Source organism: Klebsiella sp. CN_Kp097 (genome assembly GCF_040064495.1).
In the GTDB taxonomy this organism is placed as follows: domain Bacteria; phylum Pseudomonadota; class Gammaproteobacteria; order Enterobacterales; family Enterobacteriaceae; genus Klebsiella; species Klebsiella aerogenes.
Genome location: NZ_JBEAIL010000034.1, coordinates 57,672 through 113,667, shown reverse-complemented (window position 1 = coordinate 113,667; position 55,996 = coordinate 57,672). Strand labels below are relative to the sequence as shown.

The following is a 55,996-nucleotide window of genomic DNA, read 5'->3' as shown; positions in this document are numbered from 1 at the left end:
GACCACGAGGATAATCGCCTCAAACAGGGTCTGAATGACGTCCTCGACCGAGATTTTGATGAACTCGGTGCTGTCTTTCGGGTAGGCGATATCGTAGCCCTGCGGCATCTGACGCTGGAATTCAGCGATTTTGCTTTTCACCAGCGTCGCGGTATCCAGCGCGTTGGCGCCGGGCGCCATCATCACCGCAATCCCGGCGGCGGGGTGGCCGTTCAGATTAGCGGTAGCGGTGTAATCCTCGCTGCCCATCTCCACCCGCGCAACATCGCTCAGGCGCACCACCGACCCGTCTGACTGGCTCTTCACGATGATCGCTTTGAACTGGTCAGGCGTTTGCAGCCGCGACTGCGCGCGCACGGTAGCAGTCAATTGCTGGGCATTGGACGACGGTAGCGCGCCGATTTTACCCGCGGAGACCTGCACGTTCTGCGCCTCAATCGCCGACTGTACGTCGGAAGGCATCAACGAGTAAGAGGCGAGTTTGGTCGGATCCATCCAGATGCGCATCGCGTATTCGGCGCCGAATACCTGCAGGCTGCCGACACCCTCCACGCGCGCCAGCGGGTCCTGCATATTGCTGACCAGCCAGTCGGAGATATCAGAACTGGTGGCGCGGTTGGTTTTGTCATACACCGCGAGGATTAACAGGAAGCTGCTTTGCGATTTTTCTACCGTTACGCCAGATTGCTGTACTTCACTCGGCAGACGCGATTCCGCCTGCTGCACTTTGTTTTGCACCTGTACCTGAGCGGTATCCGGATCGGTTCCCTGCTCAAAGGTGACGGTAATACTTACCGTACCATCCGAACTGCTGGTGGAGGTGAAATAAAGTAAGTTATCCAGCCCGGTGAGTTGCTGCTCGATAACCTGGGTGACGCTGTTTTCCAGGGTTTCTGCGGAAGCTCCAGTATAGGTCGCGGATATTTTTACTGCTGGCGGGGCGACGTCCGGATATTGTCCCACCGGCAGCGTGCGGATCGCCAGCGCCCCGGCAAGCATGATAAGGATAGCGATCACCCAGGCAAAGACCGGGCGACGCACGAAGAAACGGGAGAACATCAGGCATTGCCTCCGTTATTTTTGACGGCAACGGCCTTCACCGCTTGTCCGGGGGACACTTTACCGGTGCCTTCGACAATCAGCTTGTCGCCCGCTTTCAGACCGCTCAGCACCAGCCATTTATCGCCGTAGGTATCGCCGGTTTGCACGGTACGCTGCTCAACGTTGTTGTCGGCATCGACAACCAGCGCCGTGGCGTCGCCTTTGGCATCGCGGGTGATACCCTGCTGCGGCGCGAGGATCGCGTCGTTCATGATACCTTCATCGATACGCGCGCGGACAAACATTCCCGGCAGCAGGACGTGCTGCGGGTTGGGGAAGATGGCGCGCAGAGTCACCGAGCCTGTGGATTCATCGACGGCGACTTCGGTGAGCGCCAGACGCCCTTTTTCGGGATAGGTACTGCCATCCTCAAGGGTTAACGTCACGCTGAGGGTATCGCTGTTGCTGGCCAGGCTCTGCCTGCGTAAACGCAGGAGATCGACACTGGATCGCGTCAGATCGACATACATGGTGTCGAGGCCGCGGATCGTCGCCAGCGCGGTATCCTGGTCGGCAGAGACCAGCGCTCCCGGCGTAACCGAGGAGATGCCGATGCGCCCGGCAATCGGCGCGGTGACGGTGGTCCAGTTCAGGTTGATGCGCGCGCTCTCGAGCGCCGCTTTTTTCGACTCCACACTGGCCTTGTCCTGGGCGCAGGCGGAGGCAGCGTCGTCGGCATCCTGGCGAGAGACGCCGTTATCTCTGACCAACGACGCGTAGCGCTGGGCTTTCTGGCAATCAGAGACCACCAGCGCCTGCGCCTGCTTCAACGCGGCCGCCGCTTCGTTCCAGGTGGCGCGATAACTGGAGGGATCGATCTGGTAAAGGGCCTGCCCGGCCTTCACCATATCGCCTTCGGTAAACAGGCGCTTCTGAATGATACCGCCGACCTGCGGGCGCACTTCGGCGCTGAGCGAGGCGGTAGTGCGGCCAGTCAGTTGGCTGACCACCGGCACCGGCTGGGCTTGCAGCGTAACAATTCCCACCTCCGGCGTGGGTTGTTGCGGCGCAGTTGTCTGCGCATTATCGCATCCGCTCAGGAGAAATAATGCTGTCGCGATGGGGGCTATGATGTGTTTCATTTTATTTTCTCAAGATGTAAGACGTCCCCCCGTGAATTAAATCGCGAGGAAAAGAGGGGCGCGGTGACATTTCGTCTCAATGGAAATATCGCAATAGAGCTTAGATGCTCCTTAACACTATTATTATTGTGGGGATTCTCAGCCCGCCCTTTCGAAAGTCATGGAAAGGTTATTTCGCTTACTTTGAAGGTCAAAATTAAGACAAAAAATAATGGAGAAAATAAGAATATTTTGTGAAAGTCAGGAGAGGAAAATATAACGATAGCCTGTGCAACTGGAGAAACTTAATGGCTCTAATAATTACAAAAAGCATTAATCCCGACGATCAACAAGAATTGTTTGCCGGCCTACGGCAGTATAATCAGCAGTATCTCGACGCAGATCAGTTTGGCGATCTGGGCATTTACTCCCGCGATGAGCAAGCGGTGATGCGCGGCGGGCTTATCGCCAAACGCAAAGGCAACTGGCTGTGTATCGAATACCTGTGGGTGAGCGAAGCGACGCGCGGCAACGGTCTGGGCCGCGAGCTTATGCAGGAAGCGGAACGGCAGGCGCAGGCGTTGGGCTGCAGTCATCTCCTGGTCGATACCTTCAGCTTCCAGGCGCTGCCGTTTTATCAGAAATTAGGCTATCAATTGCAGATGTCGCTGCCCGATTTTCCGCACGCGGGTATGCAACGCCACTACTTGTCGAAAGCGCTATAACGATAACCGTGGATAAGGCGTGACTTTTGCGCCGGATGGCGGCTACGCCTTATCCGGCCTACAGTTCTTTGGTAGCCCGGACAAGGCGCAACGCGCCGCCTCCGGGAAAATCCCTGCGCCAGGAGAGCCATAAGACAGAAGCAGTATCAGCATCTGAATTAACACAACATCACGCCTTAACCGCCGACCCCGTGGCCCATTAACGCCAGCGCGTGGCTAACAATGGTCTGCCGGGTTACCGCCTGTAAGCGCGGGTCGCTATGGATGCGCGAGAACGGCACCAGCACCAGGCTAATCACCGTGGTAAACAGCAGTTCCGGCGCCAGCGCCGGGTTAATTTTCCCCTCCTGCTGCCAGCGGCGAACCGTCTCCAGCATCACCTGAAAACGCTCCTCGCCGAAGCGCGCATCCATGTGCTGGCGCAGCATCGACATCTCGCCGATGATCTCCTGCATCCACAGCGGCGCGAACCAGGCATTTTGCTCCGCCATGTCCGCCAGCGTCTCAACCATCATCGTCAACGCCGTTACCGGATCCTGCGGATGGTCGACGAAAATGCGGCTGATATCGTTGCGCAGCGGCATAAAGCGCTCTTCCAGCAAATTCTCAATCAGCGCTTCCCGCGACGTAAAATAGTAATTCAGCATCGCCGGCGTCACCCCGGCCTCTTTGGCAATGGCATTGAGCGACACGCGGGCCGCGCCGTGACGAGCAAACAGCGCCAGGGCGATATCTATCAACTGCTCGCGGTTAGCGGTTCCCGGTTTTTTACCGCGTGGCCGACCGGGGCGGCGCGGCGCTTCATTAGCTTTTTGTGCTGGCATATGTTGGCGATCTCTTGACCCGATTCATCATTTCCCTAAATATTAATTATGCATTTAATTAATTTCAAGCGAGTGATGCAATGACATCTGAAGTCGCAAACCAACCGGCGCCCTCAATCCGCCTGCTGTTCAGCGCCCTGCTGCTGGTGATGCTGCTGTCGGCGCTGGACCAGACCATTGTCTCCACCGCCTTGCCTACTATCGTTGGCGAGCTCGGCGGACTGGATAAACTCTCGTGGGTGGTTACCGCCTATATCCTCAGCTCGACCATCGTGGTGCCGCTGTACGGTAAATTCGGCGATCTGTTCGGGCGTAAAATCGTGCTGCAGGTGGCGATCGTGCTGTTTCTTGCCGGTTCCGCGCTCTGCGGGCTGGCGCAAAACATGACGCAATTGGTACTGATGCGCGCGCTACAGGGGCTCGGCGGCGGCGGCCTGATGGTGATCAGCATGGCGGCGGTCGCCGACGTTATCCCACCTGCCAACCGCGGACGCTATCAGGGACTGTTCGGCGGCGTCTTCGGCCTGGCGACGGTTATCGGCCCACTGATCGGCGGTTTCCTGGTACAGCACGCCTCATGGCGCTGGATTTTCTATATCAACCTACCGCTGGGCCTGTTCGCGTTGCTGGTCATCGGCGCGGTATTCCACAGTAGCAACAAACGTAGCCAGCATCAGATTGACTGGCTGGGGGCGATTTACCTCAGCATGGCGCTGTTATGCATCATCCTGTTTACCTCGGAAGGCGGCAGCGTCCATGCGTGGAATGACCCGCAGCTGTGGTGCATTCTGGCCTTCGGCATCGTGGGGATCATCGGCTTTATCTATGAAGAACGGATCGCCGCCGAGCCGATTATTCCGCTGTCGCTATTCCGCAACCGCAGCTTCCTGCTGTGTAGTCTGATTGGCTTTGTTATCGGCATGTCGCTGTTCGGTTCGGTCACTTTCCTGCCGCTCTATCTGCAGGTGGTGAAAGAGGCGACGCCAACCGAGGCCGGGTTACAGTTAATCCCGCTGATGGGCGGCCTGTTGCTGACCTCGATCATCAGCGGCCGGGTGATTAGCCACACCGGGAAATACCGGATTTTCCCGATTATCGGTACCCTGCTCGGCGTGACCGGCATGGTGCTGCTGACCCGCATCACCATACATTCGCCAATGTGGCAGTTATACCTGTTTACCGGCGTGCTCGGCGCGGGCCTGGGGCTGGTGATGCAGGTACTGGTGCTGGCGGTACAGAACGCGATGCCGGCGCAGATGTACGGCGTCGCCACTTCCGGTGTGACCCTGTTCCGCTCGATTGGCGGCTCCATCGGCGTGGCATTGTTCGGCGCGGTCTTTACCCATGTGCTGCAAAATAACCTGCAGAAACTGCTGCCGGAGGGCGCGGTGCTGCCGCCAGCCATGAACCCGGTGGCGGTACAGCATCTGCCAGCGGCGATCCGTCTCGATTATCTCGACGCCTTCGGCGCGGCGATCCATGCGGCATTCCTGATGGCGGCCTGCATTATGGCCGTCGCGTTTGTCCTTTCCTGGCTATTGAAGGAGGCGCCGCTGAAAACCGCGGCGCATTAAACGGCCCCGGCAATGCGTAGCAAGGACTGGCGCAGCGCCGGCGCGGCAAAATCGATAAATTTCCGCAGCTTAAGCGGAGCCAGCTCCCGCGCGGTATATAACAAATGAACCGGCGCGGGCTCCGGCTCGACGCTTTCCAGCAGCAGACGCAGTTCCCCGCAGCGCAGGCCATCCAGCGCCTGGTAGTGTAGCAAGCGGGCCACGCCAACGCCCAGCCGCGCGGCATCGGCGGCGCTCTCCGGCGTGGTGACGGCTAACACCGGCGGCAGATGAATGAGCTGGTCCTCGCGCTCAACGGCGCGAAAGCGCCAGCCGCGATAGGGCATCGGCGATTCAATACGGATGATCGGCAGCGCCGCCAGATCGCGCGGCCGCTGCGGTTCGCCGTATTTCGCCAACAGCGCGGGATGGGCGCAGGCGACAATGCGCATCGCGCCGAGCCGGGTCGCCACCATGCTGCTATCAGCCAGTTCGCCAATCCGTACCGCCAGATCGATATGGTCGTCGACCAGATCGGCATTACTGTCGCTAAGTAACAAACGTACGCGAATTTGCGGATAACGGGCAATAAATTCACTAATGACTGGCAGAACGTGCTGGCGACCAAACATCGTCGGCGCGGAGATCACCAGCTCGCCCTTCGGCTCCTGGTATTCACCCGTTGCCCGGCGTTCGGCGTTTTCCACCTCTTCGAGGATTCGCCGCGCGGCGGCGACATAATCGACGCCGGCATCGGTGAGGGTGAGTTTACGGGTGGTGCGCGTCAATAAACGGACTCCCAGCGCGCTCTCCAGCTCGCCGATATTACGGCTCACGGTAGTCAACGGCGTATTCAGCGCCCGCGCCGCCGCCGACATACTGCCCAGTTCAGTGACTTTCACCAGCAGCGCCATAGCGCTTAATCGGTCCATTATTCTCCCGCTTTTCGGAAAGATGATTACCAGATAAGCAGTATTATCATTTTTCACAGCACAGTCCATGATAGCCCCCTACCTTCAGGAGGCGTTATGGCAGCAACCTTTCTCGATATCGCTATCACCCCGGATGTCATGAATGTGCAACATGAAATGGGCAGCGACCAGCTGTGGCAAACGCCGCACAGCCGCCGTCAGGCGGATCGCTTCGGCGCGAGCGAAGAGGGGATGATCGCTACCCGCGACAGTTTTTATCTGGCGACGGTGTCGCAAAGCGGCTGGCCCTACATTCAGCATCGCGGCGGCCCGCCGGGTTTTCTGCGCCTGCTGGATGACACCACGCTGGCCATGGCCGATTTCGGCGGTAATCGCCAGTACATCACCACCGGCAACCTGCGCGGCAGCGACCGGGCCTGCCTCTTTTTGATGGATTACCCGCGCCGTGCCAGGCTGAAAATCTACGTCACCGTCGAGGTGCTGGCGGCGGAAGAGCAGCCTGAGCTGCTGGCATTAGTGACGCCGACAAACTATCGCGCCCGCATCGAACGCCTGTTTCGTTTTCATCTGCAGGCTTTTGACTGGAACTGCCCGCAGCACATTACGCCGCGCTACAGCGCACAGCAGGTCGCGGAATACAGCCAGAGCCTGCAAGAGCGTATTCATGAACTGGAGCAGGAGAATCAGCGCCTGCAGCAACAATTATCCCCAAAAGGAGAGTTTTGATGAGCGAACAACGTCCCCCGTTACCGCCGTTTACCCGCGACAGCGCCGTGCAGAAGGTGCGCGCCGCCGAAGATGGCTGGAACAGCCGCGATGCGCAAAAAGTCGCGCTGGCTTATACCGTGGATAGCGAATGGCGCAACCGCAGCGAATTTGTCCACGGACGGGGGCAAATCGTGGCGTTTCTGCAGCGAAAATGGCGTAAAGAGCTACAATACCGGCTGATTAAGGAGCTTTGGGCGTGGCAGGATAATCGCATCGCCGTACGCTTTGCCTACGAGTGGTGCGACGACAGCGGCAACTGGTTTCGTTCATACGGCAATGAAAACTGGCAGTTTGATGAGCACGGGCTAATGTCCACGCGCTACGCCTGCATCAACGATTTGCCGATCGCGGAAAGCGAGCGCCTGTTCCACTGGCCCCAGGGTCGCCGCCCTGACGATCATCCGGGGCTAAGCGAATTGGGACTGTAAACAGGCGCGCGACGACGGGTTAATCGGCTTTCGGGAAGTCCACTACCGTGTCGTTAACCCGGTTCACCATGTTGGTGAACAGGATGGCGCTGACGGCACTGATGATCTCAATCACCTGCTGGTCGCTAAAACCGGCGTGACGCAGCGCGGCGACATCCGCTTCCGGCAGCGTACCGGTGGTGGTCACCAGGGTTTGGGCGAATTTCACCAGCGCGTCCAGGTGCGCATCTTCCGTATACTCGCCGCGGCGCAGGGCGTGGATTTGCTCGCCGCTGAAGCCCGTTTTTTTGGCCATCAGGGTATGGGCGGCCAGGCAGTAATCACAGCCGGTCGCTTCGCTGACCGATAAATTAATCGCTTCCAGCTCCTGCGCGCTAAGGCTGCTTTTATGCAGCATCGCGTTGTGCGCCAGCGCCTGCTGCAGCGCCGCCGGCGAGTGGCCGCCGATGGTCAGATAGGCATTCGGCACTTTACCCATCGCTTTTTTAATTCCGGCGAAAATATCGGCGGCTTTACCGGTGGCATCTTGTTCACGGATATCGGCTAAACGGCTCATGGTGTACTCCTGTTATTTGAGGGTATGTTGTGGCAATGGAGACATCTTAGTGGTCGGCGACGTGCTAGACTGGCGCTCTTCGTCTCATTTTTTTGTCTTATCGTCTCAGGAGTCGCATGGATAGTTTGAGCCATCTGTTGACGCTGCTGGCCCCGCGTTGCGAAGTGAATCTGCATTGCCGTTTCGGCGGCCGCTGGCAGGCCGGACACGATCAAATGCGAGCGGGCGTGGTGCCGTGGCACTTTGTGTTGCGCGGCGAAGGGCGCCTAACCGTCGGTCATCAAACCCGCCACATGCGCGCCGGCGACGTGATCCTGCTGCCGCACGGTTCGCCGCATCTGATGGAGAGCCTGGTGGAGTGGGGTCAGGTACTGCCCGTCGCCCACCGCTTTAACGGCACGCTGACGGAAGTCCGCACCGCCGAAGAGAGCGATGCGCTGGAGATGCTGTGCGGCGAGTTTTACTTCGGCCCGCACGTCAACTGGCTGTTCGCCGAAGAGTCGGCGCTGATCCATTTACATACCGATGAGCGCGAAGATTGCCCGGAACTGGATATTTTGCTTAACGTGCTGGTACGCGAAAGCCTGGCGGAACATCCCGGCGGCAGCGCTATCGTACGCAGTCTTGGCGATACGCTGCTGGTACTGCTGTTACGTACCCTGCTCGGCGCGCAGGAGCCGCCGGGCGGCCTGTTGCGCCTGATGAGCGATGCGCGGCTGATGCCGGCCGTTCTCGCGGTGCTGGCCGCGCCGGAACAGCCTTGGACTATCGAGAGCATGGCGGCGCGGGCGTTTTTATCGCGCGCCACCTTCGCCCGCCATTTTGCCCGCGTCTATCATCTGACGCCGCAGGCGTGGCTGTCGCAACTGCGGATGGCGATGGCCGCTCGCCTGCTGCATCTCGATCGCCAGGCGCGGCTGGAAGTGATTGCCGAACGCTGCGGTTTTCAATCACAGGCTTCGTTTGCGAAAACCTTTAAAAAACACTACGGCATGACGCCGGGCGAGTGGCGTCGGCAGTAAAGCGCGCGCCGCGTCGCGCCGTGCTATGATTCCTGCTTTGCGCTATTTCACGCGAGGGAAAAATGGGTTCCAGCAAAAGAGGGATGTTGAACGTATTGATCGCCGCCGTCCTGTGGGGCAGTTCCGGGGTCTGCGCGCAGTACATTATGCAGCAAAGTCAGATGTCATCGCCCTATCTGACCATGATCCGCCTGCTGTTCGCCGGGCTGATTTTGCTGATGCTCGCCTTCGTTCACGGCGACAAAATTTTCCGCGTTATGCAAAACCGCAAAGATGCCCTCAGCCTGCTGTTTTTCTCGCTGGTCGGCGCGTTAACCGTGCAGTACACCTTCCTGATGACTATCGAGAAGTCGAACGCCGCCACCGCCACGGTGCTACAGTTTTTGTCGCCGACGATTATCGTCGCCTGGTTCGCGCTGGCGCGTAAGGCGCGGCCCAGTCCCTTTGTGCTACTGGCGATTGGCACCTCGCTTGCCGGCACCTTCCTGCTGGTCACCCACGGCAACCCAACCTCGCTCTCCATCTCGCCGGCGGCGCTGTTCTGGGGGATCGCCTCAGCCTTCGCGGCGGCGTTTTATACCACCTATCCCTCAACGCTTATCGCCCGCTACGGCACGCTGCCGATCGTCGGCTGGAGCATGCTGATTGGCGGGGCGATGCTGTTGCCGTTTTATGGCAGCCAGAGCGCGAACTTTGTAGTGAACGGCCGTCTTCTGCTCGCGTTTTTCTATCTCGTGGTGATCGGCACCTCGCTGACCTTCAGCCTGTATCTCAACGGCGCTCAGAAAATTGGCGGCGCGAAAGCCGGGATCCTCAGCTGCGCCGAGCCGCTGAGCAGCGCCCTGCTCTCTCTATTGCTGTTGGGCATTACCTTTACTCTGCCGGACTGGCTGGGGACGCTGTTGATTCTCTCTTCGGTCATTCTTATCGCGGTGGATTCCCGGCGGCGGGTACGCGCGGCGTAATAGCAATCGTCTGATTTTAAACAACAAAAAGTGTCTAACATTTGCGCAATTCACCTGCTGCGCATATAGTTGACTGAAGCGAAAAGTGAAGGAGAAGCGCCATGAAAGCGTGTTGGATGTTGTGTCTGGTTACTGCCCTTAGCGCCAGCGCGGCGTGGGCCGAATCGCCGCTGCAAAGCCTGCAGTTTGAGCAGCAAAAACAGCAGGTGTTGAAAGCGGTGAAGGAAAAATGCGCCCCGGCGAGCACCCTCAGCGATACCGATTTCGCCAATAAAATCCTCGCCTCGAAAGACAACCAGAGTTACGTTCGCGAAGCGACGCTGGCGAAAGAGCGCAATAATCAAAAAGGCTATCTGGCCGCCATTGATAAAATTCGCTGCCCGGAGAAATAACGGGCTGAATTATCAGGAAAACCGTTGCCTGCCGCGACGGTTTTTTTATTTCCCCCAACGCTCGGGAATAATTAAGTCGCCGCGCAGCAGGCTGCCGCCGGGCTGCGGGCTTTTGCCGATCAGCCAGTTGACGATCCGCGAAGCCATCGCATCCATCGAATACTCAATCGCCGGGATGGTCGGAATACCCGGCATCTGCAGCGAACCCGCGAGACTGAAGACCATTACTTTTTCCGGCACCGCGCGGTTAAACGCCTGCAGCTGCGGCACTACCCGCTGCGCCTGCAGTTCATCGCTCACCAACAGCGCATTAAAGTTCAGGGTAGTGGCGTTATTCATCAACTCCTGTACCGCCACCGACGACGAGGCGCAGTCCAGGAAGACCAGGTTGCGATTAAACGGCAGGAAGTTCTTCTCCAGCGCATGCTTATAGCCCAGCAGCACCTGATCGGCAAAGCCGCTCCCCTGCGGATGGATCAGCGCAATCTGCCGCCGCCCCTGATTAATCAGATAATGACAGGCGGTTTCCGCGGCGAAGGCGTGATCAAACTGAATACTGTTCTCGCCATCGCTTTCCAGACAATCAATCAGCACCACATCGGGGCGCTCGATCTGCAGCGGAAAGCGCGCGCCGATGATCAGCACGTCATCGCACAGGCCACAGGTGAGTTCATCCAGCGCGCTTAATACGTCGCCGCGGTTATTGGCGAAGCGCAGCAGTAGATGCTTCTGATGCTGGCTGAGCTGTTTTTCCAGGGCGTAGAGATAGCTGGTGGTCTGATTGATGTTGTCCTGCGCGCAAATCACGCCGATACAGCCCGTCGACTGGCTCAGTAAGGATTGGGCAATCATATTGGGCCGGTAGTTCAGCGTTTCCGCCGCCTGAAGCACCGCCTGGCGGCTGGCCTCTTTTACCCCGCGCGAACCGCTCAGCACGCGCGAAACCGTGGCTTTCGATACCCCGGCTAACCGTGATACGTCATTGATTGTCGACATCTTTTTTCCCCTGGCAGGTGCGGCTTAGCCCCTGTAACGCTGTGTCCTGAATCGCTTCAATTATAACCAGCGGCAGTATAGCCGTTTCCTTTTTTATTTGGAAACCGATTTTCCATTTCGGCAAAAAACCACGCCAAATCGACATTATTTTGTGAGCGAAATCTAATTAGTAAGCCCGCTAACGGTGAGTTATTGACCGCGCTCACAGTTCTGTTTTTTATAAATGGAAACCGGTTTCCGTCTGATATCAAATCATCCTCGCAATAACTTTTTACATATGAGGAAAGCCGTCGATGTACAAGATTATGCTGTGTTGCTCCGCCGGGATGTCCACCAGCCTGCTGGTGAGGAAAATGGTGGATGCCGCAAAGGAACGCGACCTGCCGGTGCAGATTGACGCCTATGGCGTTGCCGAATTTGATATGCAGTTTCCACAATACCAGGTGGTGCTGCTTGGCCCCCAGGTCAAATACATGCTGAAAATGCTTAGCGAGAAAGCCGCTCCCCTGAATATTCCCGTCCAGCCTATCGATACGATGGATTACGGAATGCAGCGGGGAGATAACGTTCTGAATTATGCCCTGTCGCTGATCGCCGCGGCGCACTAAGAGGTGTTCAAATGAGTTCTCTGTATCAGTCGATGATTGCCGTGATCGAGCAATCTATTACTCCGCTGGCAGGACGCCTTGGGCAACAGAAATATGTTATCGCCATCCGCGATGGCTTTACCGCCGCATTGCCGTTCATGATCATCGGCTCTTTCATGCTGGTATTTATTTTTCCGCCTTTCTCGCCGGAGACCACTAACGGTTTTGCCCGCGGCTGGCTGGACTTTTCCCAGCAGTACCGTGAACAGCTGATGCTGCCGTTTAACCTCAGCATGGGCGTTATGACCTTCTTTATCTCGGTCGGCATCGGCGCCAGCCTCGGACGCCAGTTCCAGCTCGATCCGGTCATGTCCGGCCTGCTGGCGTTTATGGCCTTCCTGCTGGTCGCCGCGCCCTATGCCGATGGCAAAATTTCTACTCAGTATTTATCCGGCCAGGGCATTTTCACCGCGCTGATCACCGCCATCTACTCCACCCGCGTTTACGCCTGGCTTAAGCAAAACAACGTGACCATTCGCCTGCCGAAAGAGGTGCCGACCGGCGTCGCCCGTTCGTTTGAGATCCTCATTCCGGTACTGGTGGTCATCGGTACTCTGCATCCGCTCAACCTGTTCATTGAAGCGCAAACCGGCATGATCCTGCCGCAGGCGATTATGCATCTGCTGGAACCGCTGGTCTCCGCCTCCGATTCGCTGCCGGCGATTCTGCTGTCGGTGCTGATGTGCCAGATTTTCTGGTTCGCCGGTATTCACGGCTCGCTTATCGTTACCGGCATTATGAACCCGTTCTGGATGGCCAACCTGTCGGCAAACCAGGCGGCACTGGCGGCCGGCGCGGCGCTGCCGCACGTTTACCTGCAGGGCTTCTGGGATCACTATTTGCTGATTGGCGGCGTCGGCTCGACCCTGCCGCTGGCCTTCCTGCTGCTGCGTAGCCGGGTCACGCATCTGCGGACTATCGGCAAAATGGGCATCGTGCCAAGCTTCTTCAACATCAACGAACCGATTCTGTTCGGCGCGCCGATCATCATGAACCCAATGATGTTTATTCCCTTCGTCTGCGTGCCGATGGTCAACGCGGTGCTGGCTTACGGCGCAACCCGCCTTGGCTGGTTGAGCCAGGTGGTGTCGCTGACGCCGTGGACGACGCCCGCGCCGATTGGCGCCTCGTGGGCGGCTAACTGGACCTTAAGCCCGGTGGTGATGTGCGTTATCTGCATGGTGATGTCGGCAGTGATTTATCTGCCATTCCTGCGCGCCTATGAGCGTTCATTAATAAAAAATGAAGTCGAAAAGGCGAAAAGCGTTGCATCGGTCGCCGGGGCCGTTAGCCAGTAATTCCTGTATTACCTGAAAATATGAATTTATGCGGAAAAGGGATTTTCGCCAAATAATCTGATTATAAACTCAATAACCTCAGGAAATATATTTTGAGAAAAAATTAATTCATCTGCATTTGTACTAGCCGTTAAATTTCGCCACTGAGAATAAGATATTTTTTCTCCGGCGTAGCTGTACCCTGAAAAAAAAACAAATCAGCTTATTTTGGTTATTTTTATTTTAACCAGAATGGGGCGGTTATTGTCTGCATATATTAATTATTAAAGTGAGATAACCATGAATACAGTTAAAAAGCTGCCATTGGCCATGGCGGTTATCGCCGCGCTGTGCCCAATTTCCGTACTGGCGCAGGAGTTTACCCAGGAGCAGATCGACGCCATCGTCGCCAAAGCGGTTGATAAAGCGCTGGCCGACCGCCAGGCTAAAATTGATGCCGCGGCCGATAAAAAGGTTGATGTTATTACCAACCCGCAAACCACCGCCGCTTCGCCGGATATGGCGATTCCATTCGGCCTGAAATTTAGCGGCTACGCCCGCTATGGCGCCCACTTCCAGACCGGCGACCAGAAATATGTCGGCGTCGACGGCTCCTATAACGGCGCCTCGGCGATTGGCCGTCTCGGTAACGAAAGCAACGGCGGCGAATTCCAGATCAGCAAAGCGTTCAAAAGCGCGCAGGGGGCCATCTGGGATCTCAACGTCATGTTTGACCACTGGAGCGACGAAGTTAACCTGAAAAAAGCCTACGTCGGCGTCACCAATGTTCTCGAATCCAACCCCAACGCCTATATCTGGGCCGGCCGCGACTTCCACCAGCGCCCGCAACAGGGGATCAACGACTACTTCTGGATGAACCACGACGGCCAGGGCGCGGGGGTGAAGAACTTCGATATCGGCGGCGTGCAGTTCGACGTGGCGACGGTGTCGCAGGTGAAATCCTGTAGCCCGGAAGTGATGGCCGATGAGACCAACCCGTCGCGCATCACCTGTACCGGCAGCTCCGATACCGGCGATAACGGCCACTACGCGCTGACCACCAAAACCCACAACATCAAAGCCGGGCCGATCGACGTCGAGGTATACGCCAACTACGGCTTTGACTCAAAAGCGGTGGACAGCGACGCGCGCCTCGATGCCTGGCAGGGCGGGCTGGTGCTGAGCCATAGCAACGACAGCGGAGTGAACAAAGTGATCCTGCGCTACTCCGATAACTCGGATAACAGCGTCTATAACAAAACCGACGACCTGACCACGGTCTACGCCAGCTTCGAGGGCAGCCATAAGTTCACCCAGCAGGCGCAGATCGAGTATCTGCTGGCCTTCCACGACTACGACAACGGCAAGGATAATACCGACAACCGTAAAAACTACGGCGCGATCGTCCGGCCAATGTACTTCTGGAACGACGTGCACTCGACCTGGCTGGAAGCGGGCTACCAGCGCGTTGACTACGACCAGGGCGGGGATAACCACGGCTGGAAGCTGACGCTGTCGCAGAACATCGCCATCGGCATGGGGCCGGAGTTCCGCCCGATGCTGCGCTTCTATGTGACCGGCGGCCAGGTGGATAACGAACACACCGCGAAAGTAGACGGCACCAGCGACGAGCGGCTGGATTCGCTGAACATCGGCGGCATGTTTGAGGCCTGGTTCTGAGGCAATCCAATTCCCGGCTGGCGCTACGCTGAGCCGGGCTACAGCTCCGGGTACAACTTATCTTTGGCTTAATCGGCGGGCGATGCGCTCAAGCTTCATCATCAACAGCAGCGTGACGCCCACCAGCACAATGGTCAGCGCCGAGCCATCGGCGATATTGCCGCGATCGGTGAGGCTGAAAATAGTCACCGGCAGCGTCGTCCAGCCCGGCGGATAGATCATCACCGTCGCGCCCAGTTCCCCCATCGACAGCGATAAGCTCAGCGCCAGCGCTGAAATCATCCACGGCGCCATCAGCGGCAGCGTCACATGGCGCAGGCGATACCACGGCGAGGCGCCAAGACTGGAGGCGACGTTTTCAATATCGGCGGAAATCCGCGCCAGCCCGGTCGTTACGTTGCTGAAGGTAAAGGCGGAAATCAGTACAAAGTGCGCCGCCAGGACGATCCAAAAAGTACCATTCATCTGCAGCGGTCCCTGGCTGAACGCCACCAGAATGCCCAGTCCGACGGAAACCGAGGGGATAGCGCTGGGCAGATAAAACGCCAGGCCAAGATATTTCTGTAACTTCGCGCCATACTGGCGCAACGCCAGCGCCGCCCACATCCCGCACAGCAGCGCCAGCAGGCTGGCGCAGAAGCCCACCATCAGGCTCGAAAACAGCGAATCCCACGCCGCGCCGCGAAAGGCGTTAACAAAGTGGGTAAAAGTAAAGCCGGTGGGCAGCAGGCCGTTCCATTGTTTACTCAGGCTGGAGAGTAAAATCACCGCCAGCGGCAGCAGGAAAACGCCGGCAAAAAGCGTCACCGCCAGCGCGCCCGCCGCCGCGCGGCCTTTACGCGACCAAATCAACATCGTTAACTCCTTACGCCAGTGCGCGCCGCAGCCAGCCGATAGAGCATAAACAGCCCCAGCGACAGCAGAATATTAATCAGCGCAATCATGCAGGCCACGCTGTAATCCGACTCCAGAATCGCCTTGCTGTAGACCATCATCGGCAGGGTATTAACCCCTTTGGCGCCAATAAACAGCACGATACCGAACTCGTTAGTGGTCAACAGCAGGCACAGGCTGCCGCCCGCCATCAGCGCCGGTAGCGCCGCCGGGAAGATAACCTGGGTAATCACCCGTAGCGGATGGGCGCCGAGAATACTCGCCGCTTCCAGCTGGCTCTTATCTATCTGCCGCAGTCCCGCCATCAGCGGGCGCATCACCAGCGGCGTAAAGACGGTAATCTCCGCCAGAATCACGCCGTTTATTGAATAGAGAAAGTCTACCGGCGGCAGTTCAAAAGCAAACAACGCCATCAGGGTGCCGTTGAGCAGCCCCGCCGAGCCGTAAATAAAGGTGAATGCGAGGGTAATCAGGAAGGTCGGCAGCGCAATAAAAGTATCAATGACCCGGCTCACCAGTTGGCTGCCGGGGAACGGAATAAAGACCAGAATCAGCGCCAGCACGCTGCCGAGCACCAGGCAGCCAAGGGTGGCGAACACTGCAATCTGTAAGGTATTGAGCAGCGCGCCAATAAAGCGTTTTGAGTCAATCACCTGCCAGAAAGTCTCGAGGCTCAGGTTGCCGCTGGCGTCACGTAATGCCTGTTCGGCGATCAACAGTAGCGGATAGAAAAATAGCGTCGCCAGCACCAGCAGCGGCAATGCCAGCCACAGGTAAGGGCGTAAGTTTCGCGCCGGACGCGCAAGCGTGAGGGTTTGCGCCATCATTGCACCTCGATCAGAACCGCATCGCCAGGTTCGAAGTAGAGCGCCAGCTTGTCCCCCGCGCGCGGCAGCGGGTTCACGTGGGTCATCACAATCCGCACCGCTTCGCCGGCAACATCGCACAGCAGATGCGTCAGATCGCCCTGCCAGTGTACCGAGGTCAGGGTAGCATTGAGACGATTACTGGTTGCCGATCGCGGCGCCAGGCTCATGTGCTGCGGGCGAATGCATAACAGCTTGTTGTTGCCATGCAGGCCGCCCCGGCTGAAGGCGTTAATCAGGCCGCCGCCACAGCTCACGCTAACCAGCCCCGGCTCGGTGCTGTCTTTCAGCGCCGTCGCCTGCAGGATATTGGCGCGGCCGAGGAATTCGGCGCTAAAGCGGTTCGGCGGATAGTGATAGAGCTCGTGCGTTTCGCCGTGGGCGATCAGCGAACCGTCTTTCATGATGCCGATTTTGTCCGCCAGGGTCAGCGCTTCGGTCTGATCGTGGGTGACGTAGAGAATGGTCAGTTCCGGCAGTTCGCGGTGCAGACGGGCAATCTCTTCCACCATGTTATGACGAATTTGCGCATCCAGCGCCGACAGCGGTTCATCAAGCAACAGTACCCGAGGACGCACGGCAATCGCGCGGGCTATCGCGACGCGCTGCTGCTGGCCGCCGGAAAGCTGATGCGGGTAGCGGGTGGCGTAATCCGCCATACCGACGATTTTTAAGGCTTCAGCCACCCGCTCGGCGATAAGCGCCCTGGGCTGCTTTTGCGCCCGCAGGCCGAAGGCGACGTTATCTTCTACCTTCATATGCGGAAACAGCGCGTAGTTCTGCACCACCATCGCCAGCCCGCGTTGATACGGCGGCAGCTGGGTGACGTCAGTATCACCGATCACAATCCGACCGCCAGCCGGTTGCACAAAACCGGCAATCGCCCGCAGCACCGTGGTTTTCCCGGAACCGGAAGGGCCTATCAGCGCCAGCACCTCACCGGGTTCAATGGTCAATGACAGCGGTTTTAAGACCACGTTGCCGTGGTATGAAACACGCAGCGAGTCCAGGGTGATCCCGGAAGTCCCCGCCAGCGACGGGGAAGAAGTGACGGTGGTTTTCATCAACATCAGGCTTACTCGCTATCGGTCACTTTATGCCAGCGGGCAATGTCAGCCGACAGCGATACCGCGACATCATCCCAGTTCGGCTCCCAGCTCTTCACGCCGTCGAGCGCCGCTTTCGCCGCCTTAAAGTTAGCGTCATCCGGCGCCACATCGCTGCGTACCGGCAGGCCCCAGGAGAGCGCGCTGACGCTGGATTGCGCCGGTTTATCCAGCAGGAAATTGATCAGCTTCTTGCCGTTTTCGCTGTTCGGTCCGTTCTGTACCAACCCGATGGTGTAGGGCAGCGCCAGCGCGCTGCGCTCGCCTTTATCATCCGCCGGCCAAAAAATTTTAACGTTCGGGTTACGCGCCATCTGCGACAGGTTCATCTGCAAATCGCCGTTGGCGACGTACAGCTCGCCTTTATTGACCAGCGCAGTCAGCTTGCCGGTCGAGGCCGATGGGCCAACGTTATTGGCCTGCAGCTTACCCAGATACGCAAAACCGGCGTCTTTACCGCCGAGGCTGTGGAACGCCTGCAGCATCACCGCGGTACCGTCGCCCGCCTGCCCCGGCGTGGAGTACTGCAACTTGTTCTTAAAGCGGCTATCCAGCAGATCCTGCCAGCTGGCCGGCGCGGTTTTCAGCAACTGGCCGTTATAGATGAAGGTCAGATAGTTATTCACCAGCGGCGCGTAGCGGTCGTTAGCGCCGGGGATCTGCGCGCTACCTTGCGGGGTAAAGGTTGCCAGCAATTGCTCTTTCGCGGCGCGCTGGATAAACGGCGGCACCGTGACCAGCACGTCAGCCTGCGGATTGGTGCGCTCCTTCGCCAGACGTTCGACGATCGCGCCGGAGCCGCCTTCCACATACTGCACTTTGATGCCAGTCGCTTTGGTGAAGGCGTCGAACTGGCTCTGATACCAGCTGTTATCGCCATCATGCAGGCCGTCGGCGGAGTAAACCGTGACGACGCCGTCCGCCCAAACCGGAGAGCTGGTCAGCGCGAACAGGGACAGCAGAGCAAGTCGGGAGAGTTTCATCGTTTAAGCCTCATCGGATAGTCAGTTATTCTGGTGTAGACCAGATTTGCTTTCACGCTACCGGGGGTTTATGACAAAACGATGAAAGAAGTGTGTCGAAAGAGTTAAAACGAGGGGAAGTGCGTAGCCCCGGTAAGCGCTAGCGCCACCGGGGAGATCAAAAAATTTAACTAATAAAATCAATGTGTATCGACTTCGATCCGCAGGCTGTCATGCCGCCAGTATTCAATATCGTAATCGAGAATACGCCCATGCTGATCGTAATTCAGCCGGCGCAGCAGCAGCGCCGGGCGCCCTTCCATCACCCCCAATGCTTCGGCAGCCTGCGGCGGCATTGAAGTGGGATAAAACGACAGATGCATACTGGTATAGATCAGGTCGTACTGAGTTTGATAAATCTCGGTCAGACTGCCGTTAAGATCGTGGCGCAGCAGCTCAGGCACCCGCGCGGGCAGGCAGTGGTTTTCGCAGTAGCACACCGGCCGGCCGTCGGCATAGCGCAGACGCGTCAGCAGGTAAACCTGATCGAAGGGCTGCAGCGCCAGCGGGGCCATCACGTCCAGCGGCACGGCGGTTAAGCGCCCTTCAAGCAGCACCGTTTTCGGTTCGCGCCCCTGCTCGAGACATAGCTTGTGGAAGTTGGTGTTCTGCGTCGGATCCAACCACAGACGCTCCGGCGTCACGAACCAGCCGCGGCGGTCAGCGCGGTAAATCACGCCGCTGGCCTCCAGCTGCGCCAGGCTCTCGCGTACCGTAATCCGGGTCGTGTTGAACAGCGCGCACAGTTCGCGCTCTGAAGGCAGCTTATCGCCGCTTTTCAACGCGCCGTTTTGAATACGCGCCTGCAGCTGCGCCTTAATCATCAGGTATTGCGGCATCTCGCCAGAGGGTGATTTCATGTTTACTCACTGCCACTTTTCGTGCGCTCATTATACATAGCCAGATGAATTTTTTGTTGCAGCGCCACATTTCCTTTGACCCTGCCCCGGCTTTGTCTCCATGATAAATATAAATCTGGTATAGACCAAATGGTGAGACAAATGACTTCACGGAACTACTTGCTGCTGACCCCCGGCCCGCTAACCACCTCCCGTACGGTAAAAGAGGCGATGTTGTTCGATAGCTGTACCTGGGATGATGATTACAATCTCGGCGTGGTACAGACCATTCGCCAGCAGCTGGTGCAGTTGGCTACCCCGGCCGACGGTTATACGGCGGTGCTGCTGCAGGGTAGCGGCAGCTACGCGGTCGAAGCGGTGCTCGGCAGCGTCATCGGCGAACAAGGCAAAGTGCTGATCGTCAGCAATGGCGCCTATGGCGCGCGTATGATTGAGATGGCGCAACTGATGGGCATCGCCTGCCACCCTTACGACTGCGGCGAAGTCTCCCGTCCAGATGCGGCCGCGATCGAACAGATCCTGCAGAACGACCCGGCGATCACCCATATCGCGATGGTACATAGCGAAACCACCACCGGCATGCTGAATCCGATCGAAGAGGTAGCCGAACTGGCAAAACGGTACGATAAACGCTATATCGTCGATGCGATGAGCAGCTTTGGCGGCATTCCGTTGGATATCGCCGCGCTGAATATTGATTACCTGATAAGCTCCGCCAACAAATGCATTCAGGGCGTACCGGGCTTTGCCTTCGTGATTGCTCGCGAAGCGGAACTGGCCGCCTGCAAAGGCCGTTCGCGCTCGCTATCACTGGATCTGTACGCCCAGTGGCGCTGCATGGAAGATAACCACGGTAAGTGGCGCTTCACCTCGCCGACCCATACCGTGCTGGCCTTTGCCCAGGCGCTGAAAGAGCTGGCGCAGGAGGGCGGCGTTAGCGCCCGCTACCAGCGCTACCGCAACAATCAACGCCGTCTGGTCGCCGGGATGCGCGCGCTCGGCTTCCGGCCACTGCTCGACGATAGCCTGCACTCGCCGATCATTACCGCCTTTTATTCACCGGATGCGCCGCAGTATCGCTTTCACACCTTCTACCAGAAGCTGAAAGATCAGGGCTTCGTTATCTATCCGGGCAAAGTATCGCAAAGCGATTGCTTCCGCATCGGCAACATTGGCGAAGTCTACGACGCCGATATCACCGCCCTGCTGGCGGCTATCGACAACGCCATGTACTGGAAACAATAAGGAACCGCCATGAACCGTATTAGCGCACTGATCCTTGACTGGGCAGGCACCACCGTAGACTTCGGCTCTTTCGCCCCGACGCAAATTTTCGTCGAGGCCTTCCGCAAGGCCTTCGATATTGAGATCACCCTTGAAGAGGCCCGCGTGCCGATGGGGCTTGGCAAGTGGCAGCACATTGAGGCGCTGGGCAAACTCCCTGCTGTCGATAGCCGCTGGCAGGCCAAATTCGGCCGCGCGATGACTGCCGCCGATATCGATGCGATCTACGCCGCGTTTATGCCGCTGCAAATCGCTAAGGTTGTCGATTTTTCCGCACCGATTGCCGGCGTTGTCGACACTATCGCCGCGTTTCGCGCCGAGGGCCTGAAGATCGGCTCCTGCTCGGGTTATCCTCGCCCGGTGATGGAAAAGCTGGTACCGGCCGCTGCCGCCCAGGGCTACGCCCCGGACCACTGGGTCGCCACCGATGATCTTGCCGTCGGCGGTCGTCCGGGCCCGTGGATGGCGCTGCAGAACGTGATTACCCTGGGCATAGACGATGTGGCCCACTGCGTGAAGGTCGATGATGCCGCACCGGGCATCAGCGAAGGGTTACATGCCGGGATGTGGAGCGTCGGGCTGGCTGTGTCCGGTAACGAATTCGGCGCTACCTGGGAGGAGTACCAGGCGATGTCGAAAGAGGAAATCGCCACCCGTCGCGAGCGGGCGGCAGGCAAACTGTATGCCGCCGGGGCTCACTATGTGGTTGATACCCTGGCGGATCTGCCGGAAGTGATTGCCGACATCAACGCCCGGCTGGCAAAAGGCGAACGGCCGTAAGCGGGTTAATTCACCTTCACTTTGGTCGTCACCAGCAGGCCGGTAAACAGCATTAATATTCCTGACAACACCAGCGGCGACAGCAGTCCTAAGTGGTCGAGCGCAACGCCGCCGACCGCGGCGCCGCAGGTGTTGGCAAGCTGGATCACCGCCACCTGAATCGACCCGGCTTTTTCCGCCTGATCGGAGAGAGAACGGGTGATCCACGTTGACCATCCCACCGGAATCAGCGCAAACGCGAAGCCCCAGATAATCGCCACCGTCGAGGCGACGATTTTGCTTTCTCCCCACAGTACCAGCGCCGCCGCGCAGGCGGTCAGCACCAGCGGCGAAATCGCCAGCGCCGCTTTAACCGAGCGCTTCAGCACCACCGAGGAGAGCGAGGTGCCGATAAAGCTGGCGATACCAAAGCTCAGCAGCACCAGCGTCAGGCCGTCGACGTCAAAACCGGCGAGTGTCATGTATACCGGTCGAATATAGGTAAAGAAGGCGAACTGTCCGGCAAAGGCCATGAAAATGGCGCACATCCCGGCCATCACCCCCGGACGCTTCAGCAGACCAAACATATTTTGCTGCTGAGCCGCCGATTCACCCGGAAGCGACGGTAGCGCTTTCAGCACCCAGAGCGTACACAGCACGCCCATCACCGCCGCGCCGTTAAAGACGTTGCGCCAACCGATAAGCCCGCCAAGGAAACTGCCCAACGGGGCGGCGATCACCAGCGCGATTGATACCGCGCCGAAAATAATTGATAGCGCTTTCGGCACCACGCGCATCGGCACCAGACGCATGGTCAGCGATGCCGACATCGCCCAGAAACCGCCGAGCGCCAGGCCCAGACAGGCGCGCCCCAGCAGTAGCAGGGTGAAGCTATCGGCAAACGATACCAGCAGGCAAGAAAGGGTCAGCAGCAGCGAAAACAGGATAACCACGTAGCGGCGATCGGTTTTACCTATCACCGTGGTGATAAACAGGCTGGAAAACATCGCGACGAATGCCGTCGTCGTCACCGACTGCCCGGCCATCCCTTCGGAGATGCCTAAATCCAGCGCCATCGGCGTTAACAGGCTGACCGGCAAAAACTCGACGGTAATCAGGCAGGCGACGCAGAAAGCAACCGCGAAGACCGCCGACCAGTTTGGCCGCGCGAGATCGCGTGCATGGGGTTTGGTTTCATTTGAATGACTCATGAGTGACCTGCGAAGAAAGTGGCGGAAAGCTGCGCAGTGTAACATTTTGTATGTGACGTACTTAACGTTTTCGCAACTCTTCTTGCTTTTCATAACGTAATACAAAAGCGTAGCTTGAGAATACAGGCCTCGTCATTCTGCCGGATGGTGCTTACGCTTATCCGGCCTACAAGTGACGAGTGCATAAACCGTAGGCCGGATAAGGCGCAGCCGCCATCCGGCACACAAAAGCGATTAACCACAGGCCGGATAACAATGAGATCAGTGCAGCCAGTGCACGCCGTCTTCCGGGAGAAACAGGTCGTTATAGCGCTGCTGTAGGTTATGTAAATCGCTCACATCCGGGTCCAGCTCGCGCAGAAAACCTTGCGCCAGGCGGATCTGTGCGTCGGTAATCGGCGCCGCTAATCGCGCTTTTTGCATCAGGCGATACCAGTAATGCAGGTTTTTTTCGCTGGCGTCGACAATCGCGGCCTGCCAGATGAGCAGCACCTGCGCGGCGTTCTGCAAATGTGCTTCATTCGGCCGCTCCAGGTAACGCACATACTCATTACCGGCGGTTTTTCCCAGCTGATCGATCATCGATTCCAACGGAACAGGCGTAATGCCAAGGCGTTCGCTCAGGCGACGAATCGCGCGGCGTGAATCAGAGGTAAGCACTCGAAATCCCACAACAAATACCACTACCAGGGTGGCCAGTCCTATCCAGATCATGCATCCTCTCATCCAATCGCAGCCTCACTATCATAATGGGAATTTGCCTGCTGTCGACTGTCGGACCTGGCATATTACGCAAGAAATAAAAAAGCCCGGCGCAATGGCCGGGCAAGGTTACCAAATACCTGGTGAATCAGGCAGTCTGCAAAACTCGATTCTTTTTCTCGCGGCGAATTTTACGCTCTTCGAAGATAGCCACGATGGCCATCAGGCAGATACAGCCGATGGCGGCGGCGTCCAGCGCCGCAAAGGTGCCGGCCCAGCCGGTCAGGCCGAAGACCGGCGTGCCGTCGGCGATCATCCCAAGACCCAGCTTGGCGAAGCTATCGCCGATCAGATAGGCGAAGGTGCCCTTGATTCCATCGGCGGCGCCGATCGCTTTTTTCGGTACGAAACCGACGGCGGCGACGCCGATCAACAGCTGCGGACCAAACACCAGGAAGCCCAGCGCAAACAACGAGGCCAGATAGACGTACTGGTTGCTGGCATGTTGGTAAACCCCAAGGGTGGCGATAATCAGCGCCAGCGCGACGCAGGCCACCAGCGCGCGGCGGCCGTTGGCCAGATCCGACAACCAGCCCCACAGTAGCGTGCCAACCAGCGCGCCGACTTCAAACAGAGTAAAGCCCTGAATCGCCACCTCTTTAGACAGCTTCAGCTCCTGGAAGGCATACACGGTGGACCACTGATCGATACCGATACGCACCACGTAGAGGAAGATGTTGGAGAAGCACAGCAGCCAGATCACTTTGTTTTTCAGCACATACTCAACAAAGATCTGCCACTTGGTCATCGCATTTTCTTCGGTCTCTTTGTCCTCTTCGCTGATCGCTTCGCCAAACAGCTCTTCCGCCGTGCCAAGGCCGTAGGATTCCGGAGAGTCGCTGCCGTAGCGCAGGCCAATAAAGCCAACGATCAGCGCAATAATCGACGGGAAGATAAACATGCCGATCACGTGGCCGTCGAACAGATAGTTGGCGCCAAACAGCGCCACGCCCGCGGCGCCCGCGCCGCCGAGGTTGTGGGAGATATTCCAGAAGCCGAGGAAGGTGCCGCGTTTGCGTCTGGGCGTCCACTTGGTGATGGTGGAATAGCTGCACGAACCGCCGGTGCTTTGAAAGAAACCGCTCAGCGCATAGAAGGCGATCATCAGGAACAGGCTGGTTGAACCCGCCCCCATGCTGGCGCTAAAGCCCAGCATACAGATGGCGGAGAGGATCAGCATAAACGGCAGGAACTGCTTGGTATTTTTACCGTCGGCATAATAAGAGACGAGCGTCTTGCCCACACCGTAGGTAATGGAAAAGCCCAGGCCAATCATCCCCAGCTGCGTCATGCTCAACCCGTAAGTGGAGATCATGTCGTTCTGCGCGATGTTAAAGTTTTTGCGGATCAGGTACATGGTCAGGTAGCCGATGAAGACCACCAGATAGGACTGCATGAAAGGTTTGAACCACATTTTGCGCCGCACATCGAGCGGCAGATCCAGGGTCGGCTTGCGCACCTGATTCAGAAAGGCCAGCATGGGTATCTCCTGAGCTGATTTTTTTATGCCTGCGTAATAACCAGGCATTGTAAAAACCCGCGCGCCGTCTGGCCTGAGACGGCTTCCAGGTAAAACCGGGAAAATTTCTTAGTTTTGCCCCGTTCGCGGCGAAAGGGTGAGCTACATCACGCTTCGCTGGCGGTACGCGGCGCCTGCGCGTTTAAAAACGGCAGCAGCAGCAGCGCGGAAATGCCGGCGGCAATCGCAATCACCACAAAGAATCCGGTCCAGTGCCAGATATCCATCACCTGCGCCAGCGGCCAGCCGGAAAGCGAGGCGCCAAGATAAGCGAACAGGCCGACAAACCCGGTTGCCGCCCCGGCGGCTTCTTTATGCGAACATTCCGCCGCCGCCATTCCGATGAGCATTTGCGGGCCGAAAACGAAGAACCCGGTGGTGAAGAAGCAGGCCGCCTGCATCACATAGCTGGCGAACGGCATCAGCCACAGCCCGCCAACCGACAGCAAAATTCCGGCGGCGAAAATCAGGTTCATCGGCCCACGGTTGCCGTTAAACAGCTTATCCGAGCCCCATCCCGCCACCAGCGCGCCGATAAAACCGCCCAGCTCAAACATGGTGACCGCCGAGTTAGCGGTCACCAGATCGACGCCGAGCGTCTCCGACATATACAGATTGCCCCAGTCGTTAATCGCCGCCCGCACCACGTACACCAGCACATAGCACAGCGATAACAGCCAGATATAGGGATTGGCCAGCACGTAGCGGGTCAGGATCTCTTTGCGCGTCAGCCCAGCGCCTTCCTGCTGCTGGGCGATTTCCAGCGCATCGTGACGCCAGTCGCCCACGGCGGGTAACCCCACCGCCTGCGGGCGATCGCGCAGCCGCCAGCACAGATACAGTCCGGCGAGGATCGCCAGGCAACCGGCAATGGTCATCCCCATTCGCCAGCCGTAATGCAGCGCCGCCGCGCCCACCACCATCGGGATCAGCGCGCCGCCGACGTTATGCGCCGTATTCCACAGCGCCCACCAGCCGCCGCGCTCGGTTCGCGAATACCAGGCCGTCAGCAGCCGGGCGCACACCGGCGAGCCCCAGCCCTGGAAGAAGGCATTCAGCGCCCACAGCAGCGCGAAGGCCCATAGCGAAGTGGAAAAACCGAACAGAATATTCACCACCCCGGTGGCAATCAGCCCCAGCCCCATAAAATAGCGGGCGTCGGAGCGGTCGCTGACGATACCGGAGAAAAATTTCGACAGCCCGTAAGTGATGTAAAACAGCGTGGCCAGCAGGCCGATATCGCTGCGGGTCAGCACGTTACTGGCGAGGATCTCGGGAACCGCGGCATTAAAGCTTTTGCGGGTGAAATAAAACAGCGCGTAACCAAGCCAGATGGTAAGCAGAATATGGCGACGCCAGTAACGATAACGCTCGTCCAGCTCGCGTTTATCGCTAATTGGCGCGGCGTCCGGCGGCGCTTTTAAAAAGGCAAACATCGGCGCTCCTTTCAGGCGTAACGCAGCGGTAAATTGACGCACACGCGGGTACCGTGTGTGCAGGAGATAGTTAACGTACCACCCAGCGCTGTCACGCGCTCACGCATGCCGGTCAGGCCGAACCCCTGCAGATTCGACCCCGGCGGCAGGCCGCAGCCGTCATCTTCCAGCACCAGCATCAATTGCCCATCCTGTTGCCAGCCCTGGAGGGTGACGGCGCTGGCGTTGGCGTGCTTGACGATATTATTCAGTCCCTCCTGGCAAACGCGAAACAGCGTCACGCGCTGGTTTTCGCTCAGCCCCGCCTCGTTAATCCGCCATTCGAGATGACTGACGATACCGCGGTCTTCCAGTTCCATTTCACGCATCAACGAACGTACCGCCTGTTCAAGCGGCAGATCGTCAAGCTGGCGCGGACGCAGACGACCAAGCAGTCTTCGCACAGAGTCGTAAACCCCCAGCGACAGCTGTTCTATCAACTGGCCGCTCTGCCGTACGCTGGCGTTGTTTGGCGCCAGACGCTGCACGATCCCCGCCTGGGTGCGAATTGCCGTGATAGTCTGGCCAATATCATCGTGGAGCTCGCGCGCCACGTCACGCCGCACGCTCTCTTCCGTTTCCAGCAGGCGTTCCGCCAGCCGCCGATTACGCGCCAGCTCGTTCTGTAGCGACAGGTTAAGCTCGCGCAATCGCTGGATCCCCGCGCCCAGCAGCAGTCCGGTCAGGCTCTGCGCCAGCAGTGAAAGCAATAAATCAACCGGGTGATCGTGCCAGGTCTGGCTGGCAATCAGCGCAATGGCGTTCATCAGGGTGGCGATCAGCGCCCCCTGCCAGCCGTAGTGCCAGGCGAGAGCGATAATCGGCAGCGCCAGACAAAAAGGGGTAAAGCGGGAGAGTTCGGCGGGCAACCCGAGCTGTAGCCACAGGCTGACGGTAAAGAGCAGCAGGTACCAGATCAGATGCCGGCCACGCCAGTTAACCGGCTGCGACACCAGCGACGGCCCCAACGGCCGCCAGACGGTACTGGTCAGATAATGCCAGATAACCAGGCAGGTCGGCGCCAGCGTCAGGCCGCCGGTCAGCGTCAACAACAGCGCGGTCAGTCCCTCACTGCCTTCTTGCGCCAGCCACGGCAGCGATTGCAGCAGCGAGGCGGCGATCAGTGCCCCGCCCTGGCGCAACAATGTCAGCCAGTCTCGCTGCTGGCGATAGCGTGAAATCAATGCCACCGGCAGCAGGGTCAGCAGACTTCCGGTCATCAATATTATCGGATGCGCCAGCGCCACTTCCTGCGCCAGCCAGAAGATAAGCAGCCACTCGGCTCCCAGCAGCACCGGCCAGTAGCCACGCGGGCATTGCAGCATCAGCCCTAAACGCAGGCCAAAGGGAAACAGCAGCACCGCTAAATCCGCGCGTTCCACCAGATGCAGACTGATACTCCACAGGCAGAACCAGGCGGCTGAGAAGATAAAGGCGCAGCCGATCACCGACAGCAATCGTGAAACGACGGTGTTCATTGCCAGCTATCGAACATGCGGCGCGCCAGCTCAACGTCGTTACTGACGCCCAGTTTTTCCAGCAGGTTGGCGCGATGAACGTGAACGGTTTTCGGCGACAGACCGAGCTCAGCGGCGATCTCTTTCACCGCCATACCCTGCGCCAGCTTTTCCGCCACCTGGCGTTCGCGTTTGGTGAGCGGATCCTGGCGCCCGGCGGCCAGCTTCATGGCGATATCCGGCGTGAGATAGCAACCGCCCGCCGCCACCGTGCGGACCGCGGCGATCAGTTCATCCGGACTGCAGCGTTTCGACAGGAAGCCGCGCGCGCCGGCGTTCAGCGCCTGCTCGATCAGCGCCGGGCTATCGTGCACCGACAGCATGATGGTCGCCATCCCCTTCGGCAACTGGCTTAACAGCTCCAGCCCGGAAATATCCGGCATTGAGATATCGCAGATACAGACCTGTACACCGCGCCCCGGTAGCCCCGCCAGCGCCTCGCGTCCACAGCCGAATTCAGCGACAACCTGAAAATCAGCTTCCAGCCCCAGTAGCTGAGCAAAACCGGAGCGGACAATCAAATGATCGTCAATAAGGGCGATGGTAGTCATGGTGTTTCCTGGTGCCTGAAAGCGCCGGATGGCGGCGTAAACGCCTTATCCGGCCTACGGATTCACTCCCTGTAGGCCGGATAAGCGCAGCGCCATCCGGCAAAGGCGCTTACCTTAGCGGTAAGCGCGTAGCTGTTCAAGCCTTGAGCGCTATTCGAAGAACACCGCAATTTTGTTAAACATGGTGGGATCGGACTGGTTACGCGCCACATTGGTGACATCTTCCAGCTTTTCAATCTGGCTAATCATCTGCCCCAGCCGCTGGTCATCATTTACCAGCAGCCAGATGCGGCTGTGCTCGCTGCCCTGAATCGGCAAGCAGAGAATGCCTTCAACGTTAAACGCGCGGCGGGCAAATAGCCCGCAGACGTGGGTCATGACGCCTGGGTGGTTGCGGACGGTGAGTTCCAGAATGACGTTATCGTGTTGCTTTTGCATGGCTTATTCCCCCACCATCTCAGTATTGGCCGCACCCGGCGGTACCATCGGATACACTTTCTGCTGCGCGTCGATACGCACGTGGATCAACGCCGGACCAGGGCGGTCGATAATCGCCTGCAGCGCCGCCTGCGGATCGGATTCGTTATTTAAATCACAGGTTTGCAGACCAAAACCGGCAGCTATCTGCATAAAGTTAATCATCCCCGGATAGGTCGCGGCGAAGACGCCCTGCTGATAGAACAAGCTCTGCTGTTGATGCACCAGCCCCAGCGCTTCGTTGTTCATCAGGATAATTTTTACATCCAACTGATTTTCGGCGGCGGTGGCCATCTCCTGAATATTCATCATCAGGCTGCCGTCACCGGAGAAACAAATAACCTTACGTTGCGGATTCGCAAGCGCCGCGCCGATGGCCGCCGGCAGGCCGAAGCCCATGGTGCCGAGACCGCCGGAAGTCAGCCACTGGCGCGGACGGTTGAGCGGATAGGCCTGCGCCGTCCACATCTGATGCTGACCCACATCGGTGGTGATGATCGCCTCATCATCAACGCAGGCGGCCACGGCGTTAATCAGGCCGTAATGGGAGAGCGGATCGCTTTCCTGCGGGATGGCGCAGGGGAATTCTTTTTGTAAATCAGCCACCAGCTGGCGCCACTCATCACGCGGCTGCGCCTCAATCTGCGGAATAAGCTGGGCTAAGACCTCCGCCACATCGCCCTGAATCGCTACGTGCGGTTGCTTAATTTTGCCAAGCTCAGAGCGGTCGATATCGACGTGAATAATCTTCGCGTTCGGGCAGAACTGCTCGGTCTTGCCAATCGCCCGGTCATCAAAACGCGCGCCTAAAACAATCAGTAAATCAGCCTCTTGCAGAATAAAGTTAGTGCTGCGCGCGCCGTGCATCCCCAGCATGCCCAGCGACAAAGGATGCGCCTTCGGCAGCATACCCAGCGCCATTAAGGTCATGGTGGTCGGCAGGTTGGCTTTTTCCGCCAGGTCCCGAATCGGCTGCGGCGCGTTTATCACGCCGCCGCCCAGATACAGTACCGGGCGTTTCGCCGCGTTGATCATTGCCGCCGCTTCACGCACGCTTTCAGGCACGCATGCCGGTGCCGGGGCGCGCTCGCCGGGCTCTGGAAGCGTTTCCAGTTCAATCGTCGCCGACTGTACGTCCTTAGGAATATCTATCCACACCGGCCCGGGGCGCCCGGACTGGGCAATACGGAAGGCGTCGCTCATCACCTGCGGCAGCTCGGCGATGTCGCGCACCAGGTAGTTATGCTTGGTGATGGGGATAGAGATGCCGTAGGTATCGACTTCCTGGAAGGCGTCAGTGCCGATCATTGAGGCCGGAACCTGCCCGGTGATGCAGACCAGCGGAATAGAATCGAGGCGGGCATCGGCGATGGCGGTAATCAGGTTGGTGGCGCCAGGGCCGCTACAGGCCATGCAGACTGCGGGTTTACCTTCGGTACGCGCCATCCCCTGAGCGATAAAACCCGCCCCCTGCTCGTGGCGTGCCAGGATGTGGCGGATCTGCGTGCTTTGGCTCAAGGCATCATAGATAGGCAGGATGGAGCCGCCCGGAATGCCGCTGACCATAGTGATACCCTGGCGTTCCAGTAAATGAACAACCAGCTGCGCGCCGGTAAAGCGCATTGTGTTTGATGTGGTGCCCGAACTTGCCATGCTCCAGTCCTTTTATTCTGGGCCGACTTTACCGGGGGGCTCGCCAACAAAAAACCCCGCTCGGTTTGCGCCGGCGGGGTTTGGAATTCGTGTTGTTCCGGACCCTACGGCGCATTGCCGACGACGACCACCACAGACACGACGACCACCGCGGCAGGCGCGGTTTTTAGTAGGGTCGAAGTCATCATGGCAGCGTTCATTAGGGACCTGTTGTGTCGAAAAATAAGCTGAATTTATACAAACACAGGTTTTGCGTTTTCACAATGGATTTATTTTCATCCACGAGAATTTGCGCGAAAGATCACAATTCGCGACATCAGCGGCAGAAAACAAAAAACCCCGCCGGAGCGAGGTTTTTATCAGCATTTTTACGGGTGGTAGCCGCAAGCACACTGTATTACGTCAACGACAAAAGTATACGCGATCGCTGCAATTCGCGCAATTTAAGGTCGAAATTTCTCTGTCATAGAGTATGGACGACGGGTGCGAATTTGTCCAAAAAATACTGTTCATGCATACAGTATTTATCTATACTGGATGTGTTCACTTTGTGCCATTCGGGGGCCGCAAGTTTGACCGGCGCAACGAAGTCCTGGCTGAAACGGGTGGTGCCGTCAGTGCCTTAACCCCGAGAGAGCACACTGTGTTACGTCAACAATGCGTCGTGTCCGGCCCGTACGGCCACCACTGCGCAACCCCTGTGAGAACAGGGATAAGCTGGCAACAGGCAGCGGAAAGGTACGTCAGCTTATTGTGCTCCTTAACCACAGGAGACGCGCGTATGGGCGGAATGGATATTATTATTTTAATCCTGAAACTCATGGTTGCTGTGTTGCAACTACTTGATGCAGTCCTGAAACAGTTCCGCTGATTCAGGTTCAAGTCGCACCTGAGGGGGGCGGGAAACCGCTCCCCTACAGGCGTCCTTCGGGCGTTCCGGGAAGACTTGATGGAGGAACCATGCCACCGCTATTAATTGCCGCAACAACGCCGGAGGATCCGGGGTTCGTTGCGCTGCGCGCCGAAAGCCTTGAACAGCACTTCAATATGCTGCGCCGTCTGGCGGAAAACTGGCAAAGCGGCAAAAACCGCTTTAACGCCCCTGGTGAAAAGCTGCTGGGCGCGTTCGTCCGTGGCCAGTTAGTTGGGGTCTGCGGTCTGAACGTCGACCCCTTCAGCCAGCAGCCGCGGGCCGGGCGCATTCGCCATCTCTATATTCGCGATAGCCATCGCCGCCAGGGAATTGGCCAGCAGCTGCTGCTCTCAGTCATCACGCATTCCGGCGCCTGGTTCGATTTCCTTAACACTCATGCCCCGGCGCAGGCCTGGCCCTTTTATGAACGCTTTGGTTTCCGCCCGGTATACGATGAGCCGCGGGTCACGCATCGCCTGTTCTGCTCGCTGTAAGCGTGGCTGGCTGGCGGAACGGGGTCATGTTACAGTCCGCTGACCTTAACTGCTGAATCTGCCTGCGATGACCATCACCGTATTCTGCATTTTGCTTTTCGCCGCACTGCTCCACGCCAGCTGGAACGCTATCGTCAAAGCCAGCGGCGATAAAATGTACGCGGCGATAAGCGTCAGCGGGTCGGCCTCGCTGATCGCCTTGGTGATGCTCCCCTTCGCGCCGCAGCCGACGCTGGCCAGCGCCCCTTATCTGGTGGCGTCATGTGCATTGCAGGTGGTGTATACGGTACTGGTGGCGAAGACCTATCAGGTGTCGGATATGAGCCAGACCTATCCGCTAATGCGCGGCACCGCGCCGTTGCTGGTCGCGGCTATCAGCGTGATATTTCTCGGCGATCGCTTATCGCCGCTGGCCAGGTTGGGTATTGGCGTCATCTGCCTGGCGATTCTGGCGATGGCCTTTAACGGCCGCGTCAGTTCCCGCAAAGGCATCATGCTGGCGCTGATCAACGCCTGTTTTATCGCGGGTTATACGCTGGTGGACGGCACCGGGGTACGGCTGGCGGGATCGGCGCTCGGCTATACCCTGTGGACCTTTTTTATGAACGGTTGCTGCCTGCTGTGCTGGGCGATGGTGGCGCGGCGGCGCGAAGCCAGCCGTTATTTACGCCAGCACTGGAAAAAGGGCATCCTCGGCGGCGTCGGCACCATGGGATCCTACGGCCTGGCGCTATGGGCGATGACTCAGGCGCCGCTGGCGGTAGTCGCCGCGCTGCGTGAAACCTCCATTCTGTTCGGCGCGCTGATCGCGTTTATCGTCCTGAAAGAACAGGTGGTAGCGCTGCGCATCGTTGCCGCCTGCGGTATTGCCGCTGGAGCAATCCTGCTGCGCCTCTCATAGATTAAAATGGCAACATTAGTTGCCGATCCTGTTTACAAAACCTGCCTGAAATTTCCCCAACAATCGGTGCTATGTAGTTGTTCTGTCATTTTATTGTGGTAGATTCCTCCATCGTTTAAGGGGTGTGCCAGTCACATATTCTCCATTTCTCATTGCTCACGAAGTATTCATCGACATGAAACGGCATAAGAACTTCAATTTGTTGTTGATGCTGGTACTGCTGGTGGCCGTTGGCCAGATGGCGCAGACCATTTATATTCCGGCTATCGCCGACATGGCGGTATCGCTTAACGTCCGCGAAGGGGCGGTACAAAGCGTGATGGCGGCCTATCTCCTGACGTACGGCATTTCCCAGCTGTTCTACGGCCCGCTCTCCGACCGCGTGGGCCGCCGCCCGGTGATCCTCGTCGGGATGTCTATTTTTATGCTGGCGACGCTGGTTGCCATCACCACCCATAGCCTGCCGGTGTTGATCGCCGCCAGCGCCATGCAGGGGATGGGCACCGGCGTCGGCGGCGTGATGGCGCGCACCCTGCCGCGAGACCTATATGAAGGCGCGCAGCTGCGTCACGCTAATAGCCTGTTGAATATGGGAATACTGGTCAGCCCGCTGATTGCGCCGCTGCTCGGCGGCATCCTTGATACCCTGTGGAACTGGCGCGCCTGCTACGCTTTCCTGCTCATACTGTGCGCTGGCGTAACGATTAGTATGGCGAAATGGATGCCGGAAACGCGCCCACAAGGCGCGCCGCGGACGAAACTACTGGCCAGCTACAAAACGCTGTTCGGTACCGGCGCCTTTAACTGTTACCTGTTGATGCTGGTGGGCGGACTGGCCGGGATTGCGGTGTTCGAAGCCTGTTCCGGCGTGCTGATGGGCGCGGTCCTTGGCCTGAGCAGTATGGCGGTCAGTATTCTGTTTATTCTGCCGATCCCGGCGGCGTTCTTCGGCGCGTGGTTCGCTGGCCGTCCGAATAAACGCTTCTCAACGCTGATGTGGCAGTCGGTTATCTGCTGCCTGCTGGCGGGAATTATGATGTGGTTGCCGGGGCTGTTCGGCATTATGACCGTCTGGACACTGCTGGTGCCTGCGGCGCTGTTCTTCTTCGGCGCGGGTATGTTGTTTCCGCTGGCTACCAGCGGCGCGATGGAACCATTCCCGTTCCTCGCCGGTACCGCTGGCGCGCTGGTTGGCGGCCTGCAGAATATCGGCTCCGGCGTGCTGGCCTGGCTGTCGGCAATGATGCCGCAAACCGGGCAAAGCAGCCTCGGCCTGCTGATGATGTTAATGGGTCTGTTGATTCTGCTGTGCTGGCTGCCGCTGGCCTCGCGCTTTACCAGCCACCAGCAGCCGGTCTAAGCGCCGCTGGCGCTCCCCCGGGTGGCTGCTTTTGTCTTATGTCAGGCTGTGCAGCCATTCGATAAAGGCGTCGATTTTCGGCCACTGACGGCCCGGCAGGGTCGTCACATAGTAGTGCTGGTGACACTTCAGCGTCATGTCGCCGAACGGCGCGATAAGCTCCCCGCTTTCTAACCGCTTCTGCACCAGCCGTTTACGCCCCATCGCTACCCCGACGTGATTCATCGCCGCAATCACCGCTAAATCAGAACGATCGAAGCCGATACCCGACGATTGCGGCAATTCAATCGCAAATTGCTGCGCCCAACTGAACCACTCATCGGTACCGGAATCATTGCTCCATGCCTGGCGGTCATGGAGCAATGTGCAGTAGCGCAGATTGCCTGGATTGTGGGTTAACTGCTGCTGTTGCGCGTAATTCGGCGTACATACCGGCACGATCGCTTCATCCATCAGAAAATGATGGCTTAGCTGTGATGACGGCGCATCATCAAAATAGATCGCCAGATCGATACCCGCACGCTGTAGATTGACGTTATCGTTGCCCGTGAGCACAGTCAGCGAAATGGACGGATAGCGGCGAGTGAAATCGCCCAGCGCCGGTACCAGCCAGCACTGCGCGATCGACGGGCGCGAGTACACCGTCAGCGTGCCGGAGAGCTCCTGATTTTTAATATCCAGAATCTCCTGGTTAAGGCTATCCAACGAGGATTTCAACGCCCAGAATACCCGCCGCCCCTCGCGGGTCAGCTCCACCTTGCGGTGCGAACGTATAAATAGCTGAATACCCAGCTCTTCTTCCAGCTGGTTGATGCGATGGCTAACGGCGCTCGGGGTCAGAGATAGCTCTTCCGCCGCCAGTGCAAAGGACTCATGGCGAGCCGCGACTTCAAAGGTATACAGCTTTGACAACTGCCAGCCGTTCAGCAGGCGATTACCCATCTCTTTCATCACATCCATCACGATTCCCCGCCTTTTCTTTGCCGGTAAGTGTAAAAAAAACGCAGCCGGAGTGCGCCTGAAAGATGAATAAAAGTGACCCAATACACATTTAACGGTCTATTTAAGAACCAAATCACGCTTTTGCATCAATCTGGCTCACCTGAAAGGCGATTTATATCGTTTGTCAGCCTATGTCGCTTTTCTGTTCAATAACCACACGTTATTTACGGCGAGGTGGGATATGGAATCTCAAATCTGGGTGGTAGGCACGCTATTTATCAGTATCGTGTTAATCGTTTTAACGATCGTCAAACTGAAGTTTCATCCGTTTCTGGCGCTCCTGCTGGCGAGCTTTTTCGTCGGCGCGATGATGGGCATGGGGCCGCTGGATATGGTCAACGCCATTGAGAGCGGTATTGGCGGTACGCTTGGTTTCCTGGCGGCGGTGATCGGTCTCGGTACCATCCTCGGGAAGATGATGGAAGTCTCCGGCGCGGCGGAACGCATCGGCCTGGCGCTGCAGCGCTGTCGCTGGTTGTCGGCAGACGTAATTATGGTGCTGGTTGGCCTGATCTGCGGTATTACGCTGTTTGTTGAAGTCGGCGTGGTGCTGCTAATCCCGCTGGCGTTCTCCATTGCCAAAAAAACCAATACCTCGCTGCTGAAGCTGGCCATCCCCCTGTGTACCGCGCTGATGGCGGTGCATTGCGTGGTGCCGCCGCATCCGGCCGCGCTGTTCGTGGCGAATAAACTCGGCGCAGATATCGGTACGGTCATCGTCTATGGCCTGCTGGTGGGCCTGATTGCCTCGCTGGTTGGCGGCCCATTGTTCCTCAAGCTGCTCGGCAACCGCCTGCCGTTTAAACCGGTGCCGATCGAGTTTTCCAACCTTGAAGTACGCGAAGAATCGACGCTGCCCTCGCTCGGCGCTACGCTATTTACCGTGCTGCTACCGATTGGGCTGATGCTGGTGAAAACCGTCGCTGAATTGAACATGGTTAAAGGCGGCACGCTGTATATGTTGCTGGAATTTATCGGCAACCCGATCACCGCGATGTTTATTGCCGTCTTTGTCGCTTATTACATTCTTGGTATTCGTCGGCAAATGGGGATGGGCGTCCTGCTGACCCATACTGAAAACGGCTTCGGATCGATTGCTAATATTCTGCTGATTATTGGCGCGGGTGGCGCGTTCAACGCGATTTTGAAATCCAGCGGCCTGGCCGATAGCCTGGCGGTGATCCTCTCGAATCTGCATATGCATCCGATTCTGCTGGCCTGGCTGGTGGCGCTGATCCTTCACGCCGCCGTCGGCTCCGCTACCGTGGCCATGATGGGCGCGACCGCTATCGTCGCCCCGATGCTACCACTGTATCCTGGCGTAAGTCCGGAGATCATCGCTATTGCCATCGGTTCCGGCGCGATTGGCTGCACGATCGTAACGGATTCCCTGTTCTGGCTGGTGAAACAATACTGTGGCGCAAGCCTCAGCGAAACATTCAAGTATTATACGACGGCGACATTTATCGCTTCTTTACTTGCACTCGCCGCCACCTTCCTGCTTTCTTTCATCATCTAAGCGAACGAGACGTAATATGAAAAACGCTGACCTGACCCAATTAACCGCGACCTTCCCGCTTGTACAGGAGCTGATCGCGCTGAAAGAAACCACCTGGTTTAACCCGGCGACGACGACGCTGGCGCAAGGTTTGCCCTATGTCGGCCTGACCGCCGAAGATGTAAAAGACGCTCACGAACGCCTTCAGCGCTTCGCGCCGTATCTGGCGGAAGCCTTTCCGGAAACGGCCGCCACCGGCGGGATTATCGAATCAGAAGTGGTTGCCATTCCGGCAATGAAACGCCGCCTCGAGCAACAATTCAATCAGCCGATTAATGGCGATCTGTTACTGAAAAAAGATAGCCACCTGCCGATTTCGGGTTCCATTAAGGCGCGCGGCGGCATTTATGAAGTGCTGACCCATGCGGAAAAGCTGGCGCTGGAAGCCGGGCTGCTCACCATCGCAGATGATTATCGCAAATTGCTGACGCCGGAATTCAAACAGTTCTTCAGCCAGTACAGCATCGCCGTCGGTTCTACCGGCAACCTCGGTATGTCGATTGGCATCATGAGCGCGCGCATCGGTTTTAAGGTCACGGTGCATATGTCGGCGGATGCCCGCGCATGGAAAAAGGCCAAACTGCGCAGCCACGGCGTAACGGTCGTTGAGTATGAAGAAGATTACGGCGTGGCGGTCGAACAGGGGCGCAAGGCGGCGGAATCCGACCCAAACTGCTTTTTCATCGACGATGAAAACTCGCGCACGCTGTTCCTCGGCTATGCCGTGGCCGGCGAGCGCCTGAAAGCGCAGTTTACCCAGGCAGGACGCGTGGTCGATGCAGATCACCCGCTGTTCGTCTATCTACCATGCGGCGTTGGCGGCGGCCCCGGCGGCGTCGCATTCGGCCTGAAACTGGCGTTTGGCGACCACGTTCACTGTCTGTTCGCCGAACCGACCCATTCGCCCTGTATGCTGCTCGGCATTTACACCGGGCTCCATGACCAGATTGCGGTGCAGGATTTAGGGATAGATAACCTGACCGCCGCCGATGGTCTGGCGGTCGGCCGCGCTTCCGGCTTCGTTGGCCGGGCGATGGAGCGCCTGCTCGACGGCCTGTATACTCTCGACGATCAAACGATGTACGACATGCTGGGCTGGCTGGCAACGGCGGAAAATATTCGCCTTGAGCCGTCCGCGCTGGCCGGTATGGCCGGGCCGCAGCGCGTCTGCGCCAGTAAAGCGTACCATCAGCTACAAGGACTGAGCGACGAACAGCTACGCCACGCCACTCACCTGATATGGGCGACCGGCGGCGGCATGGTGCCGGAAGAAGAGATGGCGCAGTATCTGGCGAAGGGGCGTTAAATCGCCCTCAGCAGCGGCATCAGTTCGCCCGGTGACCGCTGCTGTTTACGCAGATCGCGCATGACCCGCATACAGGGCGCGCTGGCGACATAGAACTGGCGGTAGCCTTCACAGAGCGGATCGTCGTCGCCTGCGCATAATCGCCGCCACGCACAGACAAACCAGGCGCTATTGGCGGCCAACTGCCGTTGTTCGCGCAGCGGTTCGCCGCACCAGATACGCAGGGTTTCCTCAAATAACGTAATCGTTATGCGGCCAATATCTTCCCGCGCCCAGATGTGGAAAATGGCGCAAAGGAAATTTCCCCATGCATTGGCATCTTCCGCTCTGAGCTGTGGAATAAAACGAACGGCGCGCACGCCCTGTGCGCGTAGCTCCCGATAGAACTGCAGCGGTTGCTGGCAATGGTGGAGATAAACTTTCACCTCCTGCACTGCCGGTTCGTTATGAGCGAGGGAGTGGCATTCTGTCCGACATCCTGTCATGTCACATCCTTAAGAAATAAAATGATCTGCCGTAGATGCGTTACAGCAAACAATAATGACAGCGAAAGCACTGCGAGGGAGATCAAAAATTTGTCACGAACTGCTCCCGGCTGCAAAAAATCGCTCTCGCCGACATCCATTAAATGGCGGCTGCGGGTGTAGCGCCAGAGAATGATCGCCACCACTGCCAGTACGCCAATCGATATCCAGAACGCCAGCCCGGCGCTATGCCAGTTATGCTTAATCGCCAGCGCCATCAGCGCCCCGTAGCCCAATAGGGTGCGAAACCACGCCAGCGAGGTGCGCTCCGGCTGTAAACCGGGATCGTTCTCCCGCCGCGCCCGGCGTTTATCCGCCATACAGCACCAGCAGCATCACCGCCGCCACGACCGCCAGCAGCAGGACGCTAATCACCAGCAGCGTACGGGTATAGGGAAGATCCTGCTTCAGGCGCATCGCCTTTTCGTTACTCAACCAGCGCAGATAGCCATACACCGCCAGCCCGCCGGCAAACAGGCACAGCAGCAGCGCCAGCACTTCGCGAATAAGCGGAGTGGCAAAATCCGGCGCCAGCTGATCGAGCCCGACGCCCGCGGCGAGAAAGCCGAGCGCCGTACGGATCCACGCCAGAAAGGTGCGTTCATTGGCCAGCGAAAAGCGGTAATCCGGCGCTTCGCCAATGCGGGAAATTTTCATCAGCAGTCCTTGTTCGTCAGGCAAACAGGCCACAGCATAGCCTAAATCACGAACAGGAGAGAAGAACCGGCACCCGATGGATGCCGGTAAAACGAGGGTTAATGCAGCTCAGGCCAGTACGCTTTATTGGCGGCAATCAGGTCATCGAGGATCGCTTTCGCCACCGAGGCGCTCGGTACGGTTTTCGATAGCGTAATCGCCTGCCACAGCTTGTGATATGAACGCTGCTCCCACGCATCCACCACCAGTTTTTCCACCGCCACCTGCTGGCTCATCATCCCTTTCTGGAAATGCGGAATATCGCCCACCGTCAACGGCTCCGGTCCGTTATGCCCGACCAGACAAGGGATCTCTACCATCGCGTCGGCATCAAAGTTATGGATTGCGCCATTGTTCGGCACAATCAACAACATTCGTTCCTGAGTGTTAAAGGCGATAGCCGTCGCTAAATCGACGATATACGACGCGTGTTCATCGATCTCCAGATCGCCCGCGGAAGATTTACCGGCGGCAATAATCGCCCGGCAGGCGCTAAAGACGTTTTTCTCCCGATGATCCATTACCTCATTCGCGCGGGTACGCTCCGGGTTGGAGTGCGCGACCACGTAATCCGGGAACAGATAATATTTCAGGTAAGTGTTTGGCATCGTTTGCGGATCCAGCGCCTGTACATCTTTCGCTTTGGCAAACGTATCGTTCCAGCTGGCCTCTGTGTGCGGGTCGTTCGATGGCGGTACATAGCCGTATTTCGCCACATACTCGCGCAGTTTCGGCATCAAATCGTTGCCGTCGAGATCTTCAATCGAGGTCCACCAGCCGAAGTGATTAAGGCCGTAGTAACGCACGCGCATCTGTTTGCGGTCTTTCAGCCCGACGATTTGCGCCATCCGCCCTTCAATGCCGATCGGCATATCGCAAATATTGAGAATTTTAGCATTAGGCCGCAGGCGACGTGTGGCTTCAGCCACTATCGCCGCCGGGTTGGAGTAGTTGAGCATCCAGGCGTTTGGCGAATATTTCTCCATATAATCCACCAACTCCAGCACGCCGCCGATAGAGCGCATACCATAGGCAATCCCGCCCGGTCCGCAGGTTTCCTGACCCAACACGCCGTGGCGCAGCGGTATTTTTTCATCTTGCTCGCGCATCGGGTATTTGCCGACGCGGATGTGCGCCATCACGAAGTCGACATCGCTAAAGGCGGCCTGCGGGTCGGTGGTGTAGCTGAACTCAATCTCTGGCGCCTGTTCTTTGAGGATAATTTTACAGGCTTCGGCGATAGTCTCCTGACGCGCGCCGTCGTTGTCATAAAATTTTAGCGCCCGCAGCGGGAAACGATCGCGGTTTGCCAACAGCATTAAAACGATGCCAGGGGTAAAGGTACTGCCGCCGCCTGCGATAACAACTGAGAATTTTTTCATGATACTGCCTCCGTCATGGTGGTGTGTTCGGTCGATAAAGAATCTTTCATTAAGGTTTCCAGCTGGTCGCGAACCTGCGGGACATGCAGACCAACAATGACCTGAATGCCGTTGCCGCGGCGGACCACGCCGTGAGCGCCGAGTGCTTTAAACACCTCGTCGCTTTGCGTTTTCGCCATATCCACCAGCGCAATACGCAGTCGGGTGGCGCAGTTATTGATGCTTTCAATATTGCCGGCCCCGCCCAGCGCCTGCAGGAAGCCGGCGGCCTGACCCAGCTTGTTTTCCGCAGCTGCCGCCACGCTGGTTTTACCGCGCGCCTCCTGATAATCCGCTTTGCTGTAAAGCTTGATTTCGCTGTCTTCGCGACCCGGCGTTTTCAGGTTCAGGCGCAGAATCAGGGTGCGGAAGATGACGAAGTAGATGCCGGTAAAGCAGACGCCGATGCCTATCTGGATAAACATCATCGACGCGTGGTGATGGAACATCGGGATCCAGTTTTGCGGCAGGAACTGATCGAGCAGGCCACCGCCGAAGTTCCCCACGACGCCGCAGATATACATCACCGTCGCCATGGTGGCCGCCAGCAGCGCATGCACGGCAAATAGCAGCGGTGAGATAAACAAGAAGGTAAACTCGAGTGGCTCGGTAATGCCCACCAGCACCGCGGTCAGGGTGGCGGGGATCAGCAAACCCGCGACCTTCACCCGGTTTTGCGGCGCGGCGGTGAAGTAAAGCGCCAGCGCAATACCCACCGAACCAAAGACTTTCGAATTGCCATGCAGCGCAAAACCGCCCTCAGGGAACAGCGCTTTCAACGGTTCAACGCTCTGGCTAAATTCCTGCAGATGCTGCGCCCAGTAGACCTGGATGCCGCCTTCCACTACCGCCGGACCAAAGATAAATGGCCCATAGACAAAGTGATGCAGGCCGGTCGGGATCAAAATGCGCTCAAGAAAGATGTAAACCCACACCCCGAGCGCGCCGGCTGAGCGCAGGAAAGCCTGCAGCGACTCAATCCCCATCTGTACCTTCGGCCAGCCGAGCAGCGTTAGCCAGGCACAAGGGATCATCGCGAGAAAGGCAACTATCACCACGAACGACGATCCCTGAAAAATACCGAGGAACACCGGCAGCGGTTTATCGAAGTAACGATTGTGCAGCGCGGTGACGATGCCGGAGATAACGATGGCCCCGATAATGCTGGTATCCAGGGTTTTAATCCCGGCAATCATCGTCAGGCCGCTTCCCGCCGTGGGATCCAGGGTGAAATCAACGCCGAAGAAGTGGCCCCAGGTCATCCCCATGGCGTTGATGAAGTAGTTCCAGGTAAGAAAACTGACCAGTACAGCCAGGCAGGCCCGGCCCTGGGCCTGCTTCGCCAGGCCAATCGGCAGGCCGACGGCGAAAATCAGCGGCATATTACGAAAGACGGTCCAGCCGCCCTCTTCAATGATGTGAACAATTTGCGCGAACAGGCTATCGGGTGCGGTGAGCGCTTCGCCGACAAACATCGGATTACGCAGCATAATGGCGATACCCACCACAATCCCGGCGAATGGGAACAGCAAAACCGGGGTAAACATGGCGCCGCCAAAGCGTTGTATTTGACTGAGCATTTGAAAATCCTCATGTAACAACTCGTAGGGTAAGTGGCCTTTTTTTGTTCTTTACCGGCCTGCTTCGAGCATAGGAATTCGCCCCGTCGGCAACATGCTGCGCCGCTGCGATTCGTGATCGCATTCATGGTTTTAATTCGGTCAATGTTGTCTACTTTTTGCGTAAAACATAGACACGATTAATTGAGGTGACGAAATCAATGTCACTTATAGTTTTTAATTTATTGTTTTTTATAATTTTATAATTCACGTCAGCTGGCCATCGCTGATTCATCAATGACGAATAGAGGTCTACTGGTGATCTACAAATCTATTGCTGACAAACTGCGTTTACGGCTCAACTCTTCCGATTTCAACATTGGCAGCCCGTTACCGGGCGAGAAAAAACTGGCGCAGGAGTTCGGCGTGGCGCGCATGACGATTCGCAAAGCCATTGACCTGCTGGTGGAAAGTGGATTAGTGGTGCGCCGCCGCGGCTCCGGCACCTATGTCGCGCGCAAAGATGTACACCATGAGACCAGCAACCTGACCGGGCTGGCGGAAGTTCTGCGCCAGCAGGGTAAAGAAGTGGTGAGTCAGGTGTTGATATTCGAAGTGATGCCCGCGCCGCCGGCTATCGCCAGTCAGCTGCGAATTAAAATTGATGAACGGATCTATTTCTCACGCCGGGTGCGCTACGTCGATGGTAAACCGCTAATGCTGGAGGACAGTTATATGCCGGTCAAACTGTTCCGCCATCTGTCGTTGGGTCATCTGGAGGGGTCGAAGTTCGACTATATCGAGAAAGAGTGCGGTATTACCATCAGCGGCAACTATGAAACCCTCACCCCGGTACTGGCGGATAAACAGTTGGCACGCTCAATGAACGTGCCGGAGCAGACGCCGCTGCTGCGCATTACCTCACTTTCCTACAGCGATAGCGGCGAGTTTCTTAACTATTCCGTGATGTTCCGCAACGCCAGCGAGTATCAGGTGGATTATCACCTGCGCCGGGTCCAGGCACAGAGCCCGCTAACTCAGCCCCAGAACAGCACGGCCAGTAGCTGAGGGGTGATTATCCGCAGGAACATCACCAACGGATAAACCGTGGCGTAGGAGAGCGCCGCCGCGCCGCTGGTGGCGTGCAGGTTGTTGGCGAAGGCCAGCGCCGGCGGGTCGGTCATTGAGCCCGCCAGCATCCCGCAGAGGGTCAGATAGTTCATCTTCGCCAGCATCCGCGCCAGTATGCCCACCGTCAGCAGCGGGATAGCGGTGATGAAAATACCGTAGGCGATCCAGCTGAGCCCCTCGCCGTGGAGCAGGGTGTCGACAAAATCGCCGCCGGACTTCAGCCCCACCACCGCCAGAAACAGCACAATACCGAGTTCGCGCAGCGCCAGGTTGGCGCTCGGCGGCATAAACCAGTACAACTTGCCGATGCTGCCGATACGCCCGAGGATCAGCGCCATAATCAGCGGCCCGCCGGCCAGCCCCAGTTTCAACGCCGCCGGGAAACCAGGGATAAACAGCGGAATAGACCCCAGCAGCACTCCGAGACCAATGCCGATAAACACCGGTAGCATCTGCACCTGTTGCAGCTTTTGCTGTGCGTTGCCGAGTTCATTGGCCACCGCGTCAATGGCCTGTGGACGCCCAACTAAGTTAAGAATGTCGCCAAACTGCAGGCTGGCATGACTGCTGGCCACCAGCTCCACCCCGGCGCGATTAAGCCGCGAGATCACGACGTCATAGCGTTGTTTAAAGTGCAGATCGCGGATTTTCTTCCCTAAGACCTTCTCGTTAGTGACCACCACGCGTTCCACTTTGAGATCGGTTCCGCGCGTTGAGAGCGAAGTCGCCACCTCTTTACCAATCACCAGCTGCGCATTGTGTAAATCCTCCGGCCGCCCGACCAGGTGCAGCAGATCGCCATGCTGGATAAGCGTACCCGGCGCCGGCACCATCAATAGCTCATCGCGCTTCAACCGCGAGCAGATAATTTTGTCGCTGTTGAGCATTGGCACATCCTGAATCGCCATATTATTCAGGTTCGGGTTCTCCACCCGCACGTTAATGGTATGCAGATGAGCGTGCCCGTTGCCGCTGCTCTCATCAAACTGCTGCGCCTCTTTTTCCACATTGATGCGGAAGAACAGCCGCACCAGCCACATGGTCAGCAAAATGCCGCAGATACCAAACGGGTAGGCCATCGCGTAACTCATCCCCATCTGATCGACGACATCAAACGGCAGGCCAAGATCGCGCAGGATTTGCTGTCCGGCGCCAAGCGCGGGGGTGTTAGTGACCGCACCGGAGAAGATACCAAGCACCACCGGCAGCGGAATATTGAACAGTTTATGCAGGATCGCCGTCACCAGCCCGCCAAGTACGACGATAAGGATCGCGAACAGATTGAGCTTAAGTCCGGAGACGCGTAACGAGGCAAAAAAGCCCGGCCCGACCTGAATACCGATGGTATAAACGAAGAGAATAAGGCCAAATTCCTGGATGAAATGCAGCATCGGGCTGCTCAGCGTAATCCCTGCCTGATCCACAAAGTGGCCCACGATAATGCCGCCAAACAGCACGCCGCCGATACCAAATCCAACGCCGCGGATTTTGACATTGCCGATCCACAATCCCACCACCGCAACCAGCGCCAACACGCTGACGGTCAATGCTATATCACTCATACTATTTTCCCTGTGAATAACATTATTATTAACAGGGATTATGACTGAAGGCGGGAATACTGTATGTAGTCCCGCGCACAAAAAAGCCCCGAGTTATCGGGGCTTGAAAGCGATGTGGCTTAATTAACTATTCAGTGCCGGGCGCTCGCTAATGGCGATACGCTGCGGGGCGGCGACTTCCGGCTCGTGGCGGGTTAAGTCGATATGCAATAAGCCATTGGTAAAGGTGGCGCCGGAGACTTCCATATTGTCCGCGAGGGTGAAACTCAGGCTGAAGGCCTGATTCACCAGCCCCTGGTGCAACCATTTGGTCTCTTTTTCAGCTGCCTGCGGCGTGCCTTTAACGGTCAGACGCGTACCTTCCAGCTGAATATCCAAATCTTCCTGACGGAACCCGGCTACCGCGAGGGTAATGCGGTAATGGTTATCGTCGCTTTTTTCGATGTTATAGGGCGGGAAGGTTTGGCTTTCACCGGCGGTTTGCAGGGCGTTAGCCAGTTTGTCAAAACCGATCCATTGACGCAGCAGTGGGGATAAATCGTAGTTACGCATAGTGTTTTCTCCTTCTGAGAAGCGAGTAGGTACCTGCGAATTCAGCGAATTCGCATTTGCTCCCTGACGGCGAGCAAGTTGTATATTCAGGCCGCCGCGCGGCCTGAAGAGGACGATTAGTTAATTTCGATACGGCGCGGTTTGTTCGCTTCCGGAATCACACGTTCCAGATCGATATACAGCAGGCCGTTGACCAGGTTCGCGCCGCGAATATGAATGTTATCGGCGAGCTGGAATTTACGCTCGAAGTTGCGCTCCGCGATACCCTGGTACAGGTAGGTGCGCTCTTTCTGCTCGGCGGCATGGGAGCCTTTCACCACCAGAAGATTGTCTTGCGCGGTTATCTCTAATTCGCTTTCCGCAAAACCGGCGACGGCAATCGCGATGCGGTAATTGTTTTCATCTACTAATTCAACGTTATACGGAGGGTAGCCGCCGTTGCCCTGGCTTTGATTATTTTCTAACAGGTTGAACAGACGGTCGAAACCAATAGCAGAACGATAAAGCGGGGAGAGATCGAAATTACGCATAGTAAATAGCTCCTGAAATCAGCGAGAATTCAATGGCTTTCCATCATGGACAAGCCGTTATGACCCGGAATACCCCTCAGGCGTATCCTCATTGGGTGACACTACTAAAATGGGTGTGCCCCGACGCTTTTCAAGGCCTTTTCGGCCAAATTTTTTTGCAGTTTGCTGGCGAATGCTTAGACTGGTTGCAAAGCACAAAAGGCAAAGTGCGATACTCGCCACAGTGCAGTGCAATAACGCTAGGCATTCACGGGACGGCTCGTTATAACCGAAGTAACCCCGATAAAATGACGGAAGAGTGATGAAAAGCGGATTGTTAAAGCTGGTCCTGTTCAGCGGGATGATTAGTTTGGGCGGTTGCTCCAGCGTGATGTCGCATACCGGCGGCAAGGAAGGAACCTACCCAGGCACGCGCTCCAGCGCCCATACGCTGGGCGATGACGACACTAACTGGGGCGTGAAATCGCTGGTGGCCCTCGATATGCCGTTCACCGCGGTCATGGACACGCTACTGCTGCCGTGGGATTTATTCCGCACCGATAGCTCGGTCAAATCGCGCGTCGAAAAAAGCGAGCAGGAGACGCTGGCGACCAACTCCGTCATCCCGCCAGCGCCAATGCCTTCGCGCTAAGCTAGCGCTGCGTTTCGGTTATCCACAACTGGCGATAACCGTCGACGTCTTCCATCCACGCCAGGTATTTGCCATCCGGTGAAAATACGACGGCATCCGCGGACGGCGGATTTTCGCGATCGGTCGTCAAATAACTTACCGCGCCGCTGCGGGCATCGCAGAGCGCGATTTTGTTTTCCACCACACATCCCAGCCACGCGCCCGACGGATGCCAGTTAAATGCTGACTGGATGCCCGTTACCGTATGTGTCAGCTGGCGCGGCTCGCCGCCCGCAGGCGGGATAAGCCACAGCTGTACAACGCCTGCGTCATCACGCATCAGAAAGGCGATCTCGGTGGCCTGCGGATTGGCGCGTACCCAATGGCGCGGTACATTCACCAGCCCCGGATAGCGGCGCTGGTGGGTAAAGGTCAAGCGGCGCTGGTTAATGCCTGCCGGCGGCGCGGGCAGCGTCGTTGCGGTACCGGCCAGCGGCATATCGCCCTGCCGCTTCCAGCCCGCCTCATCCCGCGGCAGCGTCACCATAAACAGTTCAGGCACTTTGTCGCCGTTTTCCGCCAACGTATCGCCAATGAACGCCAGGGCATGATTACCCACCCATCCCTCTTCATAGGCGCGATTGATCTCATCGCTGCCCGGTAATGGGTTCGCCGTGGTACGGCTCACCAGCACGCACCAGTGGCTGCCGGCATATTCACGGGGATGCGTGCCCTGCGGGCTCACCGGGCCATAGGGCGCGGCCACGCCAACGTTGCGCAGATCCAGCGCCGGATCGTACTCGTGCAGTACGTGGTCGTTATAGGTGAAGCTAACAAACTGGCCGTCAGGGCTGAAGACATGAACATGGCTGCCGCCGCGCAGCGCGCCGGGGGTATAAGGCGCGGTAATATCCAGCGCATCAAGATTGCGGGTTTCACCCTGCCAGTTCACCACCCCGCGGCGGTGATGAAAATCGTAATGCCAGTTGGCATCCGGGTGTTCAGGGCCGTGAATAAAAACGTATTTATCTTGCGTCGGGTGTACGGTGACCACGCCAACGCAGGCGCCGTCAGCGGCGCGATAGAGCGTCTCAACGGCGCCGCTATGGATATTCACCCGCTCAATGGTCTCGCCGGTGAAAGAGGCCCCCGACGGTCGGACGTCGAAAACCAGCCACTGGCTGTCCGGGGTCCAGGTATTGATATTGGTAAGCTGATGGTGACGGGGAGCAAAAGTGACTTGTTTCATGACGATACCCTGATGCGAGACTTACGCATCAGGGTATCGTATCGCCAAAATTTAGCCTACACGTTTCACATCGCCGACCAGCAGGATATAAGACAGCGCGCCTATCAGCGCCACCACGGAGATATAAACCAGCGCCGGGCCAAAGCCGTAATCCTGCGCCAGATAGCCAATCACCAGCGGTACGGTGATACCGCCCAGTCCGCCAACAAAGTTAAACACCCCGCCGGTCAGGCCGATCAGGCGCATCGGCGCCAGGGAGGAGACCAGCGACCAGGTGATAGACGCAAAACCGTTGCCGAAGAATGCCAGCGCCATCAGCGCCATGATCCACACGGGGTCGTTGGTATAGTTTGCCCCCATGATGCAGGTGGAGATCAGCAGCCCGCAGATAATCGGCGTTTTGCGCGCTACGCCCAGCGAGTAGCCTTTTTTCACCAGATTATCCGCCAGCCAGCCGGAGAGCAGGACGCCAAAAAACGCGGCGAGGAAGGGCACCGTGGTCATAAAGCCGGCCTTCAGCGCGGTGATGCCTTTTTCCTGGGTTAAGTAGTTCGGGAACCAGGTCAGGAAGAACCACAGCGTCGAGGTAACCGCGAACTGCCCAAGATAAACGCCAACCAGCTTACGGTGAAAGACGAGCTTCCAGTCCGCTCTGGATAATGGTTGACGCGCCTCTTTCTTCAGCGGCGCATCGCCATCCACCAGGCCGCCGCCGTCGCGGATATAGTCGAGTTCGGCTTTACTGATGCTTTTAGTCAGGCGCGGCGGTTGATAAACCTTAAACCAGATTAACGACCAGATAATGCCGATCCCGCCGGTAACGATAAATACCCAATGCCAGCTTAATAGCTCCTGGATCCAGATCAGTAGCGGCGTGAGGAAGGCCAGGCCAACAAACTGCCCCGAGGTATAAAACCCGACGGCAGAGGCGCGTTCGTGCTCCGGGAACCAGCTGGTCACCATGCGGTTATTGGTCGGGAAGGCTGGCGCTTCGAAGATGCCGGTAATGGCGCGTAAACCAATCAGCGACATTAAGCCGGTGGCGAAGCCTTGTAACAACGTCGCCACGGACCAGCCAAATATAGCGATAAAGTAGGTAAGCCGGGATCCCACGCGGTCAAGGAACCAACCGCCAGGGATCTGACAGAGGGTATACAGCCAGGCAAAGGCGGAAAATACGTAGCCCATTTCCGCTTTGCTAATACCAAACTCCTCCTGAATATGCGCCGAGGCGACGGCGAGGTTGGCGCGGTCAACATAACAAATAACCACGGTAATAAAGATCATGATGAGCGTCAGATAACGGCGACGCCCGGTTTTTACAGCGGTAACTGAAATATCCATCGCAATCTGTCTCCAGATTTTGGGCATAGCGAAGCCGCTCACCATGCCCGGTAATTTACAGAGGGTGTTTTTGTTTTTTATTAATAACTATGTTGCGATGCGCTAAATAATTCGTGCTGGGGAAAGGCGGCAAATTTTCGCATCCCTGGGAGCATACAATAGTATGTGACCAGGGTAAGAAAATGCAGCCAACGCATCACCAGTGCGAAGTATGACGCGCATTTACCATTCGGCGACAGATCCATCCTCATACCGCCACAACGGATTTCGCCAGTCCGGCGCATTTTTACTTAACTCAACCACGCGGGCCTCATCAATTTCCACGCCCAGCCCCGGCTTCATCAAAGGTTTAAAGAAGCCGCCTTCCATATTGAAATCTTCTTTATTTTTCACAAAATCAAGCAGTTCGGCGCCTTTGTTGTAGTGGATCCCCATGCTCTGCTCCTGGAAGACCGCGTTATGTGAAACGAAATCGACGTGCAGACAAGCCGCCAGCGCGATCGGCCCCAGCGGGCAGTGCGGCGCCAGCCCAACGTCATAGGCTTCCGCCATTCCGGCAATTTTATAGCATTCGGTAATACCGCCTGCGTGCGACAAATCGGGCTGTAAAATAGCCACCCCGCCCGCTTCCAGTACCCGTTTAAATTCAAAGCGCGAGAACATACGTTCGCCGGCGGCAATTGGAATATGCGTTTGCGCCGCCAGCCGCGGATAATATTCCGCCTGCTCGGCTAATACCGGTTCCTCAATAAATAATGGGCGATATGGCTCCAGCTCTTTAATTAATACCTTAGCCATCGGCGCGCTAACGCGGCCATGAAAATCGAGACCAAACTCAATTTCATTGCCAAACGCTTCGCGGATTTGCGCTACGGTATTCACCGCCGCGTCAACCGCGCGGGAATTATCGATGAGCTCCATCTCTTCGCAGCCGTTTAATTTAAAGGTGTCGAAACCAATGCCGCGCAGTTTCTTAATCCCGTCAATTACTTCGGCGGGGCGGTCGCCGCCCACCCAGCTGTAGGCTTTAATTTTGTCACGCACCAGCCCGCCCATCAGTTGCCAGACCGGGGCATTCAGAACCTTACCTTTAATATCCCATAGCGCCTGGTCAATACCGGCGATGGCGCTCATCATAATCGGGCCGCCGCGATAAAAGCCGCCGCGGTACATCACCTGCCACAGGTCGTTAATCCGCGCCGGATCCTGGCCAATCAGGTAGTCGCCAAATTCATGAACGGCCGCCTCCACCGTGCGGGCGCGCCCTTCAATCACCGGTTCGCCCCAGCCGACAATGCCTTCATCGGTTTCAATCTTCAGGAACATCCAACGCGGAGGTAAACGGTACGTGGTGATATTGGTTATTTTCATTTCACTGCCTCTCGATATGCTTTTACGAATGCGGCTGCCTGTTGCGCGGTACGTTCAACCGGCTGGCCGGCGCGATAGAGATCGCTACCCAGCCCAGCCCCCACACAACCGGCATTAATCCACTGCGCCAGGTTTTCCGGCGTCACGCCGCCAACGGCAAAGACCGGAACCTCCGGCGGCAACACGGCTTTCAACGCTTTGATGTAATCCGGGCCAAAAGCCGATGACGGGAAGATTTTCAGCGCCTGCGCGCCGGCATCGAGCGCGCTAAAGGCTTCGCTGGCGGTGGCGCAGCCTGGGCACACGGTCATGCCGTAACCCACCGCTCGCCGGATCACTTCCGGTTGAATGTTTGGCGTCACAATCAGCCGACAGCCCATGGCCGCCAGCCTGTCGACCTGCTCCGGTTGCAGCACGGTGCCCGCGCCGATAAGCGCCTGCTCGCCGTAAGCATCGACGACCTGCGGAATACTTTTCTCCCACTGCGGCGAGTTCAGCGGGATTTCGACCGCGTCGAAACCGGCATCGATAACGGCGCCAACGTGAGCCAGCGCCTCGTCTGGCGTAATGCCGCGCAGGATAGCGATAAGCGGAAGGTTAGTTTGCCACTGCATAAGCGATGCTCCTTATTCCTGTCTGAAATGCCGTATCGCCCGCAACCGCGGTGACTTCGCGGCCAATGGCGGCGAATGCCTGCTGATAGCGGGACGTTAACGATGATCCGGCGACGAGGCCGATCGCCTGCTGTCCGGCGAACGTGTCGCTGAGGGTGGCAACTTCAGCGCCAATCAGCAGGCCGGAAAGAAATTCGCTAACCTGCTCGCGAGGCAGCGCGCCCAGCACGTGCGAAGCGCGAACTTCAAACAGCTGCGGCAGGACGGCGGGGTTGTTGATACCGCGCTGCAGACCGGCCGCGAATGCGGCAGCGGACGTTTCCTGCGGCGGTAAGCCGGCGCCCACCAGCGAGTGCTGAAGCAACAGATGATGCAACTCACCGGTCAAAACGGTACGAAAATCGTGAATTTGCAGGCGATCGGCCAGTACCCATTTGCAGTGGGTTCCCGGCATCACGTAGACAGATGAAGGGGCTAAGGCGCGTGCGCCCAGCAGTTGCGTTTCTTCTCCGCGCATGACGTTATGGTTATCGTCACGGGAAACGCAAAGACCGGGAATTATCCAGATATTGTCGCCAACGGCAGTTAACTGCTGGCCAATGTCCGAGAAAGCGGCAGGAAGCGGCAAATAGGGGGCGATTTTCCAGCCCACGTTGCTGCCGACCATCCCTGCCATCACCACCGGTGTGGCGCCATCGCGCCAGTGTTGGGTAATTTCCGCTAACACCGCAGCGGGAGAGCGACCGTTCAGGCGCGTTACGCCTGCTTCAGATTGCCTGCTTTCCAGGCATTCTTCGCCCTGATAAAGCCAGGCGCGTAAATTCGTCGATCCCCAATCTATTGCGATGTAGCGAGCCGTCATGTGATTTCCTTGAGCCTTCGTGTCGAGCTGGCGATCATCGTCAACGCCGCCTGCTCCGCCGCGTCGCTATCCTGATGCCGAATGGCGTCAAATAGCGCTTTATGTTCCTGCAGGGTTTTTGGCATGTTGCCTTCATCGCCCATCCAGGTCCGTTCAAATACCGCCCGCTGCAGCGAACTGATCGCCACGCTAAGCTGCTGCAAAACCGGGTTATGTACTGACTGCAGCACCGCTTCGTGGTAACGAATATCGGCCTCGTTAAAGGCATCCCGGTTTTGGTTGTTGGCGATCATGTCATTGAGCGCCGACTCGATTTCCGCCAGATCGCTTGAGGTGGCGCGTTCCGCCGCCCAGCGGGCAATGGCGGGCTCTACCAGATTACGCACTTCACTCATCGCGCTGATAAGACGCGGGTCATAATCATTTTCCAGTACCCACTGCAGTACCTCAGTATCGAGGTAGTTCCACTGGTTTCTGGGAGCGACAAATGCGCCGCGATAACGCTTCATTTCGATCAGCCGCTTCGCCATTAGCGAGCGAAACACTTCGCGGATGATGTTGCGCGAAGTTTCAAACTCTTCACACAGTTCCGCTTCGGCCGGTAGCGCCGAACCCGGTACGTACTTACCGCTGACAATCTGTTTGCCCAGCGTGATCACGATGCGATCGGTTTTATTGAGAGTCATGGAGAGTCCTTATGCTCTATGTGTACTGCTCTACTTTACCGTCGCTGTCGAATTTCGCCTCACTTTTGTACTACTAGCGTGATGTCAGGCGTCGTCGTCATGAGCTCAATGTAGTACAACATGATTGTGTTGTACTACAATTTAGATCACAAAAAGAACAAACCATAAAAATAAAAGTGCCTGTGACCACGACAGATGGCGCCGTCAAAGCTGGAAAGGAGGATAAAAAAGAGTTAGAACGCTTCGCCGACCTGGAAGTAAAAGCCGCTGCTGCCCTTGCCGACACCGTAGTCGAGGCGAATATTAACGCGAGGTTTGAATTCAAAGCGGTAGCCGACGCCTGCCGAAGGTAGCCAGCGTCCGTCGTTCAGGGAATCAATGGATGGCCCCATGGTGCCCGCGCCGACCCAGGCAACAACGCCGTGTCGCCACGTCAACTGACGACGATATTCCAGCTGAGAGCTGACCACGTTTTTATCGCGGTAGCGCCCCTGGTAGTAGCCGCGCATACGCTCATCGCTACCGAGCAGCGGCATCATGCTCCACGGCACATCGCCCTGAGTAAATGTGCCATCCGCTTCCCAGGCCAGCACGCTTTTATCGCTCAGGGCCTGATAGCGGCTGTAGTGCAGGCGAAACTCATCAAAACGCGTGTCGCTGCCGAGCCCCGGCGCATAGTGGGTATAGCGAAAATCGGCGTATTGGCCCTTGCGTGGGTTGGGGACAAAATCGCGATCGTCCCAGTTGATATCAATACTGGCGCCGGAGCTGAATACCGATGGCCCCTGCGGGGTGTTTTCTATTTTCGGCAGATCGTCATGGTCCATCTCATCGGCATTTTGCGCCGCCAGCGACCACCCCGCCCCCAGATAAACATTATCGATGAGCTGCCGGTAGAGCATCGGGCGCAATGTCAGCACCTGGGCGGTATATTTTTCTTTCTCATTGTCTTTGTCGCCGGCGTGAAAACCTTGTCCCCAGTAGTAAGTCGGTGTGTTGGCCATCGAGCCTTCAACAAATACCCGCCACAAATCATTGTCGAAAAAGGCATAGTTTTTAACGCTAAGGCCAAACGCGCCGGTGGAGCTGACGTAGCCGCTAAGCGTCAGCGTGGAGTTCTGGCTGATGGTGTCATGTGGGTCCGGGCGATACATGCCCACAACAGCCGTACCCAATCCAAGCCCCAGCTCCGGCGTATAAAATGGCCCGGGCATGACGCCCCAGTCGATGCCTTTGCTGGCGTCAAACTTGTCGCTGGCGCCAAGGTTTTGCAACCAGCCGTCGATTTTTTCGCGGCTAAGCGCCTGTGCCTGCGCCTGCCCAATAACAAGGCAGGTTAGCAACAGCAGGATAGGGTTAAACGGTCGGCTCAAAAGCGATACTCGCCGGCGATAAAGAAACTATTACGTTCGGCAAAACCAAACTCCGTAGTGATATTAAAGTTCCGGGTCATCTCATACTGCGCGCCCACCAGCACGTTCCACGGCGACTGCAGATGCTGTTTCACATCAAAGCGGCCATCGCCGTTCTTGTTGGCCAGATTGACCATGTTTTGCAGCATCGTCGACGGCATCGACAGATCGTTCAGGCTGCCCTTAAATTCTTGCTGCACATCCTGATACATGCTGCCGACCCAGACATTCAGCTTCCCGTTCGGCAGATGCAGCGCATCTACCGACGGCGTATTGAAACGATAGCCCAAACGCGGCGAAAAGGTGAAAGCATCAATGCTGCCGTCGAGGATATCAAAACGCGTCTGCGTATAGTTGGCATCTAATACCGTGAACCAGTTGCCGACGCCGCCCACCAGCGTGGTACCGACGCCGTAGGTAGTGCCTTTAAAATCAAGACGAAAATCAAGATTCTGCATACCTGGCATAGGCACCACTTTACCATTCGGCCCTTTCAGGCCAACGGCGATTTGCGAGATAGAATGGCCTTTAGTGTGTCCAACCAGACCATAGACGTTCATAAACGGCAGCAGCCAGGCATCCAGCTTAAGGGTCTCGGTTTTGCTACTTTCTCGCGTATTACCGACGCCAATCTGGAAGGCATTATCTAGTGAAAAATTACCTAACGATAAACCGGTAAAATTAATGCTATCGACATTAATATTCTGCCGCATATTCATATAGTTAACGCCGACACCAAAAGGTAGTGGCAGAACGTAGCCGCGCTTTCTGGCTTCATCGCCTAAAAAAGGCAATACCGACGTCGATTCCGGCGCCGCGGCCTGGCTATTGTCAGGCGCGGGCAGATCCGCCGGTTCGCTACCGTGCCAGGCGAATTCGGGCTCGAGCTGAGCTGTTGGTTCTGCGGCCGCGCAGGCCTGAAAAGAGGAAAAAGGCAGCGCAACCAACATCAAAAAGTGATTTTTATTCATAGGAATATGATGTTAGTTATTAACGTATTGTTAAAAGGGGGCTGGTAGCTTATAGAATCCCCTGCGCTGATTAAGGGATTTAAATGCGGATTAACATCTATTCATGAAAAAAGAGAAGACAGGCCCGGAGAATTCCGGGCCTGAGATTGATGACAAACCTCATGCAACCGTTGCACTTACAAATTGCACCAGACAAAAAACATGGAAAATCAATTTATTGATTTTCGGCTGATAACCACAAAGAAGGAAAAACCACGCTTTTTCCTTCTTTGTCAGCAGTCTGAGGCCCGGAGAATTCCGGGCCCGAAATGCGCTTAGGCTAAAACGTATTTTTCAATGGCGAAGGCGACGCCATCTTCAAGGTTCGATTTGGTGACGAAATTCGCCGCTTCTTTAACGGTCGGGATGGCGTTATCCATCGCCACGCCGACGCCGGCAAATTCAATCATCGCAATATCATTTTCCTGATCGCCAATCGCCATAAT

General features: G+C 57.2%; 58 protein-coding genes, 1 pseudogene and 1 other annotated feature (2 of these 60 only partly in view). Of the genes and pseudogenes, 21 read left to right on the top strand and 38 right to left on the bottom strand.

Features of this window, described 5'->3' with window-relative positions; all coding sequences use genetic code 11:
* Positions 1–1,059: the start of a multidrug efflux RND transporter permease subunit EefB gene (eefB, locus tag ABLV07_RS24835; RefSeq protein ID WP_163374212.1), read on the bottom strand. The gene continues 2,049 nt to the left of window position 1, outside the view; 1,059 of the gene's 3,108 nt are visible here — the first part of the coding sequence; it begins with the start codon at positions 1,057–1,059; its stop codon lies off the left edge, out of view.
* Entirely contained in the window at positions 1,059–2,183 is a 1,125-nt protein-coding gene (gene eefA / locus ABLV07_RS24830) for a multidrug efflux RND transporter periplasmic adaptor subunit EefA (protein WP_015703858.1), read from the bottom strand. Before eefA ends, eefB begins: the two co-directional genes overlap by 1 nt.
* Before the next feature lie 287 nt (positions 2,184–2,470).
* Here eefA and ABLV07_RS24825 point away from each other — a divergent pair, with 287 nt between their 5' ends.
* Positions 2,471–2,887, top strand: coding sequence for a GNAT family N-acetyltransferase (locus ABLV07_RS24825; protein ID WP_045362954.1), 417 nt, complete (start codon positions 2,471–2,473; stop codon positions 2,885–2,887).
* Between the two features lie 176 nt (positions 2,888–3,063).
* Here ABLV07_RS24825 and ABLV07_RS24820 read toward each other — a convergent pair whose 3' ends face one another.
* Positions 3,064–3,711, bottom strand: coding sequence for a TetR/AcrR family transcriptional regulator (locus tag ABLV07_RS24820; protein ID WP_348853489.1), 648 nt, complete (start codon positions 3,709–3,711; stop codon positions 3,064–3,066).
* An 80-nt stretch (positions 3,712–3,791) separates the two neighbouring features.
* Here ABLV07_RS24820 and ABLV07_RS24815 point away from each other — a divergent pair, with 80 nt between their 5' ends.
* Complete coding sequence (locus ABLV07_RS24815) at positions 3,792–5,285, top strand: MDR family MFS transporter (RefSeq protein WP_015369093.1); 1,494 nt, start codon at positions 3,792–3,794, stop codon at positions 5,283–5,285.
* Here ABLV07_RS24815 and ABLV07_RS24810 read toward each other — a convergent pair.
* The gene (locus ABLV07_RS24810) at positions 5,282–6,253 is read right to left on the bottom strand and encodes a LysR substrate-binding domain-containing protein (RefSeq protein WP_161798755.1); all 972 of its coding nucleotides are present in this window, start codon (positions 6,251–6,253) and stop codon (positions 5,282–5,284) included. The genes ABLV07_RS24815 and ABLV07_RS24810 overlap by 4 nt on opposite strands.
* A gap of 39 nt (positions 6,254–6,292) precedes the next feature.
* Between ABLV07_RS24810 and ABLV07_RS24805 the strand changes: the two genes are divergently transcribed.
* A complete protein-coding gene (locus ABLV07_RS24805; protein WP_234275997.1) occupies positions 6,293–6,922 on the top strand; it encodes a pyridoxamine 5'-phosphate oxidase family protein in 630 nt (209 codons plus the stop codon).
* Positions 6,922–7,392 (top strand): nuclear transport factor 2 family protein, encoded by a 471-nt coding sequence (locus ABLV07_RS24800; protein WP_015369090.1) that lies wholly within the window; start codon positions 6,922–6,924, stop codon positions 7,390–7,392. The genes ABLV07_RS24805 and ABLV07_RS24800 overlap by 1 nt, the downstream gene beginning before the upstream one ends.
* 19 nt (positions 7,393–7,411) lie before the next feature.
* Here the strand turns inward: ABLV07_RS24800 and ABLV07_RS24795 are convergent, their stop codons facing one another.
* Entirely contained in the window at positions 7,412–7,948 is a 537-nt protein-coding gene (locus ABLV07_RS24795; protein ID WP_047037948.1) for a peroxidase-related enzyme, read from the bottom strand.
* A gap of 116 nt (positions 7,949–8,064) precedes the next feature.
* On the opposite strand from ABLV07_RS24795, the gene ABLV07_RS24790 reads away from it, so the two are divergent.
* The 3 genes from ABLV07_RS24790 to ABLV07_RS24780 all read left to right on the top strand — a co-directional run bounded on the left by ABLV07_RS24790 (position 8,065) and on the right by ABLV07_RS24780 (position 10,327).
* Complete coding sequence (locus ABLV07_RS24790) at positions 8,065–8,970, top strand: AraC family transcriptional regulator (RefSeq protein WP_020077648.1); 906 nt, start codon at positions 8,065–8,067, stop codon at positions 8,968–8,970.
* A gap of 62 nt (positions 8,971–9,032) precedes the next feature.
* A complete protein-coding gene (locus ABLV07_RS24785; protein WP_015369087.1) occupies positions 9,033–9,935 on the top strand; it encodes an EamA family transporter in 903 nt (300 codons plus the stop codon).
* Positions 9,936–10,036: 101 nt separating this feature from the next.
* Positions 10,037–10,327: a YicS family protein gene (locus ABLV07_RS24780; protein ID WP_015369086.1), complete on the top strand. Its 291-nt coding sequence runs from the start codon at positions 10,037–10,039 to the stop codon at positions 10,325–10,327.
* 45 nt (positions 10,328–10,372) lie between these two features.
* Here the strand turns inward: ABLV07_RS24780 and ABLV07_RS24775 are convergent, their stop codons facing one another.
* Complete coding sequence (locus ABLV07_RS24775; protein ID WP_020077647.1) at positions 10,373–11,323, bottom strand: LacI family DNA-binding transcriptional regulator; 951 nt, start codon at positions 11,321–11,323, stop codon at positions 10,373–10,375.
* 293 nt (positions 11,324–11,616) lie between these two features.
* Here ABLV07_RS24775 and ABLV07_RS24770 point away from each other — a divergent pair, with 293 nt between their 5' ends.
* From ABLV07_RS24770 to ABLV07_RS24760, 3 genes are all read left to right on the top strand, one after another.
* Positions 11,617–11,931, top strand: coding sequence for a PTS sugar transporter subunit IIB (locus ABLV07_RS24770; protein ID WP_015369080.1), 315 nt, complete (start codon positions 11,617–11,619; stop codon positions 11,929–11,931).
* Between the two features lie 11 nt (positions 11,932–11,942).
* On the top strand, positions 11,943–13,268 hold the full coding sequence (locus tag ABLV07_RS24765) for a PTS transporter subunit EIIC (RefSeq protein ID WP_015369079.1): 1,326 nt from the start codon (positions 11,943–11,945) through the stop codon (positions 13,266–13,268).
* Between the two features lie 279 nt (positions 13,269–13,547).
* Positions 13,548–14,927: a carbohydrate porin gene (locus ABLV07_RS24760; protein ID WP_020077645.1), complete on the top strand. Its 1,380-nt coding sequence runs from the start codon at positions 13,548–13,550 to the stop codon at positions 14,925–14,927.
* A 57-nt stretch (positions 14,928–14,984) separates the two neighbouring features.
* Here ABLV07_RS24760 and phnV read toward each other — a convergent pair whose 3' ends face one another.
* The 5 genes from phnV to phnR all read right to left on the bottom strand — a co-directional run bounded on the left by phnV (position 14,985) and on the right by phnR (position 19,675).
* Positions 14,985–15,782, bottom strand: coding sequence for a 2-aminoethylphosphonate ABC transport system, membrane component PhnV (gene phnV / locus ABLV07_RS24755; protein ID WP_020077644.1), 798 nt, complete (start codon positions 15,780–15,782; stop codon positions 14,985–14,987).
* Positions 15,783–15,784: 2 nt separating this feature from the next.
* A complete protein-coding gene (phnU, locus tag ABLV07_RS24750; protein ID WP_002923191.1) occupies positions 15,785–16,645 on the bottom strand; it encodes a 2-aminoethylphosphonate ABC transporter permease subunit in 861 nt (286 codons plus the stop codon).
* The gene (gene phnT / locus ABLV07_RS24745) at positions 16,645–17,757 is read right to left on the bottom strand and encodes a 2-aminoethylphosphonate ABC transport system ATP-binding subunit PhnT (protein ID WP_045412616.1); all 1,113 of its coding nucleotides are present in this window, start codon (positions 17,755–17,757) and stop codon (positions 16,645–16,647) included. The genes phnU and phnT overlap by 1 nt, the downstream gene beginning before the upstream one ends.
* Before the next feature lie 5 nt (positions 17,758–17,762).
* Entirely contained in the window at positions 17,763–18,776 is a 1,014-nt protein-coding gene (gene phnS / locus ABLV07_RS24740; RefSeq protein WP_045412613.1) for a 2-aminoethylphosphonate ABC transporter substrate-binding protein, read from the bottom strand.
* A gap of 179 nt (positions 18,777–18,955) precedes the next feature.
* The gene (phnR, locus tag ABLV07_RS24735) at positions 18,956–19,675 is read right to left on the bottom strand and encodes a phosphonate utilization transcriptional regulator PhnR (RefSeq protein WP_015369072.1); all 720 of its coding nucleotides are present in this window, start codon (positions 19,673–19,675) and stop codon (positions 18,956–18,958) included.
* Positions 19,676–19,816: 141 nt separating this feature from the next.
* Here phnR and phnW point away from each other — a divergent pair, with 141 nt between their 5' ends.
* Together phnW and phnX are read left to right on the top strand one after the other, a co-directional pair.
* Entirely contained in the window at positions 19,817–20,920 is a 1,104-nt protein-coding gene (phnW, locus tag ABLV07_RS24730; RefSeq protein ID WP_020077639.1) for a 2-aminoethylphosphonate--pyruvate transaminase, read from the top strand.
* Positions 20,921–20,929: 9 nt separating this feature from the next.
* Positions 20,930–21,739, top strand: coding sequence for a phosphonoacetaldehyde hydrolase (gene phnX / locus ABLV07_RS24725; protein WP_015703877.1), 810 nt, complete (start codon positions 20,930–20,932; stop codon positions 21,737–21,739).
* Between the two features lie 5 nt (positions 21,740–21,744).
* Here phnX and nepI read toward each other — a convergent pair whose 3' ends face one another.
* The 9 genes from nepI to ivbL all read right to left on the bottom strand — a co-directional run bounded on the left by nepI (position 21,745) and on the right by ivbL (position 31,083).
* Entirely contained in the window at positions 21,745–22,929 is a 1,185-nt protein-coding gene (gene nepI / locus ABLV07_RS24720; protein WP_015369069.1) for a purine ribonucleoside efflux pump NepI, read from the bottom strand.
* Positions 22,930–23,190: 261 nt separating this feature from the next.
* Entirely contained in the window at positions 23,191–23,643 is a 453-nt protein-coding gene (locus ABLV07_RS24715; protein ID WP_047740216.1) for a DUF1198 family protein, read from the bottom strand.
* 136 nt (positions 23,644–23,779) lie between these two features.
* A complete protein-coding gene (uhpT, locus tag ABLV07_RS24710) occupies positions 23,780–25,171 on the bottom strand; it encodes a hexose-6-phosphate:phosphate antiporter (protein ID WP_015369067.1) in 1,392 nt (463 codons plus the stop codon).
* Between the two features lie 146 nt (positions 25,172–25,317).
* Positions 25,318–26,646 carry an MFS transporter gene (locus tag ABLV07_RS24705; RefSeq protein ID WP_015369066.1) on the bottom strand — a complete coding sequence of 443 codons (1,329 nt, stop codon included), beginning with the start codon at positions 26,644–26,646 and terminating at the stop codon, positions 25,318–25,320.
* Between the two features lie 11 nt (positions 26,647–26,657).
* Positions 26,658–28,142, bottom strand: coding sequence for a signal transduction histidine-protein kinase/phosphatase UhpB (gene uhpB / locus ABLV07_RS24700; RefSeq protein ID WP_162182312.1), 1,485 nt, complete (start codon positions 28,140–28,142; stop codon positions 26,658–26,660).
* A gap of 17 nt (positions 28,143–28,159) precedes the next feature.
* Positions 28,160–28,753, bottom strand: coding sequence for a transcriptional regulator UhpA (gene uhpA / locus ABLV07_RS24695; RefSeq protein WP_015369064.1), 594 nt, complete (start codon positions 28,751–28,753; stop codon positions 28,160–28,162).
* Between the two features lie 150 nt (positions 28,754–28,903).
* On the bottom strand, positions 28,904–29,191 hold the full coding sequence (gene ilvN / locus ABLV07_RS24690; RefSeq protein ID WP_016162014.1) for an acetolactate synthase small subunit: 288 nt from the start codon (positions 29,189–29,191) through the stop codon (positions 28,904–28,906).
* A gap of 3 nt (positions 29,192–29,194) precedes the next feature.
* Positions 29,195–30,883 (bottom strand): acetolactate synthase large subunit, encoded by a 1,689-nt coding sequence (gene ilvB, locus ABLV07_RS24685; protein ID WP_020077635.1) that lies wholly within the window; start codon positions 30,881–30,883, stop codon positions 29,195–29,197.
* Between the two features lie 104 nt (positions 30,884–30,987).
* Positions 30,988–31,083, bottom strand: a complete 96-nt coding sequence (ivbL, locus tag ABLV07_RS24680; protein WP_016162016.1) for an ilvB operon leader peptide IvbL — start codon at positions 31,081–31,083, stop codon at positions 30,988–30,990.
* 12 nt (positions 31,084–31,095) lie between these two features.
* On the opposite strand from ivbL, the pseudogene ABLV07_RS24675 reads away from it, so the two are divergent.
* From ABLV07_RS24675 to emrD, 5 genes and pseudogenes are all read left to right on the top strand, one after another.
* Positions 31,096–31,264: pseudogene (locus ABLV07_RS24675) on the top strand (hypothetical protein).
* A gap of 370 nt (positions 31,265–31,634) precedes the next feature.
* Positions 31,635–31,754: a type I toxin-antitoxin system toxin TisB gene (gene tisB / locus ABLV07_RS24670; RefSeq protein ID WP_004145059.1), complete on the top strand. Its 120-nt coding sequence runs from the start codon at positions 31,635–31,637 to the stop codon at positions 31,752–31,754.
* Positions 31,755–31,843: 89 nt separating this feature from the next.
* Positions 31,844–32,290, top strand: a complete 447-nt coding sequence (locus tag ABLV07_RS24665; RefSeq protein ID WP_015369061.1) for a GNAT family N-acetyltransferase — start codon at positions 31,844–31,846, stop codon at positions 32,288–32,290.
* 67 nt (positions 32,291–32,357) lie between these two features.
* Positions 32,358–33,191: a DMT family transporter gene (locus ABLV07_RS24660; protein ID WP_020077634.1), complete on the top strand. Its 834-nt coding sequence runs from the start codon at positions 32,358–32,360 to the stop codon at positions 33,189–33,191.
* Between the two features lie 175 nt (positions 33,192–33,366).
* Positions 33,367–34,551, top strand: a complete 1,185-nt coding sequence (gene emrD / locus ABLV07_RS24655) for a multidrug efflux MFS transporter EmrD (protein WP_015369059.1) — start codon at positions 33,367–33,369, stop codon at positions 34,549–34,551.
* Positions 34,552–34,587: 36 nt separating this feature from the next.
* Here the strand turns inward: emrD and dsdC are convergent, their stop codons facing one another.
* Positions 34,588–35,511 carry a DNA-binding transcriptional regulator DsdC gene (dsdC, locus tag ABLV07_RS24650; protein ID WP_020077633.1) on the bottom strand — a complete coding sequence of 308 codons (924 nt, stop codon included), beginning with the start codon at positions 35,509–35,511 and terminating at the stop codon, positions 34,588–34,590.
* Positions 35,512–35,734: 223 nt separating this feature from the next.
* On the opposite strand from dsdC, the gene dsdX reads away from it, so the two are divergent.
* Together dsdX and dsdA are read left to right on the top strand one after the other, a co-directional pair.
* Entirely contained in the window at positions 35,735–37,072 is a 1,338-nt protein-coding gene (gene dsdX, locus ABLV07_RS24645) for a D-serine transporter DsdX (protein WP_020077632.1), read from the top strand.
* 16 nt (positions 37,073–37,088) lie between these two features.
* Positions 37,089–38,417: a D-serine ammonia-lyase gene (gene dsdA / locus ABLV07_RS24640; RefSeq protein ID WP_086630618.1), complete on the top strand. Its 1,329-nt coding sequence runs from the start codon at positions 37,089–37,091 to the stop codon at positions 38,415–38,417.
* Here the strand turns inward: dsdA and ABLV07_RS24635 are convergent.
* From ABLV07_RS24635 to ABLV07_RS24615, 5 genes are all read right to left on the bottom strand, one after another.
* Positions 38,414–38,842 carry a regulator gene (locus ABLV07_RS24635; protein ID WP_348853486.1) on the bottom strand — a complete coding sequence of 143 codons (429 nt, stop codon included), beginning with the start codon at positions 38,840–38,842 and terminating at the stop codon, positions 38,414–38,416. The genes dsdA and ABLV07_RS24635 overlap by 4 nt on opposite strands.
* Positions 38,843–38,898: 56 nt before the next feature.
* The gene (locus ABLV07_RS24630) at positions 38,899–39,261 is read right to left on the bottom strand and encodes a DUF202 domain-containing protein (protein WP_020077629.1); all 363 of its coding nucleotides are present in this window, start codon (positions 39,259–39,261) and stop codon (positions 38,899–38,901) included.
* Complete coding sequence (locus tag ABLV07_RS24625) at positions 39,251–39,598, bottom strand: DUF202 domain-containing protein (protein WP_015369053.1); 348 nt, start codon at positions 39,596–39,598, stop codon at positions 39,251–39,253. The genes ABLV07_RS24630 and ABLV07_RS24625 overlap by 11 nt, the downstream gene beginning before the upstream one ends.
* 98 nt (positions 39,599–39,696) lie before the next feature.
* The gene (locus ABLV07_RS24620; RefSeq protein ID WP_020077628.1) at positions 39,697–41,019 is read right to left on the bottom strand and encodes a 6-phospho-alpha-glucosidase; all 1,323 of its coding nucleotides are present in this window, start codon (positions 41,017–41,019) and stop codon (positions 39,697–39,699) included.
* A complete protein-coding gene (locus ABLV07_RS24615; protein ID WP_020077627.1) occupies positions 41,016–42,638 on the bottom strand; it encodes an alpha-glucoside-specific PTS transporter subunit IIBC in 1,623 nt (540 codons plus the stop codon). The genes ABLV07_RS24620 and ABLV07_RS24615 overlap by 4 nt, the downstream gene beginning before the upstream one ends.
* 297 nt (positions 42,639–42,935) lie before the next feature.
* Between ABLV07_RS24615 and ABLV07_RS24610 the strand changes: the two genes are divergently transcribed.
* On the top strand, positions 42,936–43,685 hold the full coding sequence (locus ABLV07_RS24610) for a GntR family transcriptional regulator (protein WP_042894077.1): 750 nt from the start codon (positions 42,936–42,938) through the stop codon (positions 43,683–43,685).
* On the opposite strand, the gene ABLV07_RS24605 is transcribed toward ABLV07_RS24610, so the two are convergent.
* From ABLV07_RS24605 to ibpA, 3 genes are all read right to left on the bottom strand, one after another.
* Positions 43,655–45,310, bottom strand: coding sequence for a putative transporter (locus ABLV07_RS24605; RefSeq protein WP_141238407.1), 1,656 nt, complete (start codon positions 45,308–45,310; stop codon positions 43,655–43,657). The two genes, ABLV07_RS24610 and ABLV07_RS24605, sit on opposite strands and share 31 nt — an antisense overlap.
* 123 nt (positions 45,311–45,433) lie before the next feature.
* Positions 45,434–45,862, bottom strand: a complete 429-nt coding sequence (gene ibpB, locus ABLV07_RS24600; RefSeq protein ID WP_015369047.1) for a small heat shock chaperone IbpB — start codon at positions 45,860–45,862, stop codon at positions 45,434–45,436.
* 116 nt (positions 45,863–45,978) lie between these two features.
* Positions 45,979–46,392, bottom strand: a complete 414-nt coding sequence (ibpA, locus tag ABLV07_RS24595; RefSeq protein WP_015703892.1) for a small heat shock chaperone IbpA — start codon at positions 46,390–46,392, stop codon at positions 45,979–45,981.
* Positions 46,386–46,460: a sequence feature (ROSE (Repression Of Heat Shock gene Expression) occurs in the 5'-region of heat shock genes and acts as an RNA thermometer to modulate expression.), on the bottom strand. It overlaps the preceding gene by 7 nt.
* Before the next feature lie 233 nt (positions 46,461–46,693).
* Between ibpA and ABLV07_RS24590 the strand changes: the two genes are divergently transcribed.
* Positions 46,694–47,023 carry a YceK/YidQ family lipoprotein gene (locus ABLV07_RS24590; RefSeq protein ID WP_015369045.1) on the top strand — a complete coding sequence of 110 codons (330 nt, stop codon included), beginning with the start codon at positions 46,694–46,696 and terminating at the stop codon, positions 47,021–47,023.
* Between the two features lies 1 nt (position 47,024).
* Here the strand turns inward: ABLV07_RS24590 and ABLV07_RS24585 are convergent, their stop codons facing one another.
* From ABLV07_RS24585 to yidA, 9 genes are all read right to left on the bottom strand, one after another.
* Positions 47,025–48,251 carry a DUF3748 domain-containing protein gene (locus tag ABLV07_RS24585; RefSeq protein ID WP_063444471.1) on the bottom strand — a complete coding sequence of 409 codons (1,227 nt, stop codon included), beginning with the start codon at positions 48,249–48,251 and terminating at the stop codon, positions 47,025–47,027.
* A gap of 51 nt (positions 48,252–48,302) precedes the next feature.
* A complete protein-coding gene (locus ABLV07_RS24580; protein ID WP_100279378.1) occupies positions 48,303–49,640 on the bottom strand; it encodes an MFS transporter in 1,338 nt (445 codons plus the stop codon).
* A gap of 177 nt (positions 49,641–49,817) precedes the next feature.
* Positions 49,818–50,966, bottom strand: coding sequence for a galactonate dehydratase (gene dgoD, locus ABLV07_RS24575; protein WP_015369042.1), 1,149 nt, complete (start codon positions 50,964–50,966; stop codon positions 49,818–49,820).
* Positions 50,963–51,580, bottom strand: coding sequence for a 2-dehydro-3-deoxy-6-phosphogalactonate aldolase (locus tag ABLV07_RS24570; RefSeq protein WP_004181595.1), 618 nt, complete (start codon positions 51,578–51,580; stop codon positions 50,963–50,965). Before ABLV07_RS24570 ends, dgoD begins: the two co-directional genes overlap by 4 nt.
* Positions 51,564–52,442, bottom strand: coding sequence for a 2-dehydro-3-deoxygalactonokinase (locus ABLV07_RS24565; RefSeq protein WP_026612189.1), 879 nt, complete (start codon positions 52,440–52,442; stop codon positions 51,564–51,566). Before ABLV07_RS24565 ends, ABLV07_RS24570 begins: the two co-directional genes overlap by 17 nt.
* A complete protein-coding gene (gene dgoR / locus ABLV07_RS24560; protein WP_015369039.1) occupies positions 52,439–53,128 on the bottom strand; it encodes a D-galactonate utilization transcriptional regulator DgoR in 690 nt (229 codons plus the stop codon). The genes ABLV07_RS24565 and dgoR overlap by 4 nt, the downstream gene beginning before the upstream one ends.
* A gap of 233 nt (positions 53,129–53,361) precedes the next feature.
* Positions 53,362–54,501, bottom strand: coding sequence for a BamA/TamA family outer membrane protein (locus ABLV07_RS24555; protein WP_015703897.1), 1,140 nt, complete (start codon positions 54,499–54,501; stop codon positions 53,362–53,364).
* Complete coding sequence (locus ABLV07_RS24550) at positions 54,498–55,511, bottom strand: hypothetical protein (protein ID WP_080943383.1); 1,014 nt, start codon at positions 55,509–55,511, stop codon at positions 54,498–54,500. The genes ABLV07_RS24555 and ABLV07_RS24550 overlap by 4 nt, the downstream gene beginning before the upstream one ends.
* Positions 55,512–55,825: 314 nt before the next feature.
* On the bottom strand, positions 55,826–55,996 hold the 3' end of the coding sequence (gene yidA / locus ABLV07_RS24545; RefSeq protein WP_015369035.1) for a sugar-phosphatase. Its footprint extends 642 nt past the window's final position; the window shows 171 of its 813 coding nt (coding positions 643–813); its start codon lies off the right edge, out of view; it ends in the stop codon at positions 55,826–55,828.

Coding starts and splice junctions, on each gene's coding strand:
- ilvB (WP_020077635.1), bottom strand. CDS start 30,883: ATGGCAAGTTCGGGCACCACATCAAACACAATGCGCTTTACCGGCGCG.
- ABLV07_RS24805 (WP_234275997.1), top strand. CDS start 6,293: ATGGCAGCAACCTTTCTCGATATCGCTATCACCCCGGATGTCATGAAT.
- phnW (WP_020077639.1), top strand. CDS start 19,817: ATGACTTCACGGAACTACTTGCTGCTGACCCCCGGCCCGCTAACCACC.
- ABLV07_RS24770 (WP_015369080.1), top strand. CDS start 11,617: ATGTACAAGATTATGCTGTGTTGCTCCGCCGGGATGTCCACCAGCCTG.
- ABLV07_RS24590 (WP_015369045.1), top strand. CDS start 46,694: ATGAAAAGCGGATTGTTAAAGCTGGTCCTGTTCAGCGGGATGATTAGT.
- ibpA (WP_015703892.1), bottom strand. CDS start 46,392: ATGCGTAATTTCGATCTCTCCCCGCTTTATCGTTCTGCTATTGGTTTC.
- ABLV07_RS24815 (WP_015369093.1), top strand. CDS start 3,792: ATGACATCTGAAGTCGCAAACCAACCGGCGCCCTCAATCCGCCTGCTG.
- ilvN (WP_016162014.1), bottom strand. CDS start 29,191: ATGCAAAAGCAACACGATAACGTCATTCTGGAACTCACCGTCCGCAAC.
- ABLV07_RS24550 (WP_080943383.1), bottom strand. CDS start 55,511: ATGAATAAAAATCACTTTTTGATGTTGGTTGCGCTGCCTTTTTCCTCT.
- eefA (WP_015703858.1), bottom strand. CDS start 2,183: ATGAAACACATCATAGCCCCCATCGCGACAGCATTATTTCTCCTGAGC.
- ABLV07_RS24800 (WP_015369090.1), top strand. CDS start 6,922: ATGAGCGAACAACGTCCCCCGTTACCGCCGTTTACCCGCGACAGCGCC.
- ABLV07_RS24825 (WP_045362954.1), top strand. CDS start 2,471: ATGGCTCTAATAATTACAAAAAGCATTAATCCCGACGATCAACAAGAA.
- ABLV07_RS24785 (WP_015369087.1), top strand. CDS start 9,033: ATGGGTTCCAGCAAAAGAGGGATGTTGAACGTATTGATCGCCGCCGTC.
- ABLV07_RS24615 (WP_020077627.1), bottom strand. CDS start 42,638: ATGCTCAGTCAAATACAACGCTTTGGCGGCGCCATGTTTACCCCGGTT.
- dsdC (WP_020077633.1), bottom strand. CDS start 35,511: ATGGATGTGATGAAAGAGATGGGTAATCGCCTGCTGAACGGCTGGCAG.
- ABLV07_RS24630 (WP_020077629.1), bottom strand. CDS start 39,261: ATGGCGGATAAACGCCGGGCGCGGCGGGAGAACGATCCCGGTTTACAG.
- ABLV07_RS24780 (WP_015369086.1), top strand. CDS start 10,037: ATGAAAGCGTGTTGGATGTTGTGTCTGGTTACTGCCCTTAGCGCCAGC.
- ABLV07_RS24820 (WP_348853489.1), bottom strand. CDS start 3,711: ATGCCAGCACAAAAAGCTAATGAAGCGCCGCGCCGCCCCGGTCGGCCA.
- nepI (WP_015369069.1), bottom strand. CDS start 22,929: ATGAGTCATTCAAATGAAACCAAACCCCATGCACGCGATCTCGCGCGG.
- uhpT (WP_015369067.1), bottom strand. CDS start 25,171: ATGCTGGCCTTTCTGAATCAGGTGCGCAAGCCGACCCTGGATCTGCCG.
- phnX (WP_015703877.1), top strand. CDS start 20,930: ATGAACCGTATTAGCGCACTGATCCTTGACTGGGCAGGCACCACCGTA.
- ABLV07_RS24580 (WP_100279378.1), bottom strand. CDS start 49,640: ATGGTGAGCGGCTTCGCTATGCCCAAAATCTGGAGACAGATTGCGATG.
- phnV (WP_020077644.1), bottom strand. CDS start 15,782: ATGTTGATTTGGTCGCGTAAAGGCCGCGCGGCGGCGGGCGCGCTGGCG.
- ABLV07_RS24570 (WP_004181595.1), bottom strand. CDS start 51,580: ATGCAGTGGCAAACTAACCTTCCGCTTATCGCTATCCTGCGCGGCATT.
- phnT (WP_045412616.1), bottom strand. CDS start 17,757: ATGTTGATGAAAACCACCGTCACTTCTTCCCCGTCGCTGGCGGGGACT.
- emrD (WP_015369059.1), top strand. CDS start 33,367: ATGAAACGGCATAAGAACTTCAATTTGTTGTTGATGCTGGTACTGCTG.
- uhpA (WP_015369064.1), bottom strand. CDS start 28,753: ATGACTACCATCGCCCTTATTGACGATCATTTGATTGTCCGCTCCGGT.
- ABLV07_RS24775 (WP_020077647.1), bottom strand. CDS start 11,323: ATGTCGACAATCAATGACGTATCACGGTTAGCCGGGGTATCGAAAGCC.
- ABLV07_RS24765 (WP_015369079.1), top strand. CDS start 11,943: ATGAGTTCTCTGTATCAGTCGATGATTGCCGTGATCGAGCAATCTATT.
- ABLV07_RS24665 (WP_015369061.1), top strand. CDS start 31,844: ATGCCACCGCTATTAATTGCCGCAACAACGCCGGAGGATCCGGGGTTC.
- dsdX (WP_020077632.1), top strand. CDS start 35,735: ATGGAATCTCAAATCTGGGTGGTAGGCACGCTATTTATCAGTATCGTG.
- dgoR (WP_015369039.1), bottom strand. CDS start 53,128: ATGACTCTCAATAAAACCGATCGCATCGTGATCACGCTGGGCAAACAG.
- ABLV07_RS24565 (WP_026612189.1), bottom strand. CDS start 52,442: ATGACGGCTCGCTACATCGCAATAGATTGGGGATCGACGAATTTACGC.
- ABLV07_RS24760 (WP_020077645.1), top strand. CDS start 13,548: ATGAATACAGTTAAAAAGCTGCCATTGGCCATGGCGGTTATCGCCGCG.
- ibpB (WP_015369047.1), bottom strand. CDS start 45,862: ATGCGTAACTACGATTTATCCCCACTGCTGCGTCAATGGATCGGTTTT.
- ABLV07_RS24605 (WP_141238407.1), bottom strand. CDS start 45,310: ATGAGTGATATAGCATTGACCGTCAGCGTGTTGGCGCTGGTTGCGGTG.
- phnS (WP_045412613.1), bottom strand. CDS start 18,776: ATGAAACTCTCCCGACTTGCTCTGCTGTCCCTGTTCGCGCTGACCAGC.
- ABLV07_RS24585 (WP_063444471.1), bottom strand. CDS start 48,251: ATGAAACAAGTCACTTTTGCTCCCCGTCACCATCAGCTTACCAATATC.
- ABLV07_RS24660 (WP_020077634.1), top strand. CDS start 32,358: ATGACCATCACCGTATTCTGCATTTTGCTTTTCGCCGCACTGCTCCAC.
- ivbL (WP_016162016.1), bottom strand. CDS start 31,083: ATGAACGCTGCCATGATGACTTCGACCCTACTAAAAACCGCGCCTGCC.
- ABLV07_RS24795 (WP_047037948.1), bottom strand. CDS start 7,948: ATGAGCCGTTTAGCCGATATCCGTGAACAAGATGCCACCGGTAAAGCC.
- ABLV07_RS24790 (WP_020077648.1), top strand. CDS start 8,065: ATGGATAGTTTGAGCCATCTGTTGACGCTGCTGGCCCCGCGTTGCGAA.
- ABLV07_RS24620 (WP_020077628.1), bottom strand. CDS start 41,019: ATGAAAAAATTCTCAGTTGTTATCGCAGGCGGCGGCAGTACCTTTACC.
- dsdA (WP_086630618.1), top strand. CDS start 37,089: ATGAAAAACGCTGACCTGACCCAATTAACCGCGACCTTCCCGCTTGTA.
- dgoD (WP_015369042.1), bottom strand. CDS start 50,966: ATGAAAATAACCAATATCACCACGTACCGTTTACCTCCGCGTTGGATG.
- ABLV07_RS24625 (WP_015369053.1), bottom strand. CDS start 39,598: ATGAAAATTTCCCGCATTGGCGAAGCGCCGGATTACCGCTTTTCGCTG.
- ABLV07_RS24705 (WP_015369066.1), bottom strand. CDS start 26,646: ATGTTTGCCTTTTTAAAAGCGCCGCCGGACGCCGCGCCAATTAGCGAT.
- phnR (WP_015369072.1), bottom strand. CDS start 19,675: ATGAAATCACCCTCTGGCGAGATGCCGCAATACCTGATGATTAAGGCG.
- phnU (WP_002923191.1), bottom strand. CDS start 16,645: ATGGCGCAAACCCTCACGCTTGCGCGTCCGGCGCGAAACTTACGCCCT.
- ABLV07_RS24715 (WP_047740216.1), bottom strand. CDS start 23,643: ATGATCTGGATAGGACTGGCCACCCTGGTAGTGGTATTTGTTGTGGGA.